Raw genomic sequence first — 56,940 nt, forward strand, 5'->3', positions numbered from 1 at the left:
CGGCGCCGGACTGCACGATGACCTGATGTTTGGCCGCAACGTATTTCTTGATGGTTTCGGGCGTTGCCGCTACGCGCGTCTCGCCCGGCCGTGTCTCGGCGGGGATGCCGATTTTCATAGGTTTGCTCCTTGGTTATGCTTCTTCGTTTGGCTTCTTGATCATAAGGAGGGAAAGCACCGGTGACCCGATGCTGCCCGATGGCGCGCGCATGCAGGCGCCAGATATTTCTTAGCTTAGACTGCTTGCAGCAATGACTGTCATCGATCTGCTCCTTGTTTATTCCTCGTAAGGCTTCCGGGTTTAATTCTTAATTATTGACGGCGCATGGCGATGACAATACATCGACTTCGTTTTCCATGCTTGCGGCACCGGGATCGCCGGATGCAGCCTCTTGGCCGTTTCTTACAGAAGCTTACGTTTAATTATGAACAACGATATTACACGCAAAATGTTTTTTAGCACAACCGTTCGTTTTTATGTTTTTTAGATAATTTTAATGCAAATTTCAGTCTATTCCTTGCATACAGACAGCAAATCCTGCACAGCAAATCCTGAGGAAAAGCGAGATAGGGAGCGCCATCTGCCTGTTATTGCAGCATGCAGGACGGCTTTTCCGCTTTCCTCTCCAAAATGAGATGCAAGCACATAGACAAAATTCGCATTAGCTAATTCGTATTGAATTTACACCCAAGTGCGCCATTTAGTGTGGCTGCCTGTCCACATCGGCAATACCACTTCACGCCATGTCCCCGAAGAATATGGTCCGGCAACAGCGCCGTATGGCGGAGTTGGGAGAAAGCAAGCAGGAAATCGCTTAAAATAGCGCCTTATTCGAAAGCAAGTATGTCAGATATCTGGAAACCCTCGGTCACCGTCGCCGCCATCATCAGCCGCGATCATAAATTCCTGATGATAGAGGAAGAAACCTCGGAAGGCGTGCGTATCAACCAGCCTGCCGGCCACCTCGACCCTGATGAAACGCTGCAGCAGGCCGTCATCCGCGAAACGCTGGAAGAGACCGCGCACGATTTCACCCCCACGGAATTGATAGGCACCTACCTGTCGCGCTACGTATCGCCCAAAACCGGGCTGGAAGTCACCTACCTGCGCTTCGCCTTTACCGGCGAACTGGGGCAGGCGCATGCGCTGCCGCTGGATACTGGCATCCTGCGCACGCTGTGGATGAGCCACGACGAGTTGCTGGCGTCGCAGGCGCGGCACCGCAGCCCGCTGGTGATGCAATGCGTGAACGACTACCTGCTGGGCAAGCGCGCGCCGTTGTCGCTGCTGTATACCCATCCGTCGGCGCTGGGCCAGGGAGTGCAATAACATGGCAAAGAAAAGAGTGGTGATAGGCATGTCCGGCGGCGTTGATTCGTCAGTGTCGGCTTGGCTGCTGAAAGAACAGGGTTATGAAGTCATCGGCCTGTTCATGAAGAACTGGGAAGACGATGACGATTCCGAATACTGTTCCACGCGCCAGGACTGGATAGATGCCGCCAGCGTGGCTGACGTCGTCGATGTGGATATCGAGGCAGTCAACTTTGCCGCCGAATACAAAGACCGGGTATTTGCAGAATTTCTGCGCGAATACCAGGCTGGCCGCACGCCGAATCCGGACGTGCTGTGCAATGCCGAAATCAAGTTCAAAGCCTTCCTCGACCATGCGATGAAGCTCGGCGCCGACTATATCGCCACCGGCCACTATGCGCGCGTGCGTGAAGTGAACGGCGAGTTCCAGTTGCTGAAGGCGCTGGATGCCAGCAAGGACCAGAGCTATTTCCTGCACCGGCTGAACCAGGCGCAATTGTCTAAAACCTTGTTTCCGCTGGGAGAAATCCAGAAAACGGAAGTGCGCAAGATTGCCGAGCAGCTGAAGCTGCCGAACGCGGCGAAGAAAGATTCCACCGGCATCTGCTTCATCGGCGAACGCCCTTTCCGCGAATTTCTGAACCGCTACTTGTCCTACCAGCCGGGCGCGATGATGACGCCTGAAGGCGAAATCGTCGGCGAACACGTGGGCCTGAGTTTTTATACGCTGGGCCAGCGCAAGGGCATAGGCATAGGCGGCATCAAGTCGCACCAGAAAGCCGACGGCAGCAGCGACGCCTGGTATGTGGCGAAGAAAGATGTGGAGCAGAACAGGCTGTACGTCGTGCAGGGCCATGACCATCCATGGCTGCTGTCGTCTGCACTGGAAGCCGGGCAAAACAGCTGGGTCGCCGGTTATGCGCCGGAAAAGGAAAGCCTGTCGGCCAAGACGCGCTATCGCCAGGCCGACATCGCCTGCGCCATCGACACCAGCCAGGCCGGTAGCTTCAACCTGGCTTTCGACGTGCCGCAATGGGCCGTGACACCTGGCCAGTCCGCTGTGCTGTACGACGGCGACATCTGCCTGGGCGGCGGCATCATCAGTTCCGCCGACCGCGCTGCAGAATAATAGGCGGCTTCCAGCCACCGGATATACACGGGTATAACAGACCTAAGAGCGTGATGCTGTAACGCCCCAACAACAGCACCACAGGGACATTGCTTTCGATGCCATGTTCCTGTTTCGCATTCCAGGCTTCGCCTGTACACTGCTCCCCAAATCAATGGAGGAGCAAGATGCTAAACGCGCGTTACCTTACCCTGGTTCTTTCCGGCTTCGTTTTCCTACTGTCCTTTTCGCTGGCGCTGATCCTCGACCGCGGCTGGTGGCTGGTGTTGGCGTCCGGCGCGCTGACCATCGTCGGCATCAGTGATCTACGGCAGACCAAGCGTTCCATCCTGCGCAACTACCCCATCCTGGCCAACTTCCGCTTTTTCTTCGAATATATACGGCCGGAGATACGCCAGTACTTCCTCGAAGAAGACACCGCAGCCAATCCTTTCTCCCGCAACCAGCGCTCCATTGTTTACCAGCGGGCCAAGCAGGAACTGGACAAGCGCCCTTTCGGCACCCAGCTGGACGTCTATGAATCCGGCTATGAATGGATTAATCATTCGATCAGCCCCAGTACCGTCCACACGCACGATTTCCGCATCACCATCGGCGAAGGACGGGCGCAGCCGTATTCGGCCAGTGTGTTCAATATCTCGGCGATGAGTTTTGGTGCGCTGTCGGCCAATGCCATACGCGCCCTGAACCAGGGTGCGCAGAAAGGCGGTTTCATGCACGATACCGGCGAAGGCAGCATCAGCCGCTATCACCGGCCCGAAGACAGCAAAGATGCCGGCGGCGATCTGGTGTGGGAAATTGGTTCCGGCTATTTCGGCTGCCGCAATGCCGACGGCAGCTTTTCCGAAGAGCGTTTTACCGCCAGCGCCACACTGCCGCAGGTGAAGATGATCGAAGTCAAACTGTCGCAGGGCGCCAAGCCCGGCCACGGGGGCCTGCTGCCGGGCGCAAAAGTTACATTTGAAATTGCGGAGGCGCGCGGCGTGGAGCCGGGCGTCGATTGCGTATCTCCCTCCGGGCATTCTGCCTTCTCTTCACCGGAAGGCCTGCTGCAATTTGTCGACAAGCTGCGCACGCTGTCCGGCGGCAAGCCGACCGGCTTCAAGCTGGCGATAGGCCATCCATGGGAATTCTTCGGCATCGCCAAGGCCATGCTGAAAACCGGCATCACGCCGGACTTCATCGTCGTTGACGGCAGCGAAGGCGGCACCGGTGCAGCGCCGGTGGAATTTACCGACCACGTCGGCGCGCCGTTACAGGAGGCGCTGCTGCTGGTGCACAACACGCTGGTCGGCGTCAATCTGCGCGACAAGGTCAAGATAGGCGCTTCCGGCAAGATCATTACCGCGTTCGACATTGCACGTACGCTGGCGCTGGGTGCCGACTGGTGCAACTCCGCGCGCGGTTTCATGTTTGCACTGGGCTGCATCCAGTCGCAAAGCTGCCATACCGGCAAATGCCCTACCGGCGTTGCAACGCAGGATCCGTCACGGCAAAGGGCGCTGTTCATTCCCGACAAGGCCGAACGCGTTGCGCATTTCCATCAGAACACGCTGAAAGCGCTGCAGGAACTGATAGAGGCCGCGGGCCTGCATCACCCTAGCGAACTGAAACCGCGCCATCTGGTGCGCCGCGTATCGCCGAACCAGGTCAAGCTGGTCTCCAGCCTGCTGCCTTATCTGGAGCCGGGCGACCTGCTGGACGGCAAACAGCCGGCCTATCTGCCCGAAGTATTTGCCACCTACTGGCCGGTGGCCCAAGCAGACTCTTTCCATTGCCTGCAGTAAACCGCCTAGCCGGGCCCGGTTTTTGCTCTAGCTTTTCAGCGAGCGCGAGTGCCCTGACGGACTTCTCACCTTAAGCCGGCGTTTATCCTGTGAATTGCAAACAGAATTGCGCAAATAAACGCTATTTCAAAATTAAAACTTGAAGATGTTTGCTTACCCTGCAGGTTCAAGTTTGTTGCGGCAGTAACGCGGACGTCCGCAAACCCGGCAAGTGTCCGTTTTTTTGCAAATTCTGACCTGATCCATTTCTTTACAATTGAGTTGTATGAAATTATATTTACATTTTTCTACCACCGAAAATACCTGGCCATCATGAATCGTCCCGATCTTCAAGCAGTTGGCGGTACAGTCAATGCCCGCATTGGCAAGGTATATATGAATTTGTCGAAGGCGCATCGCAAAGCGGCTGATTACGTGCTGTCCAACGTTTTCCGTTCGGCAACGATGTCCATCGATGAACTGGCAAATGCGGTCGGCATCTCGGTCGCCACAGCCAACCGCTTTGCGCGGGCGCTGGGTTTTGAAGGCTATCCGCAATTCCGTGCCGAACTGGTTTACGGTTTTGAAGCGATGTTGGCGCCCATCGACAAGCTGCGCACTGAGGTGCAGCGCCCTGCCACCAGCATAGAGGTAATCGCTTCGGCGCTGAATGAAGACATCAATAACCTCGATGCCACACGGCGTGGCCTGGTGCCCGAACTGTGCAGCCAGGCTGTCCGCATGATCCTCAATGCGGAACGTATCTATATCGTCGGCTACGGCGCCAGCGCTTTCCTCGGTGGCCTGATGATGCATAGCCTGGAGCCGTTCTGCGACACCATACAATGCACGGTGGGTTCAGGCGGCCCTTCGCACGCGGCGCGGCAGCTGTTTAAATACACGCCCAAGGATTTGGTGATTGCCCTGTCCTTCCCGCGCTACGCGGAAGACGTAGTCACCATCCTGCACCGGGTGCGCGATAAGGGCGTGCCCATCCTGGCATTAACGGATGCGCCCAGTTCGCCACTGGCCTCGCTGGCCAACGTGACCCTGTATGCGCAGACGCGCAGGCAGTTGTCGCCGAACTCGGAAGCGGCGGCGCTGTGCCTGATCGAGGCAGTATGCAGCGCAGTCGCGCACCAGGCCAAATCGCCAGTCAACTCCGCATCGGAAATGATGGAGTTCATGCTGCCGTGGATGTACCAGGACCCGGTATCACAACAGCGCAGGCCGGCCAGCGTCGACGTGGACGAAGCGGCGGATTCAGACCGGGGCTGAAGCAACCCGTACCGTTCCGGCATGCCGCGCCTGGCGGAGCAAGCCCGCGCTGGCATTTTCTGCGCGGGTCTTGCGAGCAGCCCTCCCCTCCTATCTTTTCTACAGTGGTGAATTGAACCTCGCTTTACCGCTGAATCTTTCCTTCAGCACATCTATACTTCCTTCCATTCATTACCCCTTCTGCCGAAGGGGCGATGACCATCCGCTGTATCTGTCTACAATGAAAACAAGGAATTGAAGATGCAAAACGTTTCCAAACTGATTGCCGGTGCCGTCGTCATCGTGCTGCTGGTGGCGCTGGCGCCGTTTGCCACGGTACCGGCGGGTAACCGCGGTGTGATGACAACCTTCGGCAGCCCGTCGGCCGAGGTGTATTCCGAGGGTATCCACTTCCGCTGGCCTATCGCGCAAAGCCTGCACCTGGTGCCGGTATCCATACAGAAGGGCGAAGGAGAAGGCGACGCCGCCTCCAAGGACTTGCAGACCGTGCATACCCGCGTCGCGATCAACTATCACGTACGGCCGGAGTCCGTGGTGTCGGTCTATCGCGACCTCGGCAACGAACCCGGCGAGCGCATCATCATCCCCAGCGTGCAAGAAGCGGTGAAGGCCGTGACAGCCAGGTTTACTGCGGAAGAACTGATCTCCCGCCGCTCTCAGGTACGGGATGAGATTGTGCTGGCGCTGCGTGAGCGGATGGCAAGACATGGTCTGGTGGTGGATGAGTTCTCCATCGTCAATTTCAACTTCAGCAAGACGTTCAATGAGGCGATTGAAGCGAAGACCACTGCCGACCAGCTAAAAATGAAGGCGGAACGCGACCTGCAAAGGATAGAGGTAGAAGCCAAGCAGAAAGTGTCGCGCGCCAGGGCGGAAGCAGATGCACTGGCCTTGCAGCGCCAGCAGGTAACCCCGGAACTGCTGCGCCTGCGGGAAACCGAAAACCAGGCCAAGGCGATCGAAAAATGGGATGGCCGGCTGCCAACCACCACGGGCGGTGCGATACCTTTCCTGAATATCGGCAGTGGAAGCAGTAGCGGTAAATAACTATGCATAGCAAAAATTAACTGCCGCCAGCAAAGCCCGCGCTCCTGCCAGTATACTGTGCGGGGGCGCTTTCATTTTAGGCGCTCCGGTGCATCGCCCCTCCGTTTTTGCTTGCATTCCGGGGCTTGTGCCGCCATCTGCATCAGAGATTAATGGATATTTAGGCAATCAGGCAGCGGCTGTTCTTGCCTGAAATGCATGCGGTCACTGAACTGTCATCGATAGTTAAAATCAATTGCAAATATAAATATAATTAACTCTACAAATGATCACCGTTGGCCTACACTACGGTCTCATATATGAATTTATCAACCCTCACGAGGAAATGACGATGTCTCTTATCAATACCCAAATCAAGCCATTTAAAGCGACCGCTTACCAAAACGGAAAATTCATCGACGTTAGCGATGAAACATTGAAAGGCAAATGGTCTGTTGTCGTGTTTTACCCAGCTGACTTCACTTTCGTCTGCCCAACAGAACTGGAAGATCTGGCGAACAACTACGCTGAATTCCAAAAAATGGGCGTTGAAGTCTATGGCGTTTCCACAGACACGCATTTCGCGCACAAAGCATGGCACGACACTTCCGACGCGATCAAAAAAGTGCAATACGCACTGGTTGGCGACCCAACAGCAACACTGGCTCGCAACTTTGAAGTGTTGATCGAAGAAGAAGGTCTGGCACTGCGCGGCACTTTCGTCATCAATCCAGAAGGCAAAATCAAGATCCTGGAAGTGCATGACAACGGTATCGGCCGCGATGCATCCGAACTGCTGCGCAAGGTAAAAGCTGCCCAGTACGTTGCATCCCACCCAGGCGAAGTTTGCCCAGCTAAATGGACAGAAGGCGCAGAAACATTGACGCCATCTCTGGACCTGGTAGGCAAGATCTAAAACCTGCCCAATATCTTACTGCGCGGACGTGATCGGGGATTCATGCGCTGCTCAAAATGCTCACGTACTCAAGTACGTTCCGCTTTTTGCGCTGCTCTTCACCCCGCTGACGACCGCTCGCTACAGATATTGAACAGGTTTAAGCTGGAAATTCCTTAAAGCAGTTCGTGGCGCAGCGCGCATTGGCGTGCTGCGCTCAAAAATATGCAAACCCTGTTATGAAAGCCGCAATCATGTTAGATGCAAATCTCAAAACCCAGTTGAAAACCTATCTGGAAAAGGTCACGCAGCCGATTGAGATCGTTGCGTCCCTTGATGGTGGCGAGAAATCCCGTGAACTGAAGTCGCTGCTGGAAGAAATCACTTCCCTGTCCAACCGCATTGCGCTGGTAGAGCGCACCGATGACACAGAACGCAAGCCTTCATTCAGCATTAGCCGCCCAGGCACCGATGTCGGCGTGCGCTTTGCCGGCATCCCCATGGGCCATGAATTTACATCGCTGGTACTGGCACTGCTGCAGGTGGGCGGCCACCCAATCAAGCTGGATGATGCGGTGATCGAGCAGATCCGCAACCTGGATGGTGATTACCAGTTTGAGACTTATATTTCCCTGTCCTGCCAGAATTGCCCGGAAGTCGTACAGGCGCTGAACGTGATGTCCATCATCAACCCACGCATCCGCCAGGTAACGATAGACGGCGCCCTGTTCCAGGATGAAGTGGAAAAACGCCAGATCATGGCAGTGCCGACCATCTATATGAACGGTGAAGTATTCGGCCAAGGCCGCTCCGGCGTGGAAGAAATCCTTGCCAAGCTGGACAGCAACGCCGGCAGCCGCAAGGCCGCAGAACTGAGCAAAAAAGAAGTGTTCGATGTGCTGATCGTCGGCGGCGGCCCTGCCGGCGCTGCGGCAGCCATCTACGCCGCCCGCAAGGGCATCCGCACCGGCGTGCTGGCTGAACGTTTCGGCGGCCAGGTACTGGATACGCTGGCAATTGAGAATTTTGTCTCGGTGCAGGAAACCGAAGGCCCTAAATTTGCGACCGCACTGGAACAGCATGTGAAAACTTATGAAGTCGACATCATGAATCTGCAGCGCGCGGATGCATTGGTGCCCGGCAAGCTGCTGGAAGTGAAGACCGCCAGCGGCGCTACACTGAAGGCCAAGAGCATCGTACTGGCAACGGGCGCGCGCTGGCGTGAAATCAATGTGCCTGGCGAGAAGGAATACCGCAACCATGGCGTTGCCTACTGCCCGCATTGCGACGGCCCGCTGTTTAAAGGGAAGCGCGTCGCAGTCATCGGCGGCGGCAATTCCGGCGTGGAAGCTGCTATCGACCTCGCAGGCGTAGTAAGCCATGTGACCCTGATCGAATTCGGCGCAGAGCTGCGTGCTGATGCGGTCCTGCAACGCAAGCTGCACAGCCTGTCTAACGTGGTCGTCATCACGTCGGCACAAACAACGGAAATCCACGGTGACGGCGCCAAGGTCAATGGCCTGACATATAAAGACCTGAAATCCGGCGAAGCGAAGAAAGTGGAACTGGAAGGCGTGTTCGTGCAGATCGGCCTGGTACCGAATACCGAATGGCTGAAAGGCACGCTGGCGTTGTCGCGCCACGGTGAAATTGAAGTCGATGCCAAGGGCCAGACTTCCATCCCCGGCGTGTTTGCAGCCGGCGATGTCACTACAGTGCCGTTCAAGCAGATCGTCATTGCGGTAGGCGAAGGTGCAAAAGCCTCGCTGAGTGCATTTGACTACCTGATCCGTTCATCGGTGGATGATGACGAGACTGTGGCTGCCGAGCAGGTCGCCGTCGCGGCCTGATCCTCCTCTGCTCCGTATTACCCGGTAATACCCCTCGACGGGCCTGCCAGCATCTGCTGCAGGCCCGTTTTTCTTATGCCGCCCCGCCCTATCCCTTCCTCCTTAAGTCCTTGTTTTCAGGCATTTTTTGACTCCGCCCCGGCGATTTTGTTGGCTCAAATCATCTTCTTGGAAGCAAGTCGCAAAAACCTTTGTGACATACAGCAAAAAGACTTGCAAATTTCCGCAGAATATACAATAATCTAAATAAGAATTGTTCTCGTTTAGATTACAGGAGAAATAAAATGACTCAAAGCACGTCACCGGAAGTACACCCAGAAGCACGTAGCGTCGTGGGCTTGTCTACCAAAAGTGCAGATGGCACTCCTGTCGTTCGCCTGAAAAGCCGCGAACTGATGCGCCAGATGCGGGAAGTGGAAATCGACCATGAAGGCCGTATCTATCGCCTGCGCATCACGCAACTGAACAAACTGATCCTGACTGCCTGAGCAAGCCGGGATCACGATGTTGACATTTCCTAGCCAGCGTTGCCCCAGCCTTGTTGCACAGGCAGGAGTGCGCGAGCCAAACCATTCGATAAGGAGAGTTTGATGGCTAGCAGCAATCCAGAATTTTTTGAGCCAGGCAGCGTGCCTGCACAGCCTGAGCTCCTGGTCTCAGCGGTACTGCACCTGATGTCGCATTACACGGTTAACAATGCAGAGAGCGGAGACCACAGTGCCTGCGTCAAGCTGGCCTCGGTGATAGAGCGGCACCTGAAGATCCTGGCAGACCTGCCGGATCTGGCGCCGGTATTAAGGGCAACCTGCCAGCAATTGTCTGAGCAGTGGGCCATCGTAGTAGAACGAACTTTGCCCCAACAGGGGAAATTCAATTTACTCACACGCCTGGTAACAGGTGCGCGGGTGAATTGAAGAACTTTACAGCTGATTGATAGCCAATTCTGAAGGTATGACATGATTGTCTGTGTTTGCAACAATGTTTCTGAAAAGAAGGTCCGCAATGCCGTTGAATCCGGCATGACGACCATGGCCGAACTGCGCGCTAATCTGGATGTAGGCACCTGCTGCGGCAAATGCGCAAGCTGCGCCAAAAGCATACTGCGCGACTGCATGGATAAAGCCATGCCGGCACATATCCATCAGGTACATTTCCATTCCAATGCGCTGGCCGCGTAAGCACCATGCAAACTGCCGCACCTACCATGTCCTTCGAGCTGCCGTTTGCGCTGCTTGAAAAGGTCCGCCGCTCCGGTTCGCTGATCGTCACCGTGCTGGCGCATCTGGGCCTGATCTATGCGCTGCAGAACGGGTTGCTGCGGCATGTCACGCAGGCGCTGCCGAAAGAAATATTCATCAGCCTGGTAGCGCAGGAACCGGAAAAACCGGCAACACCCAAACCCGCGCCCAAACTCATTCCCGTGACCAGGCAGGCAGCCGTGCCGGTGCCGGTGGTACCCATCATAAATAAGGCGCCGGCAGAAAACGCGATAGTCATTACGCAGACAGAAACGCCGCCTGTTGCGCATCACCAGGAAGCCGCCGCCCCCGCCACGGTACAGCAAGCTGCGCCGGCCACACCGGCCCCGCCGAAAACCATATCCGGCATCGAATACCTACAAGCGCCAAAACTGGAATATCCAGCCATCTCCCGCCGCATGGGCGAAGCCGGCAAGGTCGCGCTGCGCGTGCTGGTGAATGAAAAAGGCCGCGCTGAAAAAGTGGAAATCGAAAAATCCTCAGGCTTTTCACGTTTGGACGACGCTGCCAAACAGGCACTGATGCGCGCCTTGTTCAAGCCGTATATCGAAGACGGCAAGGCGCTGACTTTCTGGACGGTAGGTGTATTTACGTTTGATTTGAATAGCTAACAATCATTCAAAGGCAAAAAAGAGGAGCAAGTGACGCTCTTTTTTTTGTGACATATAAGTCTACTCCGTTGATATGACAATCTAAATAGATCATCGATATCAACCACGCACAAAGCCCCATACAACTTATTGAAAGTGAATATTCAACGCTTGAGCAATTGATCCTCCACAGAATCTATTAGCACGTCCACGTCAAAAAAACCTTCCAGATATTTATATTTTCCTGTAAGTCAGCCGATCATCTTGAGGGGGTATCCATAGAGACGTAGCGAATAACATCTGACAATAGCTCTATAGCGGGCCCACCCGAAACCGCAAACGACAGTGCATTCAACCCAACTCGGTAATATAAACCTGCTCGCGGATTGACAAGGCCGAGCGTATCTATTTCATATTTTCCCGAAGCAAAATTAAGGGCGCAGTAACAAAGCAGTTGGCGAATGTCAGCCAATCTAAAGTCTCGCTCAACATTTTTTAGCTCATATAAAGTTTTACCGACGAGAATGTCCCCCTCGCAGTCGTCTAGAATGCCGCATCCGGTAAATTTCGGGTGCATTTCAACAGCGTCTCTTGGATTAGTATCCCGTATAAAATCACGTAATCGCTTTGCGAGGTCGAATGCTTCAAGCACCTCCGCTTTTTCCATCAACAACAGTGACGATGATTGCTCTAATCGCGATATGTAAATATGCACCTCATTTGCTAATGACTTCACTGCAGCAGACTCTATTAGCTCATCATCTAATGACAAGCCATTACTCAAAAAATTTGTGTAGAGTCGAAATGAAAGCTCACTAATCAATGCATTGCGAGCGCCCTTAAAGATGGTAGGACGAGGAAGCGAAAATCTTTCTAGGTCGACATTCATCGCGCGCACAAATGCCTCGCCCATTGGCATCGCAATCCTCCAGAATGAAGAGTGCGAAGACACTAATTTTCGTTCCGATATCACACCGGCACCTCTTTGTTGCCTGATTTTTCCCGTTCGCTAGCCCATTCAAGAACAAGTTTTTGCATAGGTGTAAGCGCATTTTTAATCGATTTCCGCCAATGTTCACCCTCATCACCCAAAATAAAGGATCCGATTAACAAAGCTGTTCTTTCCCACTCCGTAACAGTTTTAAAATTTTTCCTTATATCAGACACCCAAAAATCTGCGTTCTTTTTTGCCATCGCAAGAATAACGTCGCGACGAACAGCACTACTTCGAGTTTTCTCATATATTCCAGCAAGCACCTCGTCGGCCTCTTCGGATTTATCTTGTGCAAGTACTCTCACCGAAAATGCTAAGTGAGTAGGTACCTGCACAATATATGATTCAGCTGTAATTAATTCACGTAAACGACGAAATATTCGCTTGGCAGAATCTTCGTTCATTTCCAAAATTACCCCTTTCAGAAGAAGCATGATGCTTGGATACACAGGATAAAGGACAGTAAGATTTTCCATCAACGAAATTATTGCGGAGTCACGCTGAGCTGATTCCAATAAGCGAAGTGCCCCAATAAGCTTTCTAGCTAAGGATTGATGGACCCGACTTTTTCGCATTTCACGCCCTAACATTCCAACTATGTCAAATTTCACTATCTCATCTTTGAGTAGTTCATAGTCTTTTTCTGCCGTTTGCGAATATGGGTCAAAATGAAGACGAAGGCGTAGAAAATTTCTGCTAATCGATTCTTCTTCGCCTTCAGCCTCATTTTCTTCCGCAAACTCAGATGTCGCCAAAAATTCATCGACTGACATGACTCTTGTTTTTGCTTTTTGAAGAAGCAAACCTTCGTTTGCTTGTAATTTTTCGCTAATAAATACTAGGTAACGATATGCCTGCTCTGCTGATTCAGCGAACACGTGATAATCGTCAGCAAAACGGCAAAAATTAATACCGTTTGTCACAAGTAAACGATCAACTCGATTCAGCAGTAATTCACTCAAAAGTCTTGCGGCAGGCCCGCCTACGGGTAATCCATAAGAAACATTATTAGAAAACTGCATCAGCAATTTCATAATTCGTGAACAAATATCTAGGTTGCCAGTAGCTTTCTGAAGAGCATTTTCAAGCCTATGATGATAAATACGCGGGTAAAAATCTGAGATGTCGCAAACAAGTACATATTTTGCATTGCGAGCCCGCTTTACTGATTCTTGTTGAAATTGGACCCACCCAAGCGTTTTATCAAAAATTGTTTTTTCCTCTTCGTTCCATTTGAATCGATACGAAAATACATTACCCCTCGAAATAGGGAGGCGCGCATCCTCAATAGATTGTCCCGCCGAAATTACCAGCGCCAGAAAATATGCATTCCAAAGTGGGTCAATTTGGGTTGCCCATCGAAAACCGGTATACCCTACTGTTGCTAGCATCCCTTCTGCGACCGGAGGATAGTCAGCAATTGCTTGGTTAAGATTTTTATGTATATCCTGAAGGAGAGCAACAACCGCTTCAGTTTTATCAAAGAAAACGTGATTTTCAATTGGAAACGGAAAAACGTCTGTATCACCGTGTCTGGCAATATTTTGCACCGCTGCTCTAAACGCATTTTCCATGACGAATTCCTAAAATGGCAAACTAAAAATCGGACTTCAATTCGAATGCTATTAAAGCCAAATCGTAAATATTGAGTTGGTTCCCACCAAGTCTCACTTCGCGCTTACTTCCATCGCCAGCGTCCGCTCATCGGTACGCGGGAAATATACATAACCCTTGCGCGCTGCCCATACATTGACCTGATGATGCAGCGGAATCAGCCCGAATTCGGTCAGGCCGATCTGGCTGGCCTGCTGCCATAATTTTTCCTGCTTGCCGCTGTCCAGCGTGGCATAAGCCTGCTCGGTCAACGTGTCTATCCTGGGATTGCTATAGCGCCCGTAATTGCCGGTACCCCAGCCCCTGTCCGTGTTGTAGGTCGTCAGCATGGATTTCACGAAGGTCGATACATGGCCGGCGCCGCCGCCCCAGCCTAGCAGCATCATGCTGAATTCCTGCTTGGACAGGCGGCTGAAATAGACCGATGCCGGCAACGCTTCCACTTTGGTAACGATACCTATGCGGGTCAACATCTGCGCTACGGTCTGGATGATTTTGGCATCGTTGACATACCGGTCGCTGGGGCCATGGATGGTGAGGCCGAAGCCGTCCGGGTAGCCGGCGTCCGCCAGCAGTTTTTTGGCAGAAGCCATGTCAGCGGCTTCCACCTTGGCATCAGGCAGGCCGCCGAAATAACCGGCAGGCATCAACTGCCCTGTCGCAACGGCATTGCCCTCCATGACACGGCTGACAATGGCAGCGCGGTTGATGGCCCTGGAAATGGCCTGGCGCACGCGCAGGTCTTTCAGCGGATTCTTGTCCAGCGGCTTGCCATTCTTGTCGGTGACGTAGGGCGACTTGTCGCGGTACTGATCCACTTCCAGGAAGATCAAGCGGTTGGATACGGTGCTGAACATGCTGACATCCGGATTAGCCTTCAGCTGCGTCAGGTCAGCCGGCGGCACGCCCTCTATGACCTGTACGTCTCCCGCCAGCAAGGCAGCAACACGCGCCGATGGCGTGGTCAGCATGCGCAGGCTGACCTTGTCCCATTGCGGGCGCTTGCCCCAGTAGCTGTCGTTGCGCACCAGGTCCACGCGGTCGCCCCGCTTCCATTGCACGAATTTGTACGGCCCCGTACCTATCATGCCCTTGCCCGTATTGAAGTCTTCCGTCGTCAGGCCGGTGCTCGCTTTCTTGGAAACGATCAGCACATTGCTGATGTCGTTGACCATCAGCGAGTATGGCTTGGCCGTCTTGAAGCGTATCGTGTATTTGTCGACGATGATTTTTTCAGTGATCTGACGCGTGTACAGCGTGAAGGAGCTGGGGCTGTTGATGATGGTCGCCGGCCGGTCGAAAGAGTACGCCACATCTTCGGAAGTGAATTCGCTGCCGTCATGGAACTTGACTCCCTTGCGCAGCTTGAACTCCCAGGTCAGGTCGTCCACCGCGCGCCATGATTCCGCCAGGCCGGGGACGAGCTTGCCCTTTTCCCGGTCGGGCGTCACCAGGAATTCGAACACGTGCATGGAGACGTTCATGTTGGGACCGATCAGATGGTAATGAGGATCCATGGAGGTCACGTCGAAGGCCATGCCAATGGCAATATCTGCTGCATGCGCGGGGAAAGACAAAAGGAACAGGGAAAGGCTGAGTGAACTGAGAGAGGCGATGAGTTTTTGCAGCATGCTGTGTTGTTCCCGCATTTGTTCAAGTGGTTTATGGAGTGAAGCGGCCAGCCTGCGCGCTTCTTGCATGAAAAGCAGCATAGCAGAATTCATCTGATCATCCGCCGCTTCCTTGCTTTCCCTCATCAAATATTGACTGAAAAATGGAACGATTATCACTAGCGTTTTCATATAGTTTTGTCAATATATTTTCTCCAAAACGTATTTTTACGCGCGCATCTGTACTATCATGTTCACAAGCGCAGTACACACTCATAGCAAGCCAGAACTCGGATAAGCCGGCGTACGCATTCCATCGCACCGCCGAGTTTCACACGTAGCCGCCAGCTGATTCTCAACACCCATTTCCATAAGAGGCTCCCATGAAAGGTGACGTCAAAGTTATCAAGCTACTCAACGCACAGCTCACCAATGAGCTGAGCGCCATCAACCAGTATTTCCTGCACGCGCGGATGTACAAGCATTGGGGCTTCGAAAAGATCGCCAAGAAGGAATACGAAGAATCCATCGGCGAGATGAAGCATGCCGACAAGCTGATCAACCGCATCCTGATGCTGGACGGCCTGCCTAACCTGCAGGCGCTGCACAAGCTGATGATAGGCGAAGACACCAGCGAGATGCTGCGATGCGACCTGAGCCTGGAAACAGCAGCGCACAAGACAGTGACTGAAGGCATCGCTACCTGCGAAGCGGTGGGCGACTATGTATCGCGCGAAATCTTCCGCGAGATCCTGGACGACACCGAAGAGCACATAGACTGGCTGGAAACCCAGCTGGACCTGATAGAAAAAGTGGGCCTGCAGAATTACCTGCAGTCGCAGATGGCAGACGAAGAGTAAAAATAATCTGCATGGCCAGGCCCTTGCATAAAGGGCAGGCAAGCAAAAGGGACGCCGCGGCGTCCCTTTTTATCGATGTACGTCAATCTTACTCCGGCAACGTATCCTTGAACGACGGCCGCTCGGACAGTTTGTCGAACAGTTTTGCCAGATTCGGATAGTCACCGCGCCAGTCAATTTCCGGAAAACGGAAAGACAGCCAGCCCACTGCGCAGGCCACGCTGATGTCTGCCAGGGTCAGGTGGTTGCCGGTGCAAAACGGCGACTCGCCCAGTCCTTCGGACATGGCTTTCAACCCTGCCGATACCTTTTTCATCTGGCGATCCATCCAAGAGGCGCTTTGCAAGGCTTCGGTACGCTGGTTTTTTTCCAGGCGTATCAGGATGGCGGCATCCATGATGCCGTCCGCCAGGGCTTCCCAGCACTTGACCTCAGCACGCTCGCGGCCGTTGGCTGGAATCAGCTTGCCGACCGGCGTCAGCGTATCCAGATATTCAACAATGACGCGCGAATCGTACATCACCAGGCCGTCTTCCATCAGCAGGCAGGGTACTTTGCCGAGCGGGTTGGACTGCTGTATCGTGCTGTCGGGTGCCCACACGTCTTCCAGTAACAGGGTGTGATCCAGCTTCTTTTCCGCCATGACGATGCGGACTTTTCTTACGTACGGACTTGTGAGGGAACCAATCAGTTTCATAGGAGCTTTGAAAAAATATTAGTGCAAATTATAGCATCGCCACCCCGCCCTCCCCCTTTATGAAGATTTTTGACAATCGCCAACAACGGGTGTAGCCCCGGCGCTCTAATGGTAAAATCGCATATTCGGCGCAAAAAACATCCTGAATGCTGGCAAAAACCCGAGCTTTTCTTCTTTCTGCCGGTTTTCGCATTCTTGCCGTTTTTGTTGTTTTTTGCGTAAGGCTTTTACATCCTTTCTTCGCTATCCCTGCAAAATCATGTCACTTTCCACACTTTCTGCCCTGTCCGCACTGTCCCCGCTTGATGGCCGCTACGCCGCCAAGGTCGATGCACTGCGCTCCGCCCTGTCTGAATCAGGCTTCATGCACCACCGGGTCAAGGTCGAGGTTTGCTGGCTGCAAGCCTTGTCCACCGCAGGGTTTGCCGAGATCAAGCCTTTCTCGGACAGCGCCAATGCCGTGCTGAACAAGCTGGTCGCCGAGTTCACTGAAGCCGATGCCGGCCGCATCAAGGAAATTGAAGCAGTTACCAACCACGACGTAAAAGCCGTCGAATACTGGCTGAAGGAAAAGGTCAAGGACGTGCCTGAGCTGGTGGCCGCATCCGAGTTCATCCACTTCGCCTGCACATCGGAAGACATCAACAATACCTCGCACGGCATGATGCTGAAGACTGCGCGCGACAATGTGATGCTGCCCATGCTGCAAAACCTGGTTGCCAAGCTGACCGAGCTGGCACATACCAATGCCGATGTGCCCATGCTGTCCCGCACCCATGGCCAGGCTGCAAGCCCGACCACGCTGGGCAAGGAAATGGCGAATGTCGTTGCCCGCCTGCAGCGCGCGCAGAAGCGTATTGCCCAGGTAGAAATTCTCGGCAAGATGAATGGAGCGGTCGGCAACTACAACGCCCACCTGTCGGCTTATCCACAGCATGACTGGGAAAGCTTTTCGCGCGAGGTGATAGAGCAGCGCCTTGGCCTGGTGTACAACCCTTACACGATACAGATAGAACCGCACGACTATATGGCGGAGCTGTTCGACGCCTTCGCGCGCGTCAATACCATCCTGCTGGACCTGAACCGCGACATCTGGGGCTATATTTCGGTCGGCTATTTCAAACAGAGGACCAAGGCCGGTGAAATCGGCTCTTCGACGATGCCGCACAAGGTCAATCCCATCGACTTTGAAAATTCCGAAGGCAACCTCGGCCTGGCCAACGCGCTGCTGAAACACCTGTCCGAAAAATTGCCGGTCTCACGCTGGCAGCGCGACCTGACCGATTCCACGGTCTTGCGCAACGTCGGCGTGGCGCTGGGGTATACGCTGCTGGCCTACGACAGCTGCCTGCGCGGCCTGAACAAGCTGGAAGTCAACCACGAACGCCTGGCCGCCGATCTGGACGCCACATGGGAAGTACTGGCGGAGCCGGTGCAGACCGTCATGCGCCGCTACGGCATAGAAAACCCGTACGAGCAACTGAAGGAGCTGACCCGTGGCAAAGGCATCTCCAAAGAAGCTCTGCGCGAATTTGTGCTGGGTCTGGCAATTCCGCAAGATGCCAAGGATCTGCTGCTGGCAATGACGCCGGCAAACTACATAGGCATCGCCGCGGAGCTGGCGCGCAAAGTGTGAGGAAATAGCCGTTCATGGCGAGGCGCCGGCAGCAAGCAGCGCCTGATGTAAAAAATTCAAGTTTCCAGGTTTTTGACGGTCGCCTGCAAGCTTGAATTTTTTTTGTTAGAATTAGTTCTGATTCAGACTAACCATACATCGAACTAATATTGGAGGCACGATGCCGCACACCGCAGAACGTTATACCAATACGGCAATCCTGTTGCACTGGCTGGTCGCGATCCTGATCATCAGCGCATTCTGCCTGGGCGTCACGATGACCAATATACCCGGCCTGACGCCGACCAAACTGAAATATTTCTCCTGGCATAAATGGATAGGCGTTACCGTCCTTGCACTGGCCTGCCTGCGCCTGCTGTGGCGCCTGACGCACAAGGCGCCGCCCCATCCTGCCAGCATGTCGGATACACATGTCAAACTGGTTAGTCTGATGCATGCCCTGCTGTATATACTCATTTTCGCCATTCCGGTTTCAGGTTATTTCTATAGCCTGGCCGCCGGGGTGCCGGTGGTGTACCTGGGCCTATTCCCGCTGCCGGTGCTGATAGACCCGAATCCTGAACTGAAACCAGTATTGAAACTGGTGCACTATTGCCTGAACGTGACCCTGCTGGCGGCTTTCATCCTGCATGTGCTGGGCGCGCTGAAACACCACTTTATCGACCAGGACGGCATCTTCAAGCGGATGATGCCGGGTAAGTAACTCAACACTCCATAAAGGATATTCCATGCAACTGTTTTCATTGTCTTCAGGCTCACGCCGCCTGCAATTCGGCGCCGCCGTCATCGCCGCAGCCATCGCCATGCCCGCCCTGGCAGCCGCGTTGAAGGTGGATCCGGCTAAAAGCACGGTTGGCATCGTGTTCAAGCAACTGAATGTGCCGGTGGATGCGAAGTTCAAGAAATTTACCGCGGCCATCGACTATGACGCCGCCAAGCCGGAGGCATCCAAGGCCACCGTGGATATCGACATCGCCAGCTTCGACCTCGGCGATCCCGAATACAACCAGGAAGTGACGAAGAAGGAATGGTTCAATGCAGCCCAGTTTCCTAAAGCCGGCTTCGTCTCCACCGGTATGAAGGCCAGCGGCCCAGGCAAGCTGGACGTCACCGGCAAATTGACGATCAAGGGCAAGACTGTCGATGCAAGCTTTCCTTTGACGGTGAAGAAGGAAGGCAATACCCAGGTCTTTGAAGGCAGCCTGCCGATCAAGCGGCTGACTTTCAATATCGGCGAAGGTGAATGGAAAGACACCAGCATGGTCGCCGACGAAGTCGTCATCAAGTTTCGCGTAGTTGCAGCTCAATGATTGCGAGCCTTTGGCCCGCAATCAATAACAAACTTAATTGATTCATTTAAATTTATTTCATTTATTTAATGAATCAATTAATTTATCTAAAAAACCAAATCAGGAGTTTTACAATGAAATTATCCCACTTCCTCGCAGCGGCCCTGGCCCTAAGCGCATCCACAGCGTTTGCCCAGACTTACACTATCGATCCTAACCATACCTATCCGAGCTTTGAAGCTGACCACATGGGCATCTCGGTATGGCGCGGCAAGTTCGATAAAACCAGCGGCACTATCACACTGGATAAAGCGAAAAAAACAGGCACAGTCGATATCACTATCGACACCAACTCGCTGGACTTCGGCCATGCAAAATTGAATGAGCATGGCAAATCCAAGGACATGTTCAACGTTGAACAATTCCCGACCGCGACCTACAAAGGCACGTCCATCAAATTTGATGGCGACACGCCAGTAGCAGTAGAAGGCAACCTGACTTTGCTGGGCGTCACCAAGCCTGTCACGCTGACGATCAACAAATTCAAATGTATCCAGCACCCTATGCTGAAACGTGAAGTCTGCGGCGCCGATGCATCCGCGCAGTTCAAGCGCACCGATTTCGGCCTGAGCTACGCCACTCCGTTCTTTGCACCGGAAGTAAAGCTGGCAATCCAGGTTGAAGCACTGAAAGCCGACTAATATCGGCTGATCATCTGCCGGCGGCCCTTACGGCGCTGGCAGACCGTACTAAAGATGTTAAAAAATGCGCACCAGCCTTGCATCGGTAAGCAATACACAAATTCGCCAATACGCCAACACGCGCCGGGCTCATTTTTCAGCATCTTTCCAATTTAATGCAGGACAGTATTCATGAAGTTGTTTATCACTCTCCCCATCCATCATGGGTGAACGTTTCCTCCGCAGCGTCAGGCTGCTGGCCGAATGCATGCAGACTTTCGAAAGAACTTCTGCACAGCACGTGCGGCAACTCGGATTTACGCATTCACAATTCGACATCATCGCCACGCTAGGAAATACCCCCGGCATGACTTGCAAGGATCTCGGCGATAAAACCCTGATCACCAAGGGCACGCTGACCGGCGTACTCGACAGGCTGGAACAGAAGGGCCTGATAGAACGCGAACGCGGCTGCGACGACAGGCGTCAGCTGTTTGTCAAACTAAGCTCCGAAGGCAACGCGATATTCCAGGAAATCTTCCCCCAGGTCATCAACAAGGGTAAGAAAAATTTCAGCGACTATACCGATACCGACTTTGACGTGCTGGAAGGCGCGCTGCAGAAACTCAAGGAAAGTCTGAATCGCGCTGTCGATTAAAAGGCCAGTGCATTGACAGAAGGATGCAGACGAAAAAAAGCCCGCATATTTGCGGGCTTTTGCCTTTGCTTGCAAGCGGGGTCTGGCCCGGACGGGCCTAGAGCGTGGCCACGTCGGTAGTGATCGGGCCCTTGCCGCTGAAGCGGTCCAGCGCAAGATAAATGACCGGTGTAATGAACAGCGTAATCGCCTGCGAAAAGATCAGGCCGCCGACCACTGCCAGCCCCAGGGGCTGGCGCAATTCCGCGCCGGCGCCCAGGCCGAACGCGATAGGCAAGGCGCCCACCAGCGCTGCCAGTGTAGTCATCATGATAGGACGGAAACGCTGCACGCAGGCTTCGCGTATCGCCTCTGCCGGCGTCATGCCCTGGTTGCGCTGTGCATCCAGCGCAAAGTCGATCATCATGATCGCATTCTTTTTCACAATACCGATCAGCAGCAGGATACCGATCATCGCGATCAGCGTCAGGTCTTCATTGAAAAATTCCAGCGTCAGCAAGGCGCCTACCGCGGCGGAAGGCAAGCCCGCCAGGATCGTGATCGGGTGGATATAGCTTTCATACAGCACACCCAGCAGCACGTAGATTACCAGCAGTGCGGCGACGATCAGCACCACCTGGCCGGATTGCGAATTCTTGAACACCGCCGCATCGCCGCCGTAGGACGTGATGATGGAGACTGGCAGCTTGATCGCTTCGCTGAATTTGTCTATCTTGTTGGTCGCGTCGCCCAGCGCATAACCCGGCGTCAGGTTGAACGAGATCGTCACCGCCTGCAACTGGCCCATATGGTTCACCGAGGTCGGCCCCACCGTGCGCTGCACTGTCGTGAAACTGTTCAGCGGCACCAGCGCATTGGTATTGCTGCGCACGTAGATATTGTTCAGCGCGGACTCATCCTTCTTCGCATCCGGAGAAACTTCCATGATGACCTGGTAGCTGTCCACGTTGCTGTACATCGTGGAGATCTGCCTTTCGCCAAATGCGCTGTACAGCGCAGAGCGCACCGAATTCATGCTGACGCCCAGCGAATTGGCCTTGTCGCGGTCTATCTTCAGCGAGGCCTGCAGGCCCTTCAGCTGCGAATCGCTGGTGACGTCCTTGAATGCCGGATCGTTTTTCATCTTGTCCTGCAGCTTCAGCGCCCAGTTGTTCAGTTCGCCGGCTTCCACACTTTGCAGGATGTACTGGTACTGGCTCTTGGTCTGGCGTCCGCCCAGCTGCAAGTTCTGCGTCGGCCGCATGTAGACGGCGATACCCGGCAGGTCGGCAAACTTGCGGCGCAGGCTGTCCACCACATCCTTCATCGGCTTGCGTTCATCGCGCGGCTTCAAGTTGACGAACATGCGGCCGGTATTCTGCGCATTGCTGCCACCGCCGTTGAACGAAGCCACCGACAACACGTTAGGATCATCCCTGAGTATCTTGGCAGCCTTGTCCTGCAGGATGGACATGGCAGGAAAGGAAATGTCTTCCGATGCTTCTGTGGAAACGTTCAGCTGGCCAATATCTTCCTGCGGGAAAAAGCCCTTGGGGATCACCGAGAACATATACGCAGTTGCGATGAAGGTCAGCAATGCCACCACCAGCACAGCATTACGATGGCGCAGGGCCAAATCCAGCGCGCGACCATAGCTGCGCAGGGATGCGTCAAAAGCCGATTCGAATACATGCAGCAGCACCGCAACAGGCTTCGGAGGCGGCTTCATGTCATGTTCGTTCTTGAGGAAGCGGCTGGCCAGCATCGGCACCAGCGTCAGCGCGACGAACGCCGATGCGACAATCGCCAAGCTGACGATCACCGCGAATTCATGGAACAACTGGCCGATCACACCCGGCATGAAGAAAATAGGAATAAATACCGCAATCAGCGAAGTGGAAATCGAGATGATCGTAAAACCCACTTCGCGCGAACCCTGCAGCGCCGCCTTGAACGGATGCATACCGTCTTCGACGTGACGCATGATATTTTCCAGCATCACGATCGCATCATCGACCACCAGGCCCACTGCCAGCGTCAGGCCCAGCAGCGAGATGTTATCCAGCGTATAGCCGAAGCCCCACAACAGCGCGATCGCACCAACCAGCGAGACCGGCAGCGACAGCGTCGGGATGACGGTGGCAACCATGCGGCGCAGGAACAGGAAGATCACGACAACAACCAGGAATACCGTCAGCAGCAGCGTCAGGTTAACGTCATGCAAGGCATCGCGGATGGACACAGAACGGTCGTTGACCAGGTTGATCTTGACTGAGGCCGGCAACTGCGCGCGGAAACCCGGCAGCGCGGCGTGGATGGAGTCCACTACCTTGACGGTGTTGGCATCCGTCTGGCGCAGGATCGCCAGCGTGATGGAGCTTTCTCCGTTGAAGTTGGACGCGGTCTTGACGACCTCAAAGCTGTCTTCTACCTTGGCGACGTCGCGCAGGCGCACCGTCAGGCCATTCTTGTTGCTGACAATGGTATCGGCAAACTCGGCCGCGGTCAGCATCTGCTTGTTGGCCAGCAGCGTCAGGGTCTGCTTGTCGCCATCCAGCGTACCGACCGGCGAATTTGCGTTGGCGGAACTGATCGCCGCCGATAATTCATCCAGCGTCATGTTCCTGGTCATCAGCGCTTCGGGCATGACGCGGATGCGGACCGCATAGCGCCGGGCGCCGAAAATATTGACCTGCGCCACACCGTCCAGCGTCGACAGCGTCGGCGAGATCAGATGCTCGGCATAGCTGTTCAGGTCGGCCAGGTTCAGCGACGGCGACGTCAGCGCCAGGATCAGCACCGGCGCATCGGCCGGGTTCACCTTGCGGTAGGACGGCGGCGTGGTCATTTCCACCGGCAACGTACGTTGCGCCCTCAGCAGCGCAGCCTGCACGTCCACTGCGGCGGCATCAATGTTGCGGTTCTGGTCGAACTCCAGCGTGACGGACGTGGACCCCAGCGTATTGGTGGAACTGATGACACTGAGGCCGGGTATGGTCGCGAATTGCTTTTCCAGCTGCAAGGCCACCGAGGTCGCCATGGTTTCAGGGCTGGCGCCGGGCAAGACCGCGCTGACGCTGATGACCGGCGTGTTATAGCTGGGCAGCGCGGCGATAGGAATGTATTTGTAGGCCAGTATCCCCGCAACCAGGATGGACAGATTCAGCAGCACCGTCATGACCGGACGGCGGATAAACAGTTCCGACAAATTCATGATGCGCTCGCGGTGGAAGCCGGCGAGGCTTTGGCGTCTTCAGCAACAGCCTTATCGGCATCGCCAGTCTTGGCGGTGGGCTTGTCCGCCCTTTCGACAACGGAGACGCCGGGGCGCAGGTTCTGCTTGCCTTCCAGCACGACCTTGACGTCGGCTTCCACACCCGAGACGACCGCATCGTTACCGGAAGCCTGTATCACCTTGACCGTGCGCAAGGCAGCCTTACCGGATTTATCGATGATATACAGCGTCGTGTTCTTGGCGTTGATGATCAGCGCATCCTGTGGAACGACAATCGCATCCTTGATGATCTGCACGCTCAGCTCCACATTGACGTAGGCGCCCGGCCACAGCTTCAAGTCCTTGTTGTCGAAGAAGGCTTTGGCCCTGATCGTGCCGGATGCCGCATCGACGGTATTGTCGACGAAGGCCAGATGGCCCTTGAACTGCGTGTCGTTATCCGGCAGTTGTGCCAGCACATAGCTATCGGCTTTTTTCATGCTGTCGAGCGCATCCGGCAGGTTGCGCTGCGGCAGCGTAAAGGACACCGAGATAGGATCCATCTGTGTGATGGTGACCAGCGGCGTCGCCGTTCCAGGCTGCACCAGCGAGCCCGGATAAACGCTGATGATGCCGGTGCGGCCGGCGGCCTGGGCAGTGATGCGGTTATAGCTGAGCGCCACCTTGGCGGCATTGACGGCCGCGCGGTCGGAGGCAATCAGCGCATTCTGCGCGTCATATTGCGCCTGGCTGGTATCCACCACGCTTTGCGATACAAATTTCTTGGACAACAGATCCTTGCTGCGTTCCAGCTGGCGCTTGAAGTCGGTCTGGGTCGCAAGGTCTTTATCCAGCTGCGCCTGCGCTTTGGCCACGTTGACTTCATCGCCGCGGCTGTCCAGCGTGAACAGCACATCACCGGCATGAACGAACTGGCCTTCCTTGATATGGACCTTGGCAATAGTGCTGGTGATCTGGGGACGGACATCGACAGTGCTCAACGCGGTAACGACACCGTTACCGGTCAGTTTGACAGGGAAATCGCGGCGCTGCACCGGTACTGCCACTACGCTGATGGCCTTAGCTGCACCTTTTGCTGCCTGGCCCTTGCCGTCCTTTCCCTGCTGAGAGTTGCTCCATGCATAATAAGCTGCTGCTCCTGCACCTGCTATCAGCACTACCACTACTATCGTCTTCAATCTGCTCATGCTATTTTTTGCCTCTTCGGTACGCTGCCAGTCATGTATCTGATACGTAATAGAAAGAAAAGTTCGAGAAAGAAAAATTCGGGAAAGAAAAGTTCGATATCCCGGTTTCGTCGGACATGCCGGAACGCCGTTGCTATTGTCTTGTCTTGATTGAAATTAAGCAACATTTTTGTCAGCTGCTAATGCTACCAAAGAAAAAGCCAGCGCAGAGGCTGGCTTTAAATTTTTATACTTTCCGTTACACGACCGCACCGTCAGTAGTGTCTTTCTCCTTGACCGGTTTGATCAGGTCTTCGCGCTTCACACCCAGCCACATCGCTATCGCGGCAGCCACGAATACCGAGGAGTAAATACCGAACAGGATACCGATGGTCAGCGCAGTGGCAAAGCCGTGCAGGGTCGGGCCGCCGATCAGCAGCATCGACAGCACCATCATCTGCGTGCAGCCGTGCGTAATGATGGTACGGGAGATGGTGCTGGTGATCGCGCTGTCGATCACTTCAGTCACCGTGGACTTGCGCTGCTTGCGGAAATTTTCGCGGATACGGTCAAAAATAACGACCGATTCATTGACCGAATATCCGAGCACCGCGAGCACGCCGGCCAGCACCGACAGGCTGAACTCCCACTGGAAGAAGGCAAAGAAACCCAGGATGATGACCACGTCATGCAAGTTGGCGACAATGGCGGCGACCGCAAATTTCCATTCAAACCGGATGGCGAGGTAGATCACCACGCCGATGATCACCATCGCCAGCGCGCGCAGGCCGTCATGGAACAGTTCGTCGCCTACCTGCGCGCCGACCAGTTCGGCCCTTTGCATTTTGACTTCCGGGCTTTGCGCCTTCAGTGCGGCAAATACCTTGTCGCTTTGCTGCGAAGCAGTCATGCCTTTCGGCAGCGGCAGGCGGATGACCACATCGGTCGGCTTGCCGAAAGTCTGTACCGGGCTATCGTTGTAACCCAGGCCAACCACGGTCTTGCGGATGTCTTCCACATTGGCGGCTTGCGGATAGCTTAGTTCCATCAGCGTGCCGCCGGTGAATTCGATCGAGTAATTCAGGCCTTTGTGGAACAGGAAGAACACCGCCGCGACAAAAGTCAGGGCGGAGATGACATTGAATATCAGCGCATGGCGCATGAAAGGAATGTCTTTTTTAATACGGAATAATTCCATGATGATCCCTAATGATTCTTAGCGTGCAGTAGTGGTTATTTAGTCGGTTTCCAGATCTGGCCGATGGACACGGAAGCCAGCTTCTTCTTGCGGCCGTACCACAGGTTGACCACGCCGCGCGAGACGAACACTGCGGAGAAAATCGATGTTGCAATGCCCAGGCAATGCACTACTGCAAAGCCGCGTATCGCACCGGAACCGAAAATCAGCAATGCGAGGCCGACGATCAGCGTAGTCACGTTGGAATCCAGAATGGTGGCCCAGGCGCGGTCGAAACCGGCTGCAATCGCCGCCTGAGGCGTATTGCCGGCACGCAGTTCTTCACGGATACGTTCGTTGATCAGCACGTTGGCGTCAATCGCCATACCCAGCGCCAGCGCAATCGCCGCCATGCCAGGCAGCGTCAGCGTTGCCTGTATGCCGGACAGCAGCGCCACCAGCAACAGCAGGTTGACCGACAAGGCTACGACGCTGAAGAAACCGAACAGCATGTAGTAGGCAATCATGAAGATCGAGATCGCGGCAAAACCGTACAGCGTGGAGTTGAAGCCCTTGGTGATGTTGGCCTGGCCAAGCTGAGGGCCGATGACGCTTTCTTCGATGAATTCCATCGGCGCCGCCAATGCGCCTGAGCGCAGCAGCAGGGCCAGGTCGGCGGATGCCGCAGCGGAACCCATGCCGGTGATTTCGAAATTCTTGCCCAGCTCGTCATTGATGGTGGCTACAGTCAGCAATTCGCCCTTGCCTTTTTCCAGCAGCACGATCGCCATTTTCTTGCCGATCTTGCCGCGCGTGCCTTCACGCATCTTGCGGCCGCCGTCGCTGTTCAGTTCGATGCTGACAGCAGGCTGCTGGTTGCGGTCGAAGCTGGCCTGCGCGCCGACGATATAGTCGCCGGTGATCACGACATCCTTGTACAGGATTTCAGGCGCGCCGCGGCCTACCTTGAACAATTCGGAGCCAAAAGGCACTGCGGTGTTTTCATCTATCGGATGCAGCACGCCCTCATCGACCAGGCGCACTTCCAGGTCCGGCGTACGGCCTATCAGTTCTTTCGCATGCGCAACGTCCTGCACGCCTGCCAGCTCAATCACGATACGGTCCGCACCCTGTTGCTGGATCACCGGTTCGGACACGCCCAGCTCGTTCACACGCTTGGACAGCGCGGTGATGTTCTGCTTGATGCCTTCGGAAACCAGGTTCTTGAGCGATTCCGGCTTGATGCTGATCTGCAGGTTGAAATCACTTGCGTCGGACGCCTCCACCAGGTTGACGTCGGTCATCTGGCTCAGCAGCGCTTCGCGGGCCTTGCCGCGTGTTTCCGCATCGCGGAACTTGACGCTGATCAGGTCGCCTTCACGGCTGATGCCGGCATGCCGCACTTCCTTGTCGCGCAACACGCTGCGCACGCTGGATTGCAGATTTTGCACGCGCTTGTTCAGCATCGCCTTGGTGTCTACCTGCATCAGGAAATGCACGCCGCCCTGCAGATCCAGGCCGCGGTTCATCGGCAGGGCATGCAAGCCCTGCAGCCATTTCGGCGAACTGGACAGCTCATTGAAGGCCACCGTATAGGTAGGATCGGTCGGGTCGGTATTCAGCGCTTTTTCCAGCGCATCCTTGGCCTTGAACTGCGCATCGCCATCCGCCAGCCGCGCACGCACGGTGCCTTGCAGGCCGTTGTTTTCATAAAACACGCCGCTGTCCTGGACGCCGGCCTGTTTCAGTGCCTGCTCGACGCGGTCTATCATGCCGCTATCGATCTTGACCGTGGCCTTGGCGCTGCTGATTTGTACTGCGGGCACCTTGCCGAAAAAGTTCGGCGCTGTGTACACGGCGCCGAAAACCAGCGCAATGACGATCAGTATGTACTTCCAGAGGGGATAGCGATTCATATCGGTTCAGAATAAAGGGTAAAGCTGAATGCAACACAGCCTATGCATTTTTCAATGACATAGGCTGCCTGGAGGTCAGATCGCTTTGATGGTGCCTTTTGGCAGCAGCATCGTGATCGACGCTTTTTGCACGATCACTTCGGTGCCGTTGGCGATTTCCACGGTGACGTAGGCATCGGTCACTTTGATTACCTTGCCGAGCACGCCGCCTGCTGTGACCACTTCATCATTCTTGGCCAGCGCATCCATCATCGCCTTCTGCTCTTTCTGACGCTTCATCTGCGGACGTATCATCAGGAAGTACACCAGCACGAACATGGGGATGAAGACGAACAGGCTGGAAAAATCGCCGCCCATGCCGGGAATGCCTGATGATTGCGCGTAAGCGTTGGAAATAAACACGTTAATGCTCCAGTATGTAGGATGAAAATCGAGTTTTCAAAAAAGATATTAATAAATTGATCACGAAAACTCTATATGATGCTGAATCACATCATTTAAAGGCGTGTTCTGTCATTTTGAAAACAAAGCGCAACATTTTAGCCCGAATAGCCACAGATGGCTATTTTTGGCCATCCGCGTCCATGCTGCAGCGCAGTCTACACGCCCCTCGCCCGGTCAGCGTGGAATTGTGCAACAAAGGCGGGAAAACGCTCTTCATCCAGTGCCTGGCGTATATTACGCATCAGGTCCAGGTAGTAGTGCAGGTTATGGATGGTATTGAGTCGCGCGCCCAGTATCTCGCCGGTGCGGTGCAGGTGGTGCAGATACGCGCGTGAGAAATTCTTGCAGGTATAGCAAGTGCAGGTATCGTCCAACGGTGCTTTTTCTTCCTTGTAGCGCGCATTCTTGATCTTGACGTCGCCGTAGCGGGTAAAGATCCAGCCGTTGCGTGCATTCCGCGTCGGCATCACGCAGTCGAACATGTCTATGCCGTTGGTCACGCCGGCCACCAGATCTTCCGGGGTGCCGACGCCCATCAGGTAATGCGGCTTGTTCTCGGGCAGCTTGGGGCCGATATGCTGCAGCACGCGCATCATGTCTTCCTTCGGCTCGCCGACCGACAGACCGCCGATGGCGACGCCGTGGAAATCCATGTCATTCAGGCCGGCCAGCGATTCGTCGCGCAGGCTTTCAAACATGCCGCCCTGCACGATGCCGAACAGTGCATTCGGGTTTTCGCCCTGCTTGAACTCATCGCTGGAACGCTTGGCCCAGCGCAGCGACATGCGCATCGATTTTGCGGCTTCTTCCAGCGTTGCCGGACGGCCGTCTATTTCATACGGCGTGCATTCGTCGAACTGCATGACGATGTCGGAATTCAATGAACGCTGTATCTGCATCGAAATTTCCGGCGACAGGAACAGCCGCTCGCCACTGATCGGCGATGCGAACTTGACGCCCTCTTCGGTAATCTTGCGCATGGCGCCCAGCGAAAAAACCTGGAAGCCACCCGAATCCGTCAGGATCGGCTTGTCCCAGCCCATGAAGTCATGCAGGCCGCCGAACTTGTTGATAACGTCCATACCCGGGCGCAGCCACAGATGGAAGGTATTGCCGAGAATGACGTGCGCATCGATTTCCTTCAGTTCCAGCGGCGACATCGCCTTTACCGAACCATAGGTGCCCACCGGCATGAAGATGGGCGTTTCGATCACGCCGTGGTTGACAGTCACGCGGCCGCGGCGGGCGGCGGTGGTCTTGTCTTTTTTGATCAGTTTGAAGTCGAGCATAATAAGGAGCGGTCTCAGTCAGCAGAATTATTGGAGCTATCGGTATCGGAGCTATTGGTAAGCAGCATCGCATCACCGTAGCTGAAGAAGCGGTAATGCTGCGCAATCGCATGGGCATAGGCCGTGCGTATGCGATCGTACCCGGCAAAAGCCGACACCAGCATCAGCAAGGTTGATTTGGGCAAGTGGAAATTGGTGATGAGCCTGTCCACCGTCTTGAATACGTAGCCGGGTGTAATGAACAACCGGGTGTCGGCGCTGCCCGCTTGCAGCGCGCCGCTCTGCGAAGCAGACTCCAGCGCGCGCATGCTGGTAGTACCAACGGCAACCACAGACTTGCCGGCGGCCTTGGTGGCACGCACCGTATCCACCGTTTGCTGCGAGATCGTATACCACTCGCTGTGCATCGCATGCTGCGCCAGGTCTTCGGTACGCACCGGCTGGAAGGTGCCGGCGCCGACATGCAGCGTCACATAGGCCAGCTGTATACCCTTGGCTTGGCAGCGGTCCAGCAGTGCCTGATCGAAGTGCAGACCAGCGGTCGGCGCGGCCACGGCGCCGGGCACACGTGAGTAGACAGTCTGGTAACGCTGCTCGTCAAAGTCATCGGCATCATGCGTGATATAGGGTGGCAGCGGCAGGCGGCCGTGCGCCTCGATCAGCTCAAATACGTCGCCGGGAAAATGCAGCGTATAAAATTCGCCAACGCGCTCGCCCACCTCGACGTCGAAAATATCTGCCAGGCGAATAACGGTGCCCGGCGGCGGCGACTTGGAAGCCCGCACCTGCGCCAGCACGGCGCGCTGTTCGTCGGTGTTGCTGAGCACGCGCTCGACCAGCACCTCTACCCGGCCGCCGGTTTCCTTGATGCCGAAAAAACGCGCCTTCAACACCCGTGTGTCATTAAAGACCAGCAGGTCGCCGGCGGACAGCTGGTCCAGTACGTCAGCAAAGTGGCGGTCCACCAGATGGTTGCCGTCCACATGCAGCAAGCGTGACGCGGTGCGATGCGGCAAAGGCGTTTGCGCAATCAGTTGTTCTGGCAGATCAAAGTCGAAATCGGAGAGGGAATACATGCAAGCCGGATCTATAAACAGGGTTTCCCGCCGCCCAGTGCAATACTTGACGACAAATCGGCACGATAAAGCGGCAGGAAATAGAATTAATGTACATTTACTGTATAAAAAGCCAGTAAAATAATGTGCAATTACAGATGCAGCATCAATTTACGCTAAAACAGCAGCAAAACCCGGTATTTTAACCCATGCCAGTTGCCACCCCACTTAAACCTGCTGAAGCCGACGCTATCGACGCTACCAACATCGCCGGCGCACCGGCCAAACCAGCGCGGCCGAAGAAAGCATCCAAAAAGGACGCCAAGCCCGCGGTACGGCTGGAAGACAAGTTCGCCCGCCTCGGCCTGCGCAGGGACATGGATTTTGTGCTGCACCTGCCGATGCGCTATGAAGATGAAACCCAGGTGACCAGCATGCGCGACGCCGGTTTTCGCGGCGGCAGCATGGTGCAGGTCGAAGGCGTGGTGACCGAGTGCGACATCCAGTACCGTCCGCGGCGGCAACTGGTCGTCACCATTGCCGACGACACTTCGCAGGTGGTCATGCGTTTCCTGAATTTTTACGGCAACCAGACCAAGCAGATGGCAGTGGGCACACGCGTGCGCGCCCGGGGTGAACTCAGGCACGGCTTCTTTGGTGCTGAAATGGTCCACCCCGGCTACAAGATTGTCAATGAGGGCGCGCCGCTGCCAACATCGCTGACACCGGTGTACCCTGCCGGCGACGGCGTATCGCAAGTCATGCTGCGCAAGGCCATTGCCAGCGCGCTGAACAAGGTCAACTGGCAAGACACACTATCGCCCGCGCTGCTGGCTACGCTGGGCCTGGAAAATTTCGAAGCATCGATACGGCTGCTGCACAATCCCCCGCCCGATGCCGACGAACATGCGCTGATGGAGAAGGAACATCCGGCCTGGCAGCGTATGAAGTTCGATGAACTGCTGGCACAGCAGCTGTCGCTGAAACGCGCGCAGGCGTCGCGCCGCGCCAAAGGGGCGGCTGCGCTGCCCCTTGTCGGCGAGCTGTCCAACGCCTTCCTGCTGACGCTGCCGTTCGCACTGACCGGCGCGCAGGAAAAAGTATTGAACGAGATACGCAAAGACCTGAAACAGGCCTTCCCCATGCAGCGCCTGCTGCAAGGCGACGTCGGCAGCGGCAAGACGGTCGTGGCGGCACTGGCGGCGGCGCAGGCAATCGACAGCGGCTTCCAGGCAGCGCTGATGGCGCCGACCGAAATCCTGGCCGACCAGCATTTCCGTAAAATCGCCGGCTGGATGGAACCGCTGGGCGTCAAGGTCGCGTGGCTGACCGGCAGCCTGAAGAAGAAGGAAAAAGACCGGGCCAAGGCCATCATTGAATCCGGCGAGGCGCAACTGGTCATAGGCACGCATGCGCTGATACAGGACGGCGTGGAGTTCAGCAAGCTGGGCCTGGTCATCGTCGATGAACAGCACCGCTTCGGCGTCGGCCAGCGCCTGACTTTGCGCAACAAGGGTGAACAAAGCACTAGTGACGCCACAGGCACTGGCAGCAAGGTGCCGCACCAGCTGATGATGTCGGCCACGCCGATACCGCGGACGCTGGCGATGACCTACTACGCCGACCTGGAAGTATCCGTCATCGACGAACTGCCACCGGGGCGCACGCCCATCGTCACGCGCGTGGTCGACCAGAATCGCCGCGATGAAGTGATAGAGCGTGTGCATGCCGCCGCACAGGACGGCAAGCAGATCTACTGGGTATGCCCACTGATAGAAGAATCCGAAGCGCTGCAATTGCAGACCGCAACCGATACCCACGCCATGCTGAGCCTGGAGTTGCCGGATCTGAAGGTGGGCCTGGTACACGGGCGGCTGAAGCCTGCCGAGAAACAGGCCGTCATGGATGCCTTCACGCGTAATGAGATCCAGGTGCTGGTGGCAACCACCGTGATCGAAGTGGGCGTGGACGTGCCCAATGCCAGCCTGATGGTGATAGAGCATGCGGAACGCTTCGGCCTGTCGCAGCTGCACCAGTTGCGCGGCCGCGTGGGCCGCGGCTCGAATGCCAGTGTGTGCCTGCTGCTGTACCAGGGTCCGCTGGGCGGTACGGCCAAGCAAAGGCTGATGACGATGCGCGAAACGACGGACGGCTTTGAGATTGCGCGCAAGGATCTGGAAATCCGCGGCCCCGGCGAGTTCCTCGGCGCCCGCCAGTCCGGCGAGGCGATGCTGCGTTTCGCCAACCTGGAGACCGACCAGTGGCTGGTGGACAAGGCGCGCGAACTGGCGGCACAGCTATTGCAGAACGATCTGCCTACGGTAGAGGCGCACCTGGGCCGCTGGCTGGGCTTCCGTGAAGAATTCCTGCGCGTCTAGTTTGATCAAGCTGCCCTTTCAGGCTTGGGAGCCTACCGGGTACAGGCAGTTCAACAGCTTATGGTGCAGCACGGACGGATCAACGTATGGCGAGAGCCAGCGGCTTCACCAGCCTGGCTTGTCCTTCCGCAGTCACTTCCAGCGCCCTGGTGTCTCCATTGCGCTTCAGCCAGCCCTGCTCAATGAAGGCATCCAGCATGGCGACCGCCAGCGGTCCGGCGAAATGGTCGCGCCGTTCGGACCAGTCTACACAGCCATAAAGCGCCCTGGCGCCGGACAGGCTTTGCACAATATGGGCAGGCAGGCCCAGCGTGCTTAATCCGGCAATGCCGGCAGGGGTCAGGTTATAGCCATGCTCATCGCCTTCGCCGGTGCTTACCCAGCCCTGCTGCACAAAGCTTTGGCACAGCAAAACGCCTAATTCCCCGGCAAGATGCCCGTAGCAACTGCGCGCATGGCGCAGGCCGTGCATGGCCGGCGCCTGCCAGCGCCGGGTTTCCGGCAATGCGCCGTCGGCCACCCGCAACAATGCTTCCAGCGCATGCGCAACATTGCCGTCGGCCAGCATGAAGTAGCGGTGGCGTCCCTGGGAACGCACCTTGGCCAGCCGCTCGTCCACCAGCAGCTTCAGGTGCTGCGATGCCGTCGGCGGCGTGACCCCGGCATGGATCGCCAGGTCCTTGGCCGTGTAGAAACGGCCGTCCAGCAGCCGCGACAACATCAGCGCTCGCGTAGGGTCGCCGATGGCCGCCGCCACGCGCGAAAAGCGCGGCTGCGCAGTTGCATTTACGGCAGGTCGGGAAACGCTCATGTCGGCAGCCTTTCAGAAAACAGGTCGGGGCGGTATAGCCCAAGCTCATTATACTGCGCCAGCTCTATGCAATTTCCTTCCGGATCGCGGATCAATACGATCGCCAGGCCGGACCGTATCGTCGTAATGCCGCCCATCGCCGTGGCGCCGAGCGTGACGGCCCGCTCCAACGCCGCTGCGATGTCTGCAACGATGAAAGTGATGAACATGGCATTCGCTTCTTTCAGTATATTGGCCGACGGTCGAGAGCGGCCTGCATGTGCTGCTGGAGCTGCGCCATCCGCAGCAAGCAGCTTCAGGCGCTCGCCGAACGGTGCCTGCAGCCTTGCCACCCGATAACCGGAATCGCTGAAGAACTGTGCGCCAGGGACATCGCCCGCTACGGAGATAAGGCTGACAGCCTTGAATGAAAATGCCGATATATAGAAACCGCTCAGTGCATCAATATCGATGCAGCAAAGCCCGGTTTCCATCGGCGCGGCCAGCACCGTTTGAGCTTGAGTAGAGAAGGACACGGCGCACACTCCTTGTTTGCAGTAAGTATGCACAGAGTATAGGTGCGCCTGAGATGCAGATGCTTCGTTCCGGAACGAACTGTCGCAGCACTCAATATTCAATAGGCAGGAAAAAGACGAAGTCCCTGTAAGGACTTAAGCGGCAGGCGCCAGTTTCAGCCAGTCGGCACATTTCCACGGGTAGATTTCCAACGATTTCCATGTCGTGCGCAGATAACCGCCATCGCCGTGCATGCCAATGTTGAAACCCAGTTTATTCAGCAAACGCTGCATGCCGGTGTTTTCAGCCAGCACGTCGCCATAGATTTTCTCAATCCCGGCAGTGCTGGCGATACAAATCAGGTTTTTGATGAGGCGGGAGGCAATTCCCTGCTGTTGCCACGCATCGGCAACCACGACCGCATATTCGGCCTGGCCGGATTGCATCTCCACGACATAATTTGCCATGCCGACAAGAATTTCTTCGCCGCCCGTTTCTACAAAGGCCAGCAACGTGACTTCGCTTTCGGGATAGGCATGCGTGAAACGCGCCGTCATTTCATCGGACAAGGCCTGGATGGGGAAGAAAAACCGGTAGTAGCGGCTTTTCAAGGACAGACTGCTCACCAGCGCCTGGATTGCAGGGCCATCATCCAGGCGCGCCGCGCGCAGGTATATCGCGGGCTTGCCTTGTCCGATCTCCTGCTCAACGACTGCCTGCGGAGCGGGTGTTGCGACGGGCTGCGGTGCTGGGTTCATGATGGGCCTCCTGGCGCGGGGTCAAAATCGACTTATGCAAGCGCAGAACATGGCTGGGCGGCGGCTTCGCGCCGTATTTCGCTGTGCAGCAAGGTAGCGCCCGACCTGTTGCCAGCAATCGCCTCAGCGGGGCGCAGCCGTATATAGGCGTCAGACAGACCCGAGATGATCACATCCTTACCTTCCTGCAGATCAACCGCCTCGCCGGATTCCAGCACGATATCGTCCGGATCGCCGTCGCGCGTGATCCACACGGTGCCGCACAAGGCCCTCACGGTCACCAGGGGCAGGTGCGGCAGGTGAATATTCTGGTGCTTGCCAACACGTATGTTTTTTGCCAGACGCTGCAGGCGGGCAGCCGTGTCTTCAGTGCGGGAATGGCTGATGCTGTTCAATAATTGCTTGACGATGGTGTGCATGATGGGCTCCTTGACTTCTTACTTTTGCTGCAACAGCAAATGGCCGTTGCGCACGTTTGAATTATGGTCTTCATGCAGATGAAAGATAATCGGCTAAAACGGAATATAATTGTTTCTGCACATGCACAATCCTGATCTGGAAGCCCTATCCGGGCTTTCAGATCAGCCTCCCCGGGAGAAGATGATGGAACAACTGGCCGAAATGATGGTGTTTGCCAAAGTGGTGGAAATGAAAAGTTTTTCCGCAGCCGCAAATGCCCTGAATACCTCCAAATCATTGATCAGCAAGCAGGTCAGTAGCCTGGAAAGTACGTTGGGCGTCCGCCTGCTGAACCGGACCACGCGCAGCATGAGCCTGACCGAGATCGGCAGCGCCTATTACCAGCACTGCTTCCGTATCGCGCACGAGATAGAGGCGGCGCGGGCTACCGCGTCGCAATTGCAGACCGCGCCGCGCGGCATACTGAAACTGAGCGCGCCGGTGGTGTTCGCCGCGCTGCACCTGGCCGGCGCAATAGACGCCTTCCTGAAAAAATTCCCTGACGTGGAAATCGAACTCGACACCAGCGACCGGATTGTGGACATCGTTGACGAAGGATATGACTTGGCGATACGCATCACCAACAATCCCGGCCAAACCACGGTGTCACGCAAGATACTGGACTTGCATTGGGCGACCTGCGCATCTCCCGAATACCTGAAAAGATACGGCATTCCCGAGTCGCCGCATGACCTGCTGCAGCACAACTGCCTGGTGAACCAGAATCTGCCGCATGGCAAAGGCTGGAGCTTCACTGTCGACGGCAAGGACATAGCGATGCCGGTCAAGGGCAATTGCAAAGTCAACAGCACCGAGGTAATGCACCAGCTGGCGCTGGCCGGCGTGGGCGTGGGTGTTTTCCCCACTTATATCGTCGGCACCAATATTCAGCAAGGCCGCCTGAACAGGGTGCTGTGCGACTATACCGCGTCGCCCGGCTTTGGGCTGTATGCGACCTATATGCCGAACCGTTACATGCAGACCAAGGTGCGCTCCTTCATCGACCACCTGATCGCCTATTTTGGCATCGAACCATCATGGGACCACGACGTCATACTGCCCTGCACTGCCAGCGTACCGGCCAAGAAAAACCGCGCCGCCGCAGTGCCGGCCTGAACTGCTCTATACATAGGCAGCTCCAACCAATTTGTTGAACAAGGAAACAAACGCATGCTGGAAATTATCGACGCCGACCTGGACAATCCGCAACATGGGGAGGCGTTCGTCCACCTGCTCAACGAATATGCATGCGACCCGATGGGCGGCGGCGAAGAACTGCCTGCGTATGCAAAGGCCAATCTGGTCAGAGAGATACGCAAGCGCAGCACGATACGCGTCGTTCTGGCGCTGGCGGATGGCAAGCCGGCAGGTTTCAGCACGGTCATAGAAGGTTTTTCCACCTTTGCCTGCAAACCGCTGCTGAACATTCACGACATCGCCGTCGGCAAGAACTTCCGCGGCCAGGGTATTGCAAAAAAACTGCTGGAACACATAGAGAAGCTGGCGCAACAAGCCGGCTGCTGCAAGATCACGCTGGAAGTCCTGCAAGGCAATGAGCGTGCGTACGCGCTGTACAAGGCATCCGGCTTTGCGGCTTACGAGCTGGACCCTGCAATGGGCGGCGCCGTCATGATGCAGAAAAAGCTGTAGCCAATTTCAACAGGGACCATTCTGCTATGAGCCTGGGGAAAACCGTACCCATCCTGCGCGTCTTCGATGAAGCAAAAGCGAAAGAATTTTACCTCGACTTTCTCGGCTTCCGGCTGGACTGGGAGCACAGGTTTGAAGACGGCCTGCCTCTGTATATGCAGGTGTCCAGGGATGAATGCGTGCTGCACCTGTCGGAGCATTTCGGCGACGGCAGCCCCGGCGTGCATCTGCGCATAGCGATCAACGGAATAGGCGCAATAGACACTTACCAGCAGCAATTGCTGGCAAAACAGTTCAAGCACAGCCGGCCAGGCATAGAAAAAAAGCCTTGGGGCACGCGGGAAATGCAGATCGCCGATCCCTTCGGCAACAGGCTCAGCTTCCATGCCGATGACGAACCTGACGCCTGACAGCGGCGTCAGCAGCCTGCGTTTCCTCCATACGACGTCCAGCCCATACCCGTTTGCGTAAGCCTATCCTTTGTAGCCCAGAAACATCTACAATAGGGTTCCTTCATTTCCATACCCATTTCAGGAAAAATTTATGAGCATCGATTTCAAAGGCCGCGTGGCTATCGTAACTGGCGCCGGCGGCGGCCTGGGCCGTGAGCATGCGCTGGCGCTGGCCAAGCGCGGCGCACGCGTGGTGGTCAACGACCTTGGCGGTGCCAGGGACGGTTCCGGCGGCTCTTCCGCAGCAGCGCTGGCGGTGGTGGAAGAAATCCGCCAGGCCGGCGGCGAAGCCATCGCCAACGGCGCTTCCGTCACTGACTTTGCAGCGGTGCAGGCAATGGTCAACCAGGCCATGGAAACCTGGGGCCGTGTGGATATCCTCGTCAACAATGCCGGCATCCTGCGCGACAAGAGCTTTGCGAAAATGGAGATCGATGACTTCAAACTGGTGATGGACGTGCACCTGATGGGTGCCGTCAACTGCTGCAAGGCGGTATGGCCCATCATGACGGCACAGGGCTATGGCCGCGTAGTGATGACGACGTCTTCTTCCGGCCTGTACGGCAATTTCGGCCAGTCCAATTACGGCGCGGCAAAGATGGCGCTGGTCGGCCTGATGCAGACCTTGTCGATAGAAGGCGCCAAATACAATATCCGCGTCAACAGCCTGGCGCCTACTGCCGCTACGCGGATGACGGAAAGCCTGTTCCCCGAAACCATGCTGAAGGCATTGCAGGCTTCCGACGTGGTGCCCGCCATGCTGGTGCTGGCGGCGGAAGATGCGCCTACCCGCACGATACTGTGCGCCGGCGCCGGCAGTTTTGAAGCAGCTCATATCACGCTGACGCAAGGCATCTGGGTAGGCCGCGGTGACGACGCACCCGAACTGCTGGCCGAACGCCTGGCCGAAGTCCGCAACCGCGACGGCGAGACCGTGCCGGAAAGCGGCACCGCGCAAGGCCATACCGAACTTACGAAGGCGATGGCTCATCAATAAGCACTAAGCCTGCCGTCTTTTATCCGGTACCGGAAAGCCGCTGTCCCAGCGGCTTTTTTTATTTCCGGGGCGGGCCGACGCCTATGTCAGCCTGCAGCAGTGCACCATTTATTCAAATGCTATCGCCGGACTTGGACTGTGCAGGCAAAAAGCTTATTTTTATGACACAATTAAATGACCAGATGGTAAATTGCATATAGTTTTGCACATTGTTTTTTACGCGGGAGCAAATAAAATATGCTGTATCCGAAGGCGCACTGTGCGAAGATAACGACATGACTCTCACAGAATTAAAATACATCGTTGCTGTCGCGCGGCAAAAACATTTCGGCCACGCGGCTGAAGCGTGTTTTGTTGCACAGCCTACGCTGTCCGTTGCGATCAAGAAACTGGAAGACGAACTTGGCGTCACCATTTTCGAGCGCGGCGGCCTGGAAGTGTCGATGACCCCGCTGGGCGCGCAGATCGTCGCACAAGCAGAGCGCGTGCTGGAACAGACTGCCGCCATCAAGGAAATTGCCAAGCAAAACAAGGATCCGCTGGCCGGTCCTTTCCGACTTGGCGTGATCTACACAGTCGGCCCCTACCTGCTGCCGACGCTGGTCAAGAGCATGATAGAGCGCGTGCCGCAAATGCCGCTGGTGCTGCAGGAAAACTTCACGGTCAAGCTGATGGAGCTGCTGCGCCAGGGCGAACTGGACGCCGCCATCATGGCGCTGCCGCTGCCGGACCAGGGATTGATGGTGCAGCCTCTGTACGACGAACCCTTTGTCGTTGCGCTGCCGAAAGACCATGCATGGGCAGAACGCGAAAACGTGTCAGCCGAAGAATTGAAATCCGAAACCATGCTGCTACTCGGCAATGGCCATTGCTTCCGTGACCAGGTGCTGGAAGTCTGCCCGGAAATGTCTCGCTTCTCCACCGCAGGCGATGGCATCGCCCGCACCTTTGAAGGTTCCTCGCTGGAAACCATACGCCACATGGTGGCCTCCGGCATAGGCATTACCGTCTTGCCGATAGCCTCGGTACCCGATATGGGCGCCAAGGACGGCATGCTGCGTTACCTGCCCTTCAGTTCGCCGGCGCCGGATCGCCGTGTAGTGATTGCCTGGCGCAAGAGCTTTACCCGCCAGGCCGCAATTGAAGCGATACGCCAGGCGGTGATGTCCTGCGACTTGCCTGGAGTCACCATACTGGACGAAGCGCCGATGGTGCAATAAGCGTCGTGCAATGAGCGCCATTTTCTCCATATCCCTGTAGCTCTCGGCCCTTCTTCATGCAGTGCAGCAATCATAAAGCGCATTTCTCTCCGATCAATTGCATTGAAGGCAATTGACAAAACAAACACTCCGTGCCACTCTGATAGCATACTGCCGGTGGCCGGAGCAGCACTCCATAGCCAGTGACTAAGCCAAGCCGAACCCTGGACTAATTTAAGCCTGCGCTGCACGCCGGTATCAAGAGGCCGGTATCGAGAGGCTGGGAACAAGCGGCCGGGAATTCAGGAAACACCGAAATATTGTGGGCATGAATCTCGTGCCTCCGCTGCAATATGCAGCACCTCATACTGAGGCAAGACATGGGCAGAGAAGATATGACAGCTGCTTCGTTTCTGATATGCCGCGACGACCGGCGGCTGTGCGCCTTTGCGCTGGCCGATGTAGCGGAGACCATGCGCCCCCTGCCTCTGCAAACCGTACATGGCATGCCGCCGTTCCTGCTGGGAGTGGCACTGATTCGGGGCGCCATGCTGCCGGTGGTCAGCCTGGCAAGGCTGCTGGGCAATGCCGATCCGGTCGACGCTCCGCATTTCCGTTATGTCACGCTGAAACTGGGGCAACGGCAACTCGCCGTCGCCGTGCAGGAAGTATTGGGCGTACGCCAGCTTGGCAGCACAATGCTGGCAGACATGCCTTCGCTGCTGCGCGAAGCCGGCGCGGACACGATCAGCGCCATCAGCACGCTGGATGCCGAGCTGCTCCTGGTGCTGAAGGGTGCGCACATGATTGCAGACGACATCTGGCTGGCGCTGGAACAAGAGGCCATTCCAGTATGACGCCGCTGCCCAGCTCCCAGGAAATATTGCGCTTTCGCCTGCTGATCGCGCAGTTGCTTGGCCTCAATATCGACGAACTACGGCTGTCCCGCATGGATGAGCTGTTGCGCCGCCGCGCGCACGCCCACCACAGCGATGCTACGCATTATCTGGACGGGCTCGCCGCCGGCCAGACACAAGCCGGGGAACTGGCGTTGCTGACACAGGAACTGACGGTGACGGAGACCTACTTCTTCCGCAACCCCGACCAATTTGCGGCATTGACCGACATGGCGTTGCCCGCGCGGCTGCAGGCATTTCCCGGCAGGCGGCAAGTCAATATCCTGTCCGCGGGCTGCGCATCCGGCGAAGAAGCCTATTCAATTGCCATTGCATTACGCGAGTATTTCCCGCATGCAGCGCAGCACGTCACGATCACGGCCATTGACTTCAATCCGGAGATGCTGGAAAAAGCGCAGCGCGCGCAGTATTCCAGCTGGTCGCTGCGGGACATGGCGCCGGCCAGGCAAGGCCGCTGGTTCAGCAATCGCGGCAATAGCTACACGCTGGCCGCCGAAGCGCGCCAGATGGTGAAATTCGAGCGGCGCAACCTGGCGCTGGACGATGCGGAATTCTGGCAGGAAGGCCGCTTCGACATCGTCTTTTGCCGCAACGTGCTGATGTATTTCACACGAGATCAGGCTCAGGCGGCCATGCGCCGTATTGCCCTATCGATCGCCGCCGACGGTTACCTGTTCATGGGGCATGCAGAAACCCTGCGCGGCCTATCGAACGATTTTCATCTGTGCCACACGCACGATACTTTCTATTACCAGCGCAAGGATGCGCGGCCGTCCGATGATGCAACACCGGACGGCATGCGGCCGGGGCAGCACTGGCAAGAGGTACCCGTCTCGGGAGACACCAGCTGGATCGCCACCATCAAGGCAGCAAGCGAGCGCATCCGCGCCATCACGGCATCTCCGCCGGAAAAAGCAAGGCCCTCCACTGCCAACGCAGCCCCCGTCCGCAGTGCACCCAACCTGGATCCGGCAATGGAATACCTGCACAAGGAAAGGTTCGACCGCGTACTTGAACAGATAGGGACTTTGCCCGAAGAGCATGCGCGCGATACCGATGTGCTGCTGCTCAAGGCAGTATCCCTTTGCCATAGCGGCGCCTCTGCGGCCGCCGAGGAAACCTGCCAGGAACTGCTGGGCCATGACGAACTGAACGCCGGCGCGCACTATGTGCTGGCGCTATGCAAGGAAAGTGCGGGCGACATTTCTGCCGCCATGGAACAGGACCAGATGGCTGCCTATCTGGATCCCGGATTTGCAATGCCGCGCCTGCACATGGGCCTGCTGTCCCACCGCAAGGGTGACCAGGCCGCCGCCGCATCTGCGCTGGCGCAGGCGCTGCCACTGTTGCAGCAGGAGGATCCGTCGCGCATCCTGCTATTTGGCGGCGGCTTCAAGCGTGAGGCACTGGTCGCGTTATGCCGCGCACAGCTCAATGCGGTAGGGGTGCGCTGATGGACAAGACTTCCACACTCAACATCGGCACCAGCATCGGCGCCGTAGCGGACGAGCTCTCGGAAAGTAGCCTGCAGTTGCTGCAAGAATTGCGGTCGAATTTCGATTCGGCATTTAGCCGCGAGCCGCCGCCAGGCAACGGGCGCCCGGAAAATTTCCTGGCGCTGAAAGTGGCCGGGGATGCCTATGCATTGCGTGTATCGCAGATCAGCGGCCTGTATGCAGGCCGCACGATCACGATGCTGCCTTCGCCCTTGCCTGAACTGATCGGTATCTCCGGATTCCGCGCCCAGGTGACGCCAGTGTATGACCTGGCCAGCCTGCTGGGATATCCGCGCGCCTCGGCGACCAGATGGATTGCCGTGCTGCGCCACGACGCGCCGGTCGCCGTTGCATTTGAAGAATTCGACGCGCACCTGAGTGTGACGCCCAGCCAGATCACGGCTTCAGATTTCAGTTCAGCGCGGGGACGGGATGGCAGCTCGCGCCTGCGCAATGCGATACAGGCTGAAGGCGCCATTCTGCCCATCATCGATTTGCAATCGTTAATCAAAGACATACAACAGCGGGTGGATGCCACCCGCACTATCAAGGAGCGATAGTGATGAACTTCAATTGGACTTTCGGCAGGAAAATAGCGGCTGGTTTCATTGTCTCCTCAGCGTTGCTGGTAGGCATAGGAACGGTATCCTACCTGAGCATCAACAAGCTGATCGTCACCAATTTCTGGGTGGCCCATACGCATAAGGTACTGGAAGAAATTGCCAATCTGTCCGCCAGCCTGCAAGAAGCTGAAACCGGCTTCAGGGGCTATGCACTGACCGGAAATACCTCTTTCCTTGAGCCGTACGAGGCCTCGCGCGAAGAATTTCCCAGGTTGCTGAAAGGCTTGAAGGAACTGACCTCTGATAATCCCGACCAGCAAAAACTGCTGGACCAAGTGTTTGTGATGGCAAATGATAAATTTGCAAATCAAAAAGAAAATATCAGCGCCATCGAGAATGGGCATACTGATGTTGCCGTCAAAAATATCAGCACCGGCGGCGGCAAGAAAATGATGGATGCCCTGCGCCGCATGTTTACCCAGATGGAAACCAATGAAAACGTGCTGCTGAAAAAACGGAATGAAGAAGCCGAAGCCACGATCAGCAACGCCCAGATCACTATCATCTACGGCACACTGATTTGCCTGGTGTTTGTGACGATCGCCGGTTATCTGATCACGCGCGCACTCAGCAACCAGATCGGCGCCGCCGTAGGCCATGTACAGAGTTCTTCAGCGGAACTGCAGGCGGCAGCGAGCCAGCAGGCTTCCGGCGCCAAGGAGCAGGCGACCGCAATGAGCGAAATCAGCACAACCATCAGCGAACTGGTCGCGACATCACGCCAGATCGCAGAAAGCGCGCAGCGCGTTGCGGTGATTGCGGAACAAAATGCGGCAGCCGCCCGGAACGGCGACATCAAGGTAGACAATGGACAGGATTCGATGTCTGCCATCCGCCGGCAGGTTGACCTGGTGGTCAGCCACATGCTGGACCTGGGCCGCAAATCGCAGGAAATAGGCGCGGTGCTGGACATCGTATCCGAACTGGCCGAACAGACCAATATCCTGGCCATCAATGCAACGATAGAAGCTGTGGGCGCGGGCGAAGCCGGCAAGCGTTTTGCCGTCGTGGCGGATGAAATCCGCAAGCTGGCCGACCGGGTTTCCAATTCCACCAAGGAAATCCGTGGCCAGATCGATGACGTCAGGAGCGCCGTCAATACGACCGTGATGGCCACCGAGAGCAGCGCCAAGGCCGTCGATGCCGGCGCCAAGCAGTTTGCCGAAATCGCGCTGGCATTCAAGCAGATAGGCAACCTGGTGGGAACAACCACCGAAGCCGCACGGGAAATCGAACTTTCCACCAAGCAGCAGGCGACCGCGGCGGAACAGGTCAGGCTGGCGGTGACCGATATCTCGCAGGCTACGCGCGAATCGGAGGCCAGTTCCAGCCAGACGCTGCAAACGGCATCGCAACTGGCCAGCCTGTCAAGCGACCTGCGCCGCATGATAGAGGCGCAAACCCACTAGGCAGCCTGCAAAAACCATGGCAAAAGATCCTTACCGCTATTTCAGGATAGAAGCGCGAGAATTGCTGGACCAGCTGGGCGCCGGCGTGCTCGACCTGGAGAAATCCGGCAGCCCTGAAAAAGTATCAGGCCTGCTGAGGCTGGCGCATACGCTGAAAGGCGCTGCCCACGTGGTCAGGCAGGCGGAGATTGCGAATCTGGCCCATCAGCTGGAGGAAGCGCTGGCACCCTACAGGCAGGACACCGCAGCCCTGCCGCGCGCACTTTTCGACGGCATGCTAAACGACATCGACCGGATTTCCGCACTGGTCGCCAGTCTGCCGGATTCAGATGCCGCAACCATGACGGCACTCGCGGCATCCACCGCATCCACCATCGACAATAGCACGCAAAAACCGCCGTCCGGCCAACCACAAAATGCCAGCCCACCCAATGCGGCGCCGCAATACGATGCTACGGCAAGCCAGGCAGTGCTGCGGATGGCGCGCACCGACGTCAGCGTGGTTGATACGCTGCTGGAAGGGCTGGCCGAAGTCAGCGGTGAACTCGGCAACATGAAACGCTTGAATGCCTCGGTCAGCCATATCCGGGAATTGTTCGGCGCCTTTTCCACCCAGCTTGCAACACAAAGCTGGCGGGAAGCCCAAGGAGGCAGCCATCCATCATCCTTCAACAAGGTAGGCGGACTGGTGGAAAGCCTGCGCGGCTTGATCGTAGCGGCAGAACGCAATATCGCCGCCAGCACCGAAAGCATGGAACGTGAATTGCGCCAGGTGCATGACGTCGCCGAAAGGCTGAGGCTGATACCGGTAGCCAGTATCTTCAACACACTGGAACGCACTGCCAGGGACGCCGCCAACAGCGTCGAAAAACAACTGGGCTTTGAAGCAGCAGGCGGTGATATCCGTCTCGACGGACAGGTACTGGAGGTAGTGCAGAATGCGCTGGTGCAGGTTATCCGCAATGCGGTCGCGCATGGCATAGAAACACCCCGGGAACGGATGGCAGCCCTTAAAGCCGCAACGGGCAAGATCACGCTGGAGGTAACGCGGCGCGGCGGCCATGTGTCGTTTCGCTGCGCTGACGATGGCCGCGGCATCGACGCCGATGCGGTACGCCGTGCCATCCTGCGCAAGGAGATGGCAACCGGCACCGTAACCGACAAGACCGAGAAAGAAATAGAAAGCTTCAGCACGCAGGAGTTACTGGGCATCCTGACAAGGGGCGGCGTCAGCACTGCAAAAACCGTTACCGAACTGGCGGGCCGCGGCGTGGGCCTGGATCTGGTCCGTACCTCGGTACAGCATCTGGGAGGTGAACTGATTGCCAGCACGGAGCCGGGCAACGGCACTGCAATCGAACTGCTGGTGCCGGTATCGCTGGCCTCGTTGCAGGCGCTGATGGTGGAGTCGGCCGGCCAGCTGCTGGCGATACCGCTGGATGCGGTGCAAAGCACTTTGCGCGTGACCGGCAGCGATATCGTACATGCCGAACAAGGCCGGCAGATCATGGTCGGCGGCACGCTGGTTCCGTTGATGACCTTGGCGCTGAGGGAGCGCGTGGCATCTTTCCGCGCAGCCGCCTCGGGAATCCTGTCCGTGGTGGTGGTGAAAACTTCATCGGGAGCGATCGCGCTCGCCGTTGACAAACTGCATGGCACCGAATCCATCGTACTGCGCTCGTTGCCTTCAATGGCCCCCGCCCACGCGATGATTTCGGCCAGCTTTCTGGACCATGAAGGAAATCCGCAACTGGTGCTGGATCCTGAAATGCTAGGGGCCTCCCGGCAGCATGAAACGCAGGACTCGGTAAGCGCAGCAAAAGCGGATCTGCCGATATTGATTATCGACGACTCGCTGACCACGCGCATGCTGGAAAGCAGCATACTGGAAGCGGCCGGCTTCCGCGTAGCGCTGGCGGCATCCGCTGAAGAGGGGTTGGTCATGGCGCGCCGCGACCGCTACGCACTGTTCCTGGTCGATCTGGAAATGCCGGGCATGAATGGTTTTGAATTCATCGAGCAGACACGGGCCGATCCTGTATTGCGCAATACCCATTGCATCCTGGTCACATCACGCGATGCGGACGAAGACAAGCAGCGCGCCAACGAGGCCGGCGCCAGCGCCTATATCGTCAAGGGCGAATTCAACCAGGTCGCCTTCCTGCAAAAAATCAAGCAACTGGTACAAGCATGAAAAAATTACGCGTCCTGGTGGTGGAAGATTCGATGACCGTGCGCAAGCGCCTGGTCGAAGTGCTGAATGACGATCCTTCGATGGAGGTCATTGCCGAAGCAGAAGATGGCAAGCGCGCGATTGCCCTGTGCCATGAACTACGGCCCGATGTCATCACGCTCGACATGATGCTGCCGGTCATGAGCGGACTGGCCGCCACCGAATACATCATGGCGCACTGCCCGACGCCTATCCTGGTAGTGTCGTCATCGACCAATCGCGGAGAACTGTTCAAGACGTATGAAGCGCTGGCAGCCGGCGCAGTGGAGGTCATGGAAAAACCACGTGCGGATGATGTCGCGGGCGACTGGGAGCGGCGTTTCATCAGCAACGTCAGGCTGGTATCCCGAGTAAAAGTCATTACGCATCTGCGAGCCAGGCTGGCATCGGTAACTGCACCGTTCTTGAACAGCATTTCGCGCGACGACGGCCACCACGGACAAAACGCAGCACCGGAGCCGGAGCGCCCCTGCGACCTGATCGCAATAGGCGCCTCCACCGGCGGCCCCAAGGCCGTTGTGCAGATATTGCAAGCGCTGCCGGCGGATTTTCATATTCCGGTGCTGATCGTGGTGCACATAGGCGAACCCTTTGGCGTCGCATTTGCCGACTGGCTGGACGGCCAGAGCAAAAGCCGCGTAAAAATCGCGGTGCATGGCCAGGCCCTGACGCGCGGCGTATTCATGGCGCCGCCGGCCAGGCACATGATCGTGGCGCACAATAAAATCATGCTGACGGATGGACCCGAGCGGCACTCCTGCAAACCGTCGGTAGACGTATTGTTTGAATCGCTGGCGATGGAATATGCGGGAAACCTGACCGCCGCTTTGCTAACGGGCATGGGCAGCGATGGTGCGCGCGGACTACTGGCGATACGCCGTGCAGGCGGTATGACGATTGCGCAGGACGAGGCTACTTCCGTCGTCTACGGCATGCCGCGCGAAGCGGTGCAGCTGGGCGCGGCACAGCATATACTGCCGCTGAATGATATCGGGCCTGCGCTGGTGAAACTGGCCCAGGGTAGAAAATTGCCGGGAGCGATATGAGCATGACGGTTCCTACCATCCTTATCGTGGACGACAGCCTGACGGTACGGGCTGATCTGGAAGAAGCGTTTTCGGACAAGGAATTCCATGTGGAGTTATGTGCGAGCGCCGCGCAAGCGCGTGCCTTGCTGGCAAGGGCCATGCCGGATCTGGCGATACTGGATGTGATCCTGCCGGACGGCGACGGTACCGATCTGCTCAGGGAGATTCGCGCCACCGAAGCAGGCGCGCAATTGCCGGTGCTGATGCTGTCCACCGAAGCCGAGGTCAAGGACAGGATACGCGGTCTGACACTGGGTGCGAACGATTACGTAGGCAAGCCCTACGATAGGGATTATCTGGTGGCGCGCGCCAGCGAACTGCTGGGCCGCGGCCAGTTGTCGGCTGCGGAACAAAAAGTATCGGTACTGATCATCGACGACAGCATCACCTTCCGCGAAAGGCTGGCCGAGGAGCTGCGCGGCGCGGGGTATGAGGTCATCAGCGTATCGACCGGCGAGGAAGGCCTGCGCCGCGCGGCCGCCAATCGGCCGTCGGTGGTCATCACTGACGGCGTGCTGCCTGGCATAGACGGCCCCACCGTGGTGCGCAAGCTGAGGCTGGATGCGGCATTGCGGAAGATACCCTGCATCCTGCTGACCGGCTCAGACGACCGGATTGCTGAACTGCATGCGCTCGATTCCGGCGCAGACGCGTTTGTGCGCAAGAATGAAGATTTCGGCATGATGCTGGCGCGGGTGGCTGCCGTGCTGCGCGGGGCGGCCGGCGCAGCATTTGAAAAGCAGACCGAAAGTCTGCTGGGCGCAAAAAAAATACTGGCCGTGGACGACAGCCCAACCTACCTGGATGAGCTGGGCTCCACACTGCGCGGCGAAGGCTACGACGTGATACTGGCCCGTTCCGGCGAAGAGGCGCTGGAAATGGTGGCGGTGCAGGCGATAGACTGCATCCTGCTGGACCGGCTGATGCCCGGCCTGGGCGGCACCGAAACCTGCCGGCGCATCAAGGCTTCCGCGCCGCTGTCCGACATTCCCATCATCATGCTGACCGCAACCGAAGACCAGGACTCGATGATAGAAGGCCTGAGCAGCGGCGCCGACGACTACGTGCTGAAGTCAAATGAGGTGGAAGTGCTGAAGGCCAGGGTGCGGGTGCAACTGCGCCGCAAGCAGTCGGAAGACCAGAACCGGCGCATACGCAAGGAATTGCTGAGCAAGGAGCTGGAAGCAGCCGATTCCCGCGCCTCCAAGGAACTGGCCGATAGCCGGGCCGAACTGCTGGCGATACTGGAACAGAAAAACGTGGATCTCGCCCACGCCAACGACGAATTGCATGGACATCAGCGCCAGATCGCCGAAAAGAACCGGCAGCTGGAGCTGGCGAGCCATTTGAAATCCGAGTTCCTGGCCAATATGTCGCATGAGCTGCGCACACCACTTAATGCCATCATCGGTTTCTCGGAATTGTTGAAAGACGGCCTGCAAGGCGCGCTGAATGATCCGCAAAAATCCAGCGTGACCGAGATTTACCAGGGCGGCACGCATCTGCTGTCGCTGATCAACGATGTGCTGGATTTATCCAAGGTGGAAGCAGGCCAGATGACGCTGGATCTGGAGGCGATCAGCGTCGCATCGACCTTGCAATCCAGCCTCAGCATCGTCAAGGAAAAAGCCCACCACCGCGGCATACAGCTGAAGCTGCACGTATCGGACGAACTGAATCAGCCGGATGCCCCGGCCGTCTATGCCGACATCCGCAAGCTGAAACAGATCATCTACAACCTGCTGTCGAACGCCGTCAAATTTACCGCCGAACGCGGCCACATCCTGATCGCTGCAAGCATCGTCAAACGCGAGCAGGTAACAGCGGAGCATCTCGCGCCGGCGGACACTCAGCCCAGTCTGCAGGTACGCCTGCTGCCGCTGCCCGACAACGACTATACCGATTTCCTGGAAATCAGCGTTACCGACAACGGCAAGGGAATCGCAGCGCCGGACCTGCTGGAATTGTTCCAGCCCTTCGTGCAGCTGGAATCGCCGCTCACCAAGAGGCATGAAGGCACCGGTCTCGGGCTGGCGCTGATCAAGCGGCTGGCAGAGCTGCATGGCGGCACGGTAGCGGTAGCCAGCGCGCCGGAGCAAGGTTCCCGCTTCGCAATGTGGCTGCCCATGCGTACCAGCGGGGCTAAATAGCTGTTGCGCAGTTACACGGTTACAGCAGCTACAGCCGAAGTGTCGTCACCGGGTCAAACCAGTGTACGGTTTCAGGCGCAAACCCTGCAGTTGTGCGCTGTCCGGCTTGTACGGCAGTGCCGGTAGGCGTGCGTATCACCAGTTGCTGCCCACCGCATAGTCCGTGCACCAGCAGGTCGGCACCCAGCGCTTCCACCATTTCCACTTCCAGCGGCAATCCCGGCATGCCGAGGAACAAGTGCTCGGGACGCACGCCCAGCACCAGCTCGCGGCCGGCAACTTTATCGGCATCCGCCTTCAGCAAAGGCAAGGCGACGCCGGTGTCGCCGATCTGTATCTGCCGCCCATCTTCACTGAGGCTGCCGCGCAGCAGGTTCATCGGCGGCGAACCGATAAAGCTGGCCACAAACGTCGTCGCCGGCGTGCCGTAAACTTCCGCCGGCGTGCCTATCTGCTCGGCACGGCCGCCGTTCATGACGATCATGCGCTGTCCCAGCGTCATCGCTTCCACCTGGTCATGCGTCACGTACAGGCTGGTCGTTCCCAGTGTGCGGTGCATCTTCTGGATTTCCAGCCGCATCTGCACCCGCAGCTTGGCGTCCAGGTTGGACAGCGGCTCATCAAACAGGAATACCGCAGGTTCGCGCACGATTGCGCGCCCCATCGCCACCCGCTGACGCTGGCCGCCGGACAACTGGCGCGGCGTCCTCTGCAGCAGCTCGCCCAGCTCCAGTATCTTCGCCGCTTTCTGCACCCGCGTTTCGATATCGGCCTTGGAAAAGCCGCGTATCTTCAGGCCGTAGGCCATGTTCTGGTACACCGTCATGTGCGGATACAGCGCATAGTTCTGGAATACCATCGCGATGTCCCTGTCCTTGGGCTCCAGCTCATTGACGACCCTGTCGCCGATGACGATATCGCCGGAAGTAACTTCTTCCAGGCCTGCCACCATGCGCAGCAGCGTGGACTTGCCGCAGCCGGAAGGCCCCACCAGGACAATGAACTCGCCATGCTCGATATCGATGGAAATACCATGAATGACGGCAACCGCCTTGTCGCCCTTGCCGTAGGTTTTTTTAACGTCTTTTAAGTGGACTTGCGCCATAAATCTATCTTCAATTGTTATTGCCAACGGGTTCCAAGCATTTACTTCTCTGAATCTACCAGTCCCTTTACAAACCATCGCTGCATGACAACCACCACCAGGGCCGGCGGCAGCATGGCCAGCAGCAGCGTCGCCATCACCATATTCCATTCCACCGCGGCATCGCCGCCGGCGATCATACGCCGGATGCCGACGCCTATCGGATACATGCTTTGTTCTGTGGAAATCAGCAGAGGCCACAGGTACTGGTTCCAGCCGTAGATAAACATGATGACGAACAATGCAATCACATTGGTGCGCGACAGCGGCCACAGCACATCCTTGAAGAAACGCAGCGGGCCCGCGCCGTCTATGCGGGCGGCTTCCGCCAGTTCATCGGGCACCGTCAGGAAGAACTGCCGAAACAGGAAGGTGGCCGTGGCCGATGCAATCAGCGGCACCGTGAGGCCCGCATAGGTATTCAGCATGCCGAGGTCGGACACCACCTTGTAGGTCGGCGTAATCCTCACCTCGACCGGCAGCATCAACGTCAGGAAGATCATCCAGAAAAACAGACCGCGCGCGGGAAAGCGGAAATACACCATCGCAAACGCCGACAGCATGGAGATACTGATCTTGCCCACGGCGACGATCATCGCCGATACCAGGCTGACCCACAGCATCCTGGCGACCGGACCGGCGCTGACATTGCCGGAGGCGCCGGTACCCAGCACCGCCGACAGGTTATGCCACAGCTGGTCGCCGGGAATCAGCGACAGCGGCGCCAGTGCCGCCTGCTCTGCCGTCTGCGAGCTGGCAACGAAGGCAATATAAATGGGAAAGGCGACAATCGCCACGCCCAGTATCAATACCAGGTGGCTGATGAGATCCAGTACAGGGCGCCGTTCAATCATTGCTTGCTCTCATGAATACTGCACTTTCTTTTCTACATATTTGAACTGGATGACGGTCAGCACGATGACGATGCTCATCAGTATCACCGATTGCGCAGCGGCGCTGCCGAGGTCGCCGCCCTTGAAGCCGTCATTGAAGACCTTGAACACCAGGATCTCGGTATCCTTGCCCGGTCCGCCTTGCGTGGTGGCTTCCACGATGGCGAAGGTATCGAAGAATGCATAGACGATATTGACGACCAGCAGGAAGAACGAGGTCGGCGACAGCAGCGGGAAAACGATGGTGGCGAAACGCCGCACCGGCCCGGCGCCGTCTATCGCCGCCGCTTCGATCAGGGATTTGGGGATGGCCTGCAAGCCGGCCAGGAAGAACAGGAAGTTGTAGCTGATCTGCTTCCATACCGCCGCCAGCACAATCAGTATCATCGCGTGCCGTCCATTGAGCAGGCTGTTCCACTCGATGCCGAAATGGCGCAAGGCATGCGCGGCAACACCGAGCGTGGGGTTCAGCAAAAACATCCACAATACGCCCACCACCACCGGCGACACCGCATAAGGCAGGATCAGGAAGGTTTTATACACCGCCGCCCCACGCACCACCCTGTCTGCAAATACGGCAAAAATGAGCGAGATACCCAGTCCCAGCACAGCCACCAGCACGGAAAACAGTGCAGTAGTCTGGAAAGACTCCAGATAACTCGGGTCACCGAACAGCGCCTTGAAATTATCCAGCCAGACAAACTCGGTGGACATGCCAAAGGCATCCTGCAGCAGCACCGACTGATACAAAGCCTGCCCGGCCGGCCAGAAAAAAAACACCACAGTCACAATAATTTGTGGCGCCACCAGCAGATACGGCAACCAGGCAGAACGAAAACGAGCACGTTTTTCCAAGCGAAAACCTTAAAATTTTTGATTAAAACGGGAGCCAAGGAAGCGGTCAGAAACCGTAGCGAGCAGTTTGAGTTTGCGCCGAGAAGCACAGCCGTACTCAGGTACGGCGAGCATCACAGGCACAAAATCAGATTGCGCAGTAGGTTTATGGCTGCTTACTTGTTGGCTTTTTCGAACTTTTCCAGGATCTCATTGCCGCGGGCGACTGCCGCATCCAGCGCTTCCTTGGCCGTCTTCTTGCCGGCCCATACCGCTTCCAGCTCTTCATCCATCACGGTACGGATCTGCGCAAAATTGCCAAGGCGCACACCGCGCGACTTGTCGGTGGTCTTGACGATCATCTGCTGGACCGCAATACCGGGACCGGGATTTTTGTCATAGAAGCCGGATTTCTTGGTCAGCTCATACGCGGCAATAGTGATCGGCAGGTAGCCGGTTTCCTGGTGCCATTTAGCCTGCACTTCGGGCTGCGACAGGAATTTGTAGAACTTGGCTACACCCTTGTATTCCTCGTTCTTTTTGCCGCTCATGGTCCATAGCGAAGCGCCGCCGATGATGGTGTTTTGCGGCGCGCCGGCGACGTCCGAATAATACGGCAGCGGTGCCACGGCGAATTTGAACTTGGCGTTTTTGGCGATATTGCCGTAAGCAGAGCTGGATGAAGTGAGCATGCCGCATTCGCCGGAATAGAATTTTGCTTCCGGTTCATTCTTGCGGCCGGCATACGTGAAGTAACCCTGCTTGGCCCAGTTGGCCAGGTTTTCTATATGCTTGACCTGCAAGGGGCCGTTGAACTTGAGCCGCGCATCCAGGCCGCCGAAACCATTGGCCTTGGACGCAAATTCCACGTTATGCCACGCAGAAAAGCTTTCCAGGTGTACCCAGGTTTGCCAGCCGGTCGTATAGCCGCACTTCTCTCCGCCGGCCTTCAGCCTTGCCGCAGCGGCAACTACTTCCTGCCACGTGGCAGGCGCCTTGTTCGGATCCATGCCGGCTTTGGCAAACATGTCTTTGTTATAGTAAAACACCGTGGTGGAGCTATTGAACGGGAAAGACACCAGTTCGCCTTTGGGCGTCGCATAATAACCGGCGACGGCAGGGATATAGACGCTGGCGTCAAACTTCTCGCCGGCGATCTTCATCACCTCGGACACAGGCTTGATGGCGCCCTTGGAATACATCATGGTCGCAGTGCCCACTTCGAACACCTGCAGGATATTGGGCGCATTGCCGGCGCGGTAGGCGGCAATCGCACCGGCCATTGCCTCGTCGTAGCTGCCCTTGTAGACCGGCACCACCTTATAGTCGGGCTGGCTCTTGTTGAACTGGTCGGCCAACGCGTTGACGCGGTCGCCCAGCGCGCCGGTCATCGAATGCCACCAGCTGATTTCCGTTACCGCGTAGGCCGACGTTGCCGTCATTGACAGTGCCAGCATGGCGCCGGCGGCAGCCAAGGTCTTGAGTGTGAATTTCATTGCGTGTCCCCGAAATGGTGGCGGCTACTTGCTGTTATTGGATAATCTGCCAACGACGACAAAATGCTGCTTATTTTATGTATATATTGTGACAACCGCGCTACGATAGCATTACATCAAACCGGTGTGTACGGATAGCACTTATAATTCCTCTTTGCGACGCACAATCACAACACTGGCCGCTTTTTTGCGGTATTGCCTTTACACGGCTGAGCCGTCCACATTATGTCTTCAATCTCAAGCATCTCCTTTTCCACCCGGCTTCTTTATTATTTCAAACTGGTCCGTCTGGACAAGCCCATTGGCATATTGCTGCTGCTGTGGCCGACGCTGACGGCGCTGTGGATGGCATCCGCCGGCCGGCCGGACTGGCGCCTGGTTGCCATTTTTACTGTCGGTACGGTGCTGATGCGCTCCGCCGGCTGCGCCATGAACGACTATGCCGACCGGGATTTCGACAAGCACGTCAAGCGCACTGCCGAGCGCCCGCTGACCAGCGGAAAAATCGCCGGCTGGGAAGCCGTCATGGTGGCTGTCGTGCTGACGCTGATTTCCTTCCTGCTGATCCTGCCGCTGAATACGCTGACTAAACAGCTGTCGGTGCTGGCCGTGCTGATCGCCGGCAGCTACCCTTATTTCAAGCGTTTTTTTGCAATACCGCAGGCCTATCTCGGCATCGCCTTCGGCTTTGGCATCCCCATGGGCTTTGCCGCGGTGCAGGGCCAGGTGCCGGCGGCGGCGTGGATATTACTGATTGCAAATATCTTCTGGGCAGTAGCCTATGACACCGAATATGCAATGGTGGATCGGGACGACGACCTGAAAATCGGCATCCGCACATCCGCCATCACCTTCGGCCGCTACGATGTGCTGGCCATCATGCTGTGCTACGCCGCCAGCTTTGCGCTGATCTTCGCGGTAGGCTGGCAAATGGGCCTGCGCCTGTGGTTCGCCGCCGGCATGGTGGCGGCATGCGCTTTCGCCGTCTATCACTACACACTGATACGCGGGCGCGACCGCATGCGCTGCTTTGCCGCCTTCCGCCATAACAATTGGCTGGGAGCAGCGATTTTTGCTGGCATCGCCGTTGACTATGCGCTAAAGTAAGCAAGGCGAATTGCACATTTAATAATCCGCTGTTTCTGTTCTGCGTACCCCCTATTGAAAGGACACACCATGAGTTCCACAGATAGCGCCAAAGACAAACTGATGAGCGACCTGAATCAGATCATCAAGGATGCGGAATCCTTGCTGCAAAATTCGGAGCAGCAGACCGGCGAGGGATTCAAGGCGGCCAAGGCAAAGTTCGAGGCAACGCTGAAAAAAACCAAGGATGAGATCGTCCGCGTCGAGGAAGCGGTGGTCGCCAGGACCAAAGAAGCGGCCCAGGCAACCGATGACTACGTCAAGGAAAACCCCTGGCAGACGGCCGGTGTCGCTGCCGGCATAGGCTTGCTGATCGGTCTGCTGATAGGTCGCAACAAATAAGCGCATGGCCATCGTTGCATCGCTGGCGCGGCTGGCAGCCACACTGCTGGATATCCTGCACACCCGGCTGGAACTGGTTTCAGTTGAGGTAGAAGAAGAACTGGCGCGCTATGCCGGCTACTTCGTGCTGGTGCTGGCGGCCATGTTCTGCGCCGGCATTGCGGTGCTGCTGTGTATTCTGCTGGTCATTGCCTTCTTCTGGGACAGCTACCGCTTCCAGGTGCTGCTGGCGCTGATCCTGCTGTTTGCCGCTTCCGCGGCAGGCCTGGGCCTGTGGTTGCGCCACGCGCTACGCAGCAAGCCCCGGATGTTTGCGCATACGCTGGCAGAGCTCGGCAAGGACCGCTCGGCGCTGCAAGCGGAAAGCACCTCCACCGCGTCATCCGCGGCGGATTAGAAGCGTATTGGAAATTTATATGGCCCAATCCTCGCTCCCCCATAAGCTGCAGCAACGACGTCAGGCGTTGCTGGACAAGAGCGAGCAGCAACGCAATGCGTTCGCAGTGCAGGCGGCGCAGGCCAGGCAGTCGCTGACGCTTGCCGATGCTGGCCTGCGCATCGTCGCC

The 56,940-nt window shown here is 56.7% G+C and carries 53 protein-coding genes and 1 pseudogene (1 of these 54 only partly in view); 34 read left to right on the forward strand and 20 right to left on the reverse strand.

The genetic code is table 11. The features are described 5' to 3' along the window. A pseudogene (locus tag ACO0LO_RS24975) lies at positions 1-118 on the reverse strand (NAD(P)(+) transhydrogenase (Re/Si-specific) subunit alpha); the annotation flags it as partial. A gap of 726 nt (positions 119-844) precedes the next feature. Between ACO0LO_RS24975 and ACO0LO_RS24980 the strand changes: the two are divergent. The 11 genes from ACO0LO_RS24980 to ACO0LO_RS25030 all read left to right on the forward strand — a co-directional run bounded on the left by ACO0LO_RS24980 (position 845) and on the right by ACO0LO_RS25030 (position 11,126). Continuing rightward, positions 845-1,330: an NUDIX hydrolase gene (locus ACO0LO_RS24980; protein WP_422968528.1), complete on the forward strand. Its 486-nt coding sequence runs from the start codon at positions 845-847 to the stop codon at positions 1,328-1,330. A gap of 1 nt (position 1,331) precedes the next feature. Beyond that, a complete protein-coding gene (gene mnmA, locus ACO0LO_RS24985; protein WP_422968530.1) occupies positions 1,332-2,441 on the forward strand; it encodes a tRNA 2-thiouridine(34) synthase MnmA in 1,110 nt (369 codons plus the stop codon). Between the two features lie 167 nt (positions 2,442-2,608). After that, on the forward strand, positions 2,609-4,228 hold the full coding sequence (locus tag ACO0LO_RS24990; protein ID WP_422968532.1) for an FMN-binding glutamate synthase family protein: 1,620 nt from the start codon (positions 2,609-2,611) through the stop codon (positions 4,226-4,228). Between the two features lie 375 nt (positions 4,229-4,603). Then, complete coding sequence (locus tag ACO0LO_RS24995) at positions 4,604-5,485, forward strand: MurR/RpiR family transcriptional regulator (protein WP_422968534.1); 882 nt, start codon at positions 4,604-4,606, stop codon at positions 5,483-5,485. Positions 5,486-5,725: 240 nt separating this feature from the next. Continuing rightward, on the forward strand, positions 5,726-6,532 hold the full coding sequence (locus ACO0LO_RS25000) for a prohibitin family protein (protein WP_422968536.1): 807 nt from the start codon (positions 5,726-5,728) through the stop codon (positions 6,530-6,532). Positions 6,533-6,863: 331 nt separating this feature from the next. Beyond that, a complete protein-coding gene (gene ahpC, locus ACO0LO_RS25005; RefSeq protein ID WP_422968537.1) occupies positions 6,864-7,427 on the forward strand; it encodes an alkyl hydroperoxide reductase subunit C in 564 nt (187 codons plus the stop codon). A gap of 233 nt (positions 7,428-7,660) precedes the next feature. Further along, a complete protein-coding gene (ahpF, locus tag ACO0LO_RS25010; RefSeq protein WP_422968539.1) occupies positions 7,661-9,256 on the forward strand; it encodes an alkyl hydroperoxide reductase subunit F in 1,596 nt (531 codons plus the stop codon). Positions 9,257-9,540: 284 nt separating this feature from the next. Next, positions 9,541-9,744, forward strand: a complete 204-nt coding sequence (gene hemP / locus ACO0LO_RS25015) for a hemin uptake protein HemP (RefSeq protein WP_422968541.1) — start codon at positions 9,541-9,543, stop codon at positions 9,742-9,744. A 102-nt stretch (positions 9,745-9,846) separates the two neighbouring features. Continuing rightward, positions 9,847-10,170: a hypothetical protein gene (locus ACO0LO_RS25020; protein WP_422968543.1), complete on the forward strand. Its 324-nt coding sequence runs from the start codon at positions 9,847-9,849 to the stop codon at positions 10,168-10,170. A gap of 105 nt (positions 10,171-10,275) precedes the next feature. Beyond that, positions 10,276-10,434, forward strand: a complete 159-nt coding sequence (locus ACO0LO_RS25025; RefSeq protein ID WP_422968545.1) for a hypothetical protein — start codon at positions 10,276-10,278, stop codon at positions 10,432-10,434. Between the two features lie 5 nt (positions 10,435-10,439). Beyond that, complete coding sequence (locus ACO0LO_RS25030; protein ID WP_422968547.1) at positions 10,440-11,126, forward strand: TonB family protein; 687 nt, start codon at positions 10,440-10,442, stop codon at positions 11,124-11,126. Between the two features lie 238 nt (positions 11,127-11,364). Here ACO0LO_RS25030 and ACO0LO_RS25035 read toward each other — a convergent pair whose 3' ends face one another. The 3 genes from ACO0LO_RS25035 to ACO0LO_RS25045 all read right to left on the reverse strand — a co-directional run bounded on the left by ACO0LO_RS25035 (position 11,365) and on the right by ACO0LO_RS25045 (position 15,344). Further along, positions 11,365-12,024, reverse strand: coding sequence for a hypothetical protein (locus ACO0LO_RS25035; protein WP_422968549.1), 660 nt, complete (start codon positions 12,022-12,024; stop codon positions 11,365-11,367). 50 nt (positions 12,025-12,074) lie between these two features. Further along, on the reverse strand, positions 12,075-13,673 hold the full coding sequence (locus ACO0LO_RS25040; RefSeq protein ID WP_422968551.1) for an RNA-directed DNA polymerase: 1,599 nt from the start codon (positions 13,671-13,673) through the stop codon (positions 12,075-12,077). 93 nt (positions 13,674-13,766) lie between these two features. Beyond that, entirely contained in the window at positions 13,767-15,344 is a 1,578-nt protein-coding gene (locus tag ACO0LO_RS25045; RefSeq protein WP_422968553.1) for an ABC transporter substrate-binding protein, read from the reverse strand. 362 nt (positions 15,345-15,706) lie between these two features. Here ACO0LO_RS25045 and bfr point away from each other — a divergent pair, with 362 nt between their 5' ends. Further along, a complete protein-coding gene (bfr, locus tag ACO0LO_RS25050; protein WP_422968555.1) occupies positions 15,707-16,183 on the forward strand; it encodes a bacterioferritin in 477 nt (158 codons plus the stop codon). A gap of 88 nt (positions 16,184-16,271) precedes the next feature. Here the strand turns inward: bfr and ACO0LO_RS25055 are convergent, their stop codons facing one another. Next, a complete protein-coding gene (locus tag ACO0LO_RS25055; protein WP_422968557.1) occupies positions 16,272-16,880 on the reverse strand; it encodes a glutathione S-transferase family protein in 609 nt (202 codons plus the stop codon). A 259-nt stretch (positions 16,881-17,139) separates the two neighbouring features. On the opposite strand from ACO0LO_RS25055, the gene purB reads away from it, so the two are divergent. From purB to ACO0LO_RS25080, 5 genes are all read left to right on the forward strand, one after another. Then, on the forward strand, positions 17,140-18,516 hold the full coding sequence (purB, locus tag ACO0LO_RS25060; protein WP_422968559.1) for an adenylosuccinate lyase: 1,377 nt from the start codon (positions 17,140-17,142) through the stop codon (positions 18,514-18,516). Between the two features lie 160 nt (positions 18,517-18,676). Further along, entirely contained in the window at positions 18,677-19,219 is a 543-nt protein-coding gene (locus ACO0LO_RS25065; protein WP_422968561.1) for a cytochrome b, read from the forward strand. 100 nt (positions 19,220-19,319) lie between these two features. Further along, the gene (locus ACO0LO_RS25070) at positions 19,320-19,826 is read left to right on the forward strand and encodes a YceI family protein (RefSeq protein WP_422968812.1); all 507 of its coding nucleotides are present in this window, start codon (positions 19,320-19,322) and stop codon (positions 19,824-19,826) included. Between the two features lie 113 nt (positions 19,827-19,939). Further along, positions 19,940-20,506, forward strand: a complete 567-nt coding sequence (locus ACO0LO_RS25075) for a YceI family protein (RefSeq protein ID WP_422968563.1) — start codon at positions 19,940-19,942, stop codon at positions 20,504-20,506. Between the two features lie 202 nt (positions 20,507-20,708). Then, positions 20,709-21,143 carry a MarR family winged helix-turn-helix transcriptional regulator gene (locus ACO0LO_RS25080; protein ID WP_422968565.1) on the forward strand — a complete coding sequence of 145 codons (435 nt, stop codon included), beginning with the start codon at positions 20,709-20,711 and terminating at the stop codon, positions 21,141-21,143. A 97-nt stretch (positions 21,144-21,240) separates the two neighbouring features. Here ACO0LO_RS25080 and ACO0LO_RS25085 read toward each other — a convergent pair whose 3' ends face one another. The 7 genes from ACO0LO_RS25085 to queA all read right to left on the reverse strand — a co-directional run bounded on the left by ACO0LO_RS25085 (position 21,241) and on the right by queA (position 31,425). Then, positions 21,241-24,336: an efflux RND transporter permease subunit gene (locus tag ACO0LO_RS25085; RefSeq protein WP_422968567.1), complete on the reverse strand. Its 3,096-nt coding sequence runs from the start codon at positions 24,334-24,336 to the stop codon at positions 21,241-21,243. Next, a complete protein-coding gene (locus ACO0LO_RS25090; RefSeq protein WP_422968569.1) occupies positions 24,333-25,544 on the reverse strand; it encodes an efflux RND transporter periplasmic adaptor subunit in 1,212 nt (403 codons plus the stop codon). The genes ACO0LO_RS25085 and ACO0LO_RS25090 overlap by 4 nt, the downstream gene beginning before the upstream one ends. Positions 25,545-25,782: 238 nt before the next feature. Further along, positions 25,783-26,721 (reverse strand): protein translocase subunit SecF, encoded by a 939-nt coding sequence (secF, locus tag ACO0LO_RS25095; protein ID WP_422968571.1) that lies wholly within the window; start codon positions 26,719-26,721, stop codon positions 25,783-25,785. Between the two features lie 35 nt (positions 26,722-26,756). Beyond that, complete coding sequence (gene secD, locus ACO0LO_RS25100; RefSeq protein ID WP_422968573.1) at positions 26,757-28,616, reverse strand: protein translocase subunit SecD; 1,860 nt, start codon at positions 28,614-28,616, stop codon at positions 26,757-26,759. A gap of 75 nt (positions 28,617-28,691) precedes the next feature. Further along, positions 28,692-29,018 (reverse strand): preprotein translocase subunit YajC, encoded by a 327-nt coding sequence (yajC, locus tag ACO0LO_RS25105; RefSeq protein WP_422968575.1) that lies wholly within the window; start codon positions 29,016-29,018, stop codon positions 28,692-28,694. Positions 29,019-29,215: 197 nt separating this feature from the next. Next, positions 29,216-30,349 (reverse strand): tRNA guanosine(34) transglycosylase Tgt, encoded by a 1,134-nt coding sequence (gene tgt / locus ACO0LO_RS25110; RefSeq protein ID WP_422968577.1) that lies wholly within the window; start codon positions 30,347-30,349, stop codon positions 29,216-29,218. A gap of 14 nt (positions 30,350-30,363) precedes the next feature. After that, positions 30,364-31,425, reverse strand: coding sequence for a tRNA preQ1(34) S-adenosylmethionine ribosyltransferase-isomerase QueA (gene queA / locus ACO0LO_RS25115; RefSeq protein WP_422968579.1), 1,062 nt, complete (start codon positions 31,423-31,425; stop codon positions 30,364-30,366). 188 nt (positions 31,426-31,613) lie between these two features. On the opposite strand from queA, the gene recG reads away from it, so the two are divergent. After that, entirely contained in the window at positions 31,614-33,782 is a 2,169-nt protein-coding gene (gene recG / locus ACO0LO_RS25120) for an ATP-dependent DNA helicase RecG (protein WP_422968581.1), read from the forward strand. 79 nt (positions 33,783-33,861) lie between these two features. Here recG and ACO0LO_RS25125 read toward each other — a convergent pair whose 3' ends face one another. The 4 genes from ACO0LO_RS25125 to ACO0LO_RS25140 form a co-directional block, all read right to left on the reverse strand. Continuing rightward, positions 33,862-34,593, reverse strand: a complete 732-nt coding sequence (locus ACO0LO_RS25125) for an ArsR/SmtB family transcription factor (protein WP_422968583.1) — start codon at positions 34,591-34,593, stop codon at positions 33,862-33,864. Continuing rightward, positions 34,590-35,108, reverse strand: coding sequence for a VOC family protein (locus ACO0LO_RS25130; RefSeq protein WP_422968585.1), 519 nt, complete (start codon positions 35,106-35,108; stop codon positions 34,590-34,592). The genes ACO0LO_RS25125 and ACO0LO_RS25130 overlap by 4 nt, the downstream gene beginning before the upstream one ends. Positions 35,109-35,243: 135 nt before the next feature. After that, positions 35,244-35,846 carry a GNAT family N-acetyltransferase gene (locus ACO0LO_RS25135; RefSeq protein ID WP_422968586.1) on the reverse strand — a complete coding sequence of 201 codons (603 nt, stop codon included), beginning with the start codon at positions 35,844-35,846 and terminating at the stop codon, positions 35,244-35,246. A 32-nt stretch (positions 35,847-35,878) separates the two neighbouring features. Further along, positions 35,879-36,265 (reverse strand): DUF2917 domain-containing protein, encoded by a 387-nt coding sequence (locus ACO0LO_RS25140; RefSeq protein WP_422968588.1) that lies wholly within the window; start codon positions 36,263-36,265, stop codon positions 35,879-35,881. Between the two features lie 181 nt (positions 36,266-36,446). Here ACO0LO_RS25140 and ACO0LO_RS25145 point away from each other — a divergent pair, with 181 nt between their 5' ends. The 12 genes from ACO0LO_RS25145 (at position 36,447) to ACO0LO_RS25200 (ending at position 50,519) form a co-directional block, all read left to right on the forward strand. Beyond that, complete coding sequence (locus tag ACO0LO_RS25145) at positions 36,447-37,421, forward strand: LysR substrate-binding domain-containing protein (protein ID WP_422968590.1); 975 nt, start codon at positions 36,447-36,449, stop codon at positions 37,419-37,421. Between the two features lie 54 nt (positions 37,422-37,475). Next, the gene (locus ACO0LO_RS25150) at positions 37,476-37,955 is read left to right on the forward strand and encodes a GNAT family N-acetyltransferase (RefSeq protein ID WP_422968592.1); all 480 of its coding nucleotides are present in this window, start codon (positions 37,476-37,478) and stop codon (positions 37,953-37,955) included. A 26-nt stretch (positions 37,956-37,981) separates the two neighbouring features. Continuing rightward, entirely contained in the window at positions 37,982-38,365 is a 384-nt protein-coding gene (locus ACO0LO_RS25155; RefSeq protein ID WP_422968594.1) for a glyoxalase superfamily protein, read from the forward strand. 133 nt (positions 38,366-38,498) lie between these two features. Next, a complete protein-coding gene (locus tag ACO0LO_RS25160) occupies positions 38,499-39,404 on the forward strand; it encodes an SDR family NAD(P)-dependent oxidoreductase (RefSeq protein ID WP_422968596.1) in 906 nt (301 codons plus the stop codon). 275 nt (positions 39,405-39,679) lie between these two features. Then, positions 39,680-40,624, forward strand: coding sequence for a LysR substrate-binding domain-containing protein (locus ACO0LO_RS25165; RefSeq protein WP_422968598.1), 945 nt, complete (start codon positions 39,680-39,682; stop codon positions 40,622-40,624). A gap of 374 nt (positions 40,625-40,998) precedes the next feature. After that, positions 40,999-41,460 (forward strand): chemotaxis protein CheW, encoded by a 462-nt coding sequence (locus ACO0LO_RS25170; protein ID WP_422968600.1) that lies wholly within the window; start codon positions 40,999-41,001, stop codon positions 41,458-41,460. After that, a complete protein-coding gene (locus tag ACO0LO_RS25175; RefSeq protein ID WP_422968602.1) occupies positions 41,457-42,974 on the forward strand; it encodes a CheR family methyltransferase in 1,518 nt (505 codons plus the stop codon). Before ACO0LO_RS25170 ends, ACO0LO_RS25175 begins: the two co-directional genes overlap by 4 nt. Continuing rightward, positions 42,974-43,576, forward strand: coding sequence for a chemotaxis protein CheW (locus tag ACO0LO_RS25180; protein WP_422968604.1), 603 nt, complete (start codon positions 42,974-42,976; stop codon positions 43,574-43,576). The genes ACO0LO_RS25175 and ACO0LO_RS25180 overlap by 1 nt, the downstream gene beginning before the upstream one ends. Positions 43,577-43,578: 2 nt before the next feature. Next, positions 43,579-45,048 (forward strand): CHASE3 domain-containing protein, encoded by a 1,470-nt coding sequence (locus ACO0LO_RS25185; RefSeq protein ID WP_422968814.1) that lies wholly within the window; start codon positions 43,579-43,581, stop codon positions 45,046-45,048. 16 nt (positions 45,049-45,064) lie between these two features. Then, complete coding sequence (locus ACO0LO_RS25190) at positions 45,065-47,242, forward strand: hybrid sensor histidine kinase/response regulator (protein WP_422968606.1); 2,178 nt, start codon at positions 45,065-45,067, stop codon at positions 47,240-47,242. Continuing rightward, positions 47,239-48,327 (forward strand): chemotaxis-specific protein-glutamate methyltransferase CheB, encoded by a 1,089-nt coding sequence (cheB, locus tag ACO0LO_RS25195; protein ID WP_422968608.1) that lies wholly within the window; start codon positions 47,239-47,241, stop codon positions 48,325-48,327. The genes ACO0LO_RS25190 and cheB overlap by 4 nt, the downstream gene beginning before the upstream one ends. Then, the gene (locus ACO0LO_RS25200) at positions 48,324-50,519 is read left to right on the forward strand and encodes a response regulator (RefSeq protein ID WP_422968610.1); all 2,196 of its coding nucleotides are present in this window, start codon (positions 48,324-48,326) and stop codon (positions 50,517-50,519) included. The genes cheB and ACO0LO_RS25200 overlap by 4 nt, the downstream gene beginning before the upstream one ends. 28 nt (positions 50,520-50,547) lie before the next feature. On the opposite strand, the gene ACO0LO_RS25205 is transcribed toward ACO0LO_RS25200, so the two are convergent. The 4 genes from ACO0LO_RS25205 to ugpB form a co-directional block, all read right to left on the reverse strand. Further along, entirely contained in the window at positions 50,548-51,624 is a 1,077-nt protein-coding gene (locus tag ACO0LO_RS25205) for a sn-glycerol-3-phosphate import ATP-binding protein UgpC (RefSeq protein WP_422968612.1), read from the reverse strand. A 41-nt stretch (positions 51,625-51,665) separates the two neighbouring features. Further along, complete coding sequence (ugpE, locus tag ACO0LO_RS25210; RefSeq protein ID WP_422968614.1) at positions 51,666-52,517, reverse strand: sn-glycerol-3-phosphate ABC transporter permease UgpE; 852 nt, start codon at positions 52,515-52,517, stop codon at positions 51,666-51,668. A 9-nt stretch (positions 52,518-52,526) separates the two neighbouring features. Then, entirely contained in the window at positions 52,527-53,411 is an 885-nt protein-coding gene (ugpA, locus tag ACO0LO_RS25215; RefSeq protein WP_422968616.1) for a sn-glycerol-3-phosphate ABC transporter permease UgpA, read from the reverse strand. A 155-nt stretch (positions 53,412-53,566) separates the two neighbouring features. Further along, positions 53,567-54,886, reverse strand: coding sequence for a sn-glycerol-3-phosphate ABC transporter substrate-binding protein UgpB (gene ugpB, locus ACO0LO_RS25220; protein ID WP_422968618.1), 1,320 nt, complete (start codon positions 54,884-54,886; stop codon positions 53,567-53,569). 225 nt (positions 54,887-55,111) lie between these two features. Between ugpB and ubiA the strand changes: the two genes are divergently transcribed. The 4 genes from ubiA to ACO0LO_RS25240 form a co-directional block, all read left to right on the forward strand. After that, entirely contained in the window at positions 55,112-55,993 is an 882-nt protein-coding gene (gene ubiA, locus ACO0LO_RS25225) for a 4-hydroxybenzoate octaprenyltransferase (RefSeq protein WP_422968620.1), read from the forward strand. A gap of 69 nt (positions 55,994-56,062) precedes the next feature. Further along, positions 56,063-56,374 carry a DUF883 family protein gene (locus tag ACO0LO_RS25230; RefSeq protein ID WP_422968622.1) on the forward strand — a complete coding sequence of 104 codons (312 nt, stop codon included), beginning with the start codon at positions 56,063-56,065 and terminating at the stop codon, positions 56,372-56,374. Positions 56,375-56,378: 4 nt separating this feature from the next. Next, positions 56,379-56,771, forward strand: a complete 393-nt coding sequence (locus ACO0LO_RS25235; protein WP_422968623.1) for a phage holin family protein — start codon at positions 56,379-56,381, stop codon at positions 56,769-56,771. A 19-nt stretch (positions 56,772-56,790) separates the two neighbouring features. Next, a protein-coding gene (locus ACO0LO_RS25240) for a YqjK family protein (RefSeq protein WP_422968625.1) crosses the window boundary here: on the forward strand, positions 56,791-56,940 show its start. 180 nt of this gene lie beyond the right edge of the window; 150 of the gene's 330 nt are visible here — the first part of the coding sequence; it begins with the start codon at positions 56,791-56,793; the stop codon falls past the right edge of the window.

Origin of the sequence: Undibacterium sp. TJN25 (assembly GCF_049339885.1) — a bacterium.
In the GTDB taxonomy this organism is placed as follows: Bacteria; Pseudomonadota; Gammaproteobacteria; order Burkholderiales; family Burkholderiaceae_D; genus Undibacterium.

Bases quoted from the DNA above. Each gene is read 5' to 3' on its own strand.
- ACO0LO_RS24980 (WP_422968528.1), top strand. From the start codon at position 845: ATGTCAGATATCTGGAAACCCTCGGTCACCGTCGCCGCCATCATCAGC.
- mnmA (WP_422968530.1), top strand. From the start codon at position 1,332: ATGGCAAAGAAAAGAGTGGTGATAGGCATGTCCGGCGGCGTTGATTCG.
- ACO0LO_RS24990 (WP_422968532.1), top strand. From the start codon at position 2,609: ATGCTAAACGCGCGTTACCTTACCCTGGTTCTTTCCGGCTTCGTTTTC.
- ACO0LO_RS24995 (WP_422968534.1), top strand. From the start codon at position 4,604: ATGAATTTGTCGAAGGCGCATCGCAAAGCGGCTGATTACGTGCTGTCC.
- ACO0LO_RS25000 (WP_422968536.1), top strand. From the start codon at position 5,726: ATGCAAAACGTTTCCAAACTGATTGCCGGTGCCGTCGTCATCGTGCTG.
- ahpC (WP_422968537.1), top strand. From the start codon at position 6,864: ATGTCTCTTATCAATACCCAAATCAAGCCATTTAAAGCGACCGCTTAC.
- ahpF (WP_422968539.1), top strand. From the start codon at position 7,661: ATGTTAGATGCAAATCTCAAAACCCAGTTGAAAACCTATCTGGAAAAG.
- hemP (WP_422968541.1), top strand. From the start codon at position 9,541: ATGACTCAAAGCACGTCACCGGAAGTACACCCAGAAGCACGTAGCGTC.
- ACO0LO_RS25020 (WP_422968543.1), top strand. From the start codon at position 9,847: ATGGCTAGCAGCAATCCAGAATTTTTTGAGCCAGGCAGCGTGCCTGCA.
- ACO0LO_RS25025 (WP_422968545.1), top strand. From the start codon at position 10,276: ATGACGACCATGGCCGAACTGCGCGCTAATCTGGATGTAGGCACCTGC.
- ACO0LO_RS25030 (WP_422968547.1), top strand. From the start codon at position 10,440: ATGCAAACTGCCGCACCTACCATGTCCTTCGAGCTGCCGTTTGCGCTG.
- ACO0LO_RS25035 (WP_422968549.1), bottom strand. From the start codon at position 12,024: ATGCCAATGGGCGAGGCATTTGTGCGCGCGATGAATGTCGACCTAGAA.
- ACO0LO_RS25040 (WP_422968551.1), bottom strand. From the start codon at position 13,673: ATGGAAAATGCGTTTAGAGCAGCGGTGCAAAATATTGCCAGACACGGT.
- ACO0LO_RS25045 (WP_422968553.1), bottom strand. From the start codon at position 15,344: ATGCTGCAAAAACTCATCGCCTCTCTCAGTTCACTCAGCCTTTCCCTG.
- bfr (WP_422968555.1), top strand. From the start codon at position 15,707: ATGAAAGGTGACGTCAAAGTTATCAAGCTACTCAACGCACAGCTCACC.
- ACO0LO_RS25055 (WP_422968557.1), bottom strand. From the start codon at position 16,880: ATGAAACTGATTGGTTCCCTCACAAGTCCGTACGTAAGAAAAGTCCGC.
- purB (WP_422968559.1), top strand. From the start codon at position 17,140: ATGTCACTTTCCACACTTTCTGCCCTGTCCGCACTGTCCCCGCTTGAT.
- ACO0LO_RS25065 (WP_422968561.1), top strand. From the start codon at position 18,677: ATGCCGCACACCGCAGAACGTTATACCAATACGGCAATCCTGTTGCAC.
- ACO0LO_RS25070 (WP_422968812.1), top strand. From the start codon at position 19,320: ATGCCCGCCCTGGCAGCCGCGTTGAAGGTGGATCCGGCTAAAAGCACG.
- ACO0LO_RS25075 (WP_422968563.1), top strand. From the start codon at position 19,940: ATGAAATTATCCCACTTCCTCGCAGCGGCCCTGGCCCTAAGCGCATCC.
- ACO0LO_RS25080 (WP_422968565.1), top strand. From the start codon at position 20,709: ATGGGTGAACGTTTCCTCCGCAGCGTCAGGCTGCTGGCCGAATGCATG.
- ACO0LO_RS25085 (WP_422968567.1), bottom strand. From the start codon at position 24,336: ATGAATTTGTCGGAACTGTTTATCCGCCGTCCGGTCATGACGGTGCTG.
- ACO0LO_RS25090 (WP_422968569.1), bottom strand. From the start codon at position 25,544: ATGAGCAGATTGAAGACGATAGTAGTGGTAGTGCTGATAGCAGGTGCA.
- secF (WP_422968571.1), bottom strand. From the start codon at position 26,721: ATGGAATTATTCCGTATTAAAAAAGACATTCCTTTCATGCGCCATGCG.
- secD (WP_422968573.1), bottom strand. From the start codon at position 28,616: ATGAATCGCTATCCCCTCTGGAAGTACATACTGATCGTCATTGCGCTG.
- tgt (WP_422968577.1), bottom strand. From the start codon at position 30,349: ATGCTCGACTTCAAACTGATCAAAAAAGACAAGACCACCGCCGCCCGC.
- queA (WP_422968579.1), bottom strand. From the start codon at position 31,425: ATGTATTCCCTCTCCGATTTCGACTTTGATCTGCCAGAACAACTGATT.
- recG (WP_422968581.1), top strand. From the start codon at position 31,614: ATGCCAGTTGCCACCCCACTTAAACCTGCTGAAGCCGACGCTATCGAC.
- ACO0LO_RS25125 (WP_422968583.1), bottom strand. From the start codon at position 34,593: ATGAGCGTTTCCCGACCTGCCGTAAATGCAACTGCGCAGCCGCGCTTT.
- ACO0LO_RS25135 (WP_422968586.1), bottom strand. From the start codon at position 35,846: ATGAACCCAGCACCGCAGCCCGTCGCAACACCCGCTCCGCAGGCAGTC.
- ACO0LO_RS25140 (WP_422968588.1), bottom strand. From the start codon at position 36,265: ATGCACACCATCGTCAAGCAATTATTGAACAGCATCAGCCATTCCCGC.
- ACO0LO_RS25145 (WP_422968590.1), top strand. From the start codon at position 36,447: ATGATGGAACAACTGGCCGAAATGATGGTGTTTGCCAAAGTGGTGGAA.
- ACO0LO_RS25150 (WP_422968592.1), top strand. From the start codon at position 37,476: ATGCTGGAAATTATCGACGCCGACCTGGACAATCCGCAACATGGGGAG.
- ACO0LO_RS25155 (WP_422968594.1), top strand. From the start codon at position 37,982: ATGAGCCTGGGGAAAACCGTACCCATCCTGCGCGTCTTCGATGAAGCA.
- ACO0LO_RS25160 (WP_422968596.1), top strand. From the start codon at position 38,499: ATGAGCATCGATTTCAAAGGCCGCGTGGCTATCGTAACTGGCGCCGGC.
- ACO0LO_RS25165 (WP_422968598.1), top strand. From the start codon at position 39,680: ATGACTCTCACAGAATTAAAATACATCGTTGCTGTCGCGCGGCAAAAA.
- ACO0LO_RS25170 (WP_422968600.1), top strand. From the start codon at position 40,999: ATGACAGCTGCTTCGTTTCTGATATGCCGCGACGACCGGCGGCTGTGC.
- ACO0LO_RS25175 (WP_422968602.1), top strand. From the start codon at position 41,457: ATGACGCCGCTGCCCAGCTCCCAGGAAATATTGCGCTTTCGCCTGCTG.
- ACO0LO_RS25180 (WP_422968604.1), top strand. From the start codon at position 42,974: ATGGACAAGACTTCCACACTCAACATCGGCACCAGCATCGGCGCCGTA.
- ACO0LO_RS25185 (WP_422968814.1), top strand. From the start codon at position 43,579: ATGAACTTCAATTGGACTTTCGGCAGGAAAATAGCGGCTGGTTTCATT.
- ACO0LO_RS25190 (WP_422968606.1), top strand. From the start codon at position 45,065: ATGGCAAAAGATCCTTACCGCTATTTCAGGATAGAAGCGCGAGAATTG.
- cheB (WP_422968608.1), top strand. From the start codon at position 47,239: ATGAAAAAATTACGCGTCCTGGTGGTGGAAGATTCGATGACCGTGCGC.
- ACO0LO_RS25200 (WP_422968610.1), top strand. From the start codon at position 48,324: ATGAGCATGACGGTTCCTACCATCCTTATCGTGGACGACAGCCTGACG.
- ACO0LO_RS25205 (WP_422968612.1), bottom strand. From the start codon at position 51,624: ATGGCGCAAGTCCACTTAAAAGACGTTAAAAAAACCTACGGCAAGGGC.
- ugpE (WP_422968614.1), bottom strand. From the start codon at position 52,517: ATGATTGAACGGCGCCCTGTACTGGATCTCATCAGCCACCTGGTATTG.
- ugpB (WP_422968618.1), bottom strand. From the start codon at position 54,886: ATGAAATTCACACTCAAGACCTTGGCTGCCGCCGGCGCCATGCTGGCA.
- ubiA (WP_422968620.1), top strand. From the start codon at position 55,112: ATGTCTTCAATCTCAAGCATCTCCTTTTCCACCCGGCTTCTTTATTAT.
- ACO0LO_RS25230 (WP_422968622.1), top strand. From the start codon at position 56,063: ATGAGTTCCACAGATAGCGCCAAAGACAAACTGATGAGCGACCTGAAT.
- ACO0LO_RS25235 (WP_422968623.1), top strand. From the start codon at position 56,379: ATGGCCATCGTTGCATCGCTGGCGCGGCTGGCAGCCACACTGCTGGAT.